This window comes from Streptomyces sp. A012304 (assembly GCF_026008495.1).
Taxonomy (GTDB): Bacteria; Actinomycetota; Actinomycetes; order Streptomycetales; family Streptomycetaceae; genus Streptomyces.
This window is the reverse complement of the sequence record NZ_BQUN01000200.1, coordinates 210,624-268,058: the sequence shown is the minus strand read 5'-3', so window position 1 is coordinate 268,058 and position 57,435 is coordinate 210,624. Positions and strand designations below refer to the sequence as shown.

49 protein-coding genes and 2 pseudogenes (1 of these 51 cut by a window edge) are annotated in these 57,435 nt (G+C 71.9%); 27 read left to right on the top strand and 24 right to left on the bottom strand.

The window, feature by feature from the left end; genetic code table 11:
• Positions 1-270, bottom strand: the 5' portion of a protein-coding gene (locus ALMP_RS41200) for a DUF1360 domain-containing protein (protein WP_264937131.1). It extends 246 nt beyond the left edge of the window; the window shows 270 of its 516 coding nt (coding positions 1-270); the start codon lies at positions 268-270; its stop codon lies off the left edge, out of view.
• Between the two features lie 304 nt (positions 271-574).
• Between ALMP_RS41200 and iolC the strand changes: the two genes are divergently transcribed.
• From iolC to ALMP_RS41155, 9 genes are read left to right on the top strand one after another with little or no spacing between them, the layout of a single operon-like run.
• Positions 575-1,585: a 5-dehydro-2-deoxygluconokinase gene (iolC, locus tag ALMP_RS41195; protein WP_264937183.1), complete on the top strand. Its 1,011-nt coding sequence runs from the start codon at positions 575-577 to the stop codon at positions 1,583-1,585.
• Positions 1,582-2,463, top strand: coding sequence for an aldolase (locus ALMP_RS41190; protein ID WP_264937130.1), 882 nt, complete (start codon positions 1,582-1,584; stop codon positions 2,461-2,463). The genes iolC and ALMP_RS41190 overlap by 4 nt, the downstream gene beginning before the upstream one ends.
• The gene (iolB, locus tag ALMP_RS41185) at positions 2,460-3,338 is read left to right on the top strand and encodes a 5-deoxy-glucuronate isomerase (RefSeq protein ID WP_264937129.1); all 879 of its coding nucleotides are present in this window, start codon (positions 2,460-2,462) and stop codon (positions 3,336-3,338) included. The genes ALMP_RS41190 and iolB overlap by 4 nt, the downstream gene beginning before the upstream one ends.
• Positions 3,338-5,221 (top strand): 3D-(3,5/4)-trihydroxycyclohexane-1,2-dione acylhydrolase (decyclizing), encoded by a 1,884-nt coding sequence (gene iolD, locus ALMP_RS41180; protein WP_264937128.1) that lies wholly within the window; start codon positions 3,338-3,340, stop codon positions 5,219-5,221. Before iolB ends, iolD begins: the two co-directional genes overlap by 1 nt.
• Positions 5,222-5,233: 12 nt before the next feature.
• The gene (locus ALMP_RS41175; RefSeq protein ID WP_264937127.1) at positions 5,234-6,730 is read left to right on the top strand and encodes a CoA-acylating methylmalonate-semialdehyde dehydrogenase; all 1,497 of its coding nucleotides are present in this window, start codon (positions 5,234-5,236) and stop codon (positions 6,728-6,730) included.
• Between the two features lie 27 nt (positions 6,731-6,757).
• A complete protein-coding gene (locus ALMP_RS41170; RefSeq protein WP_264937126.1) occupies positions 6,758-7,708 on the top strand; it encodes a sugar phosphate isomerase/epimerase in 951 nt (316 codons plus the stop codon).
• A gap of 9 nt (positions 7,709-7,717) precedes the next feature.
• Positions 7,718-9,148: a sugar porter family MFS transporter gene (locus ALMP_RS41165; RefSeq protein ID WP_264937125.1), complete on the top strand. Its 1,431-nt coding sequence runs from the start codon at positions 7,718-7,720 to the stop codon at positions 9,146-9,148.
• A gap of 10 nt (positions 9,149-9,158) precedes the next feature.
• Complete coding sequence (locus tag ALMP_RS41160) at positions 9,159-10,175, top strand: Gfo/Idh/MocA family protein (protein ID WP_264937124.1); 1,017 nt, start codon at positions 9,159-9,161, stop codon at positions 10,173-10,175.
• The gene (locus ALMP_RS41155; RefSeq protein WP_264937122.1) at positions 10,172-11,041 is read left to right on the top strand and encodes a sugar phosphate isomerase/epimerase; all 870 of its coding nucleotides are present in this window, start codon (positions 10,172-10,174) and stop codon (positions 11,039-11,041) included. The genes ALMP_RS41160 and ALMP_RS41155 overlap by 4 nt, the downstream gene beginning before the upstream one ends.
• Before the next feature lie 63 nt (positions 11,042-11,104).
• Here the strand turns inward: ALMP_RS41155 and katG are convergent, their stop codons facing one another.
• The 3 genes from katG to ALMP_RS41140 all read right to left on the bottom strand — a co-directional run bounded on the left by katG (position 11,105) and on the right by ALMP_RS41140 (position 16,025).
• A complete protein-coding gene (gene katG, locus ALMP_RS41150; RefSeq protein ID WP_264937121.1) occupies positions 11,105-13,330 on the bottom strand; it encodes a catalase/peroxidase HPI in 2,226 nt (741 codons plus the stop codon).
• 35 nt (positions 13,331-13,365) lie between these two features.
• Complete coding sequence (locus ALMP_RS41145) at positions 13,366-13,803, bottom strand: Fur family transcriptional regulator (RefSeq protein ID WP_264937119.1); 438 nt, start codon at positions 13,801-13,803, stop codon at positions 13,366-13,368.
• 170 nt (positions 13,804-13,973) lie between these two features.
• A complete protein-coding gene (locus ALMP_RS41140; protein ID WP_264937118.1) occupies positions 13,974-16,025 on the bottom strand; it encodes a discoidin domain-containing protein in 2,052 nt (683 codons plus the stop codon).
• A gap of 491 nt (positions 16,026-16,516) precedes the next feature.
• Here ALMP_RS41140 and ALMP_RS41135 point away from each other — a divergent pair, with 491 nt between their 5' ends.
• The 3 genes from ALMP_RS41135 to ALMP_RS41125 all read left to right on the top strand — a co-directional run bounded on the left by ALMP_RS41135 (position 16,517) and on the right by ALMP_RS41125 (position 20,216).
• A complete protein-coding gene (locus tag ALMP_RS41135; RefSeq protein WP_264937117.1) occupies positions 16,517-17,869 on the top strand; it encodes an MFS transporter in 1,353 nt (450 codons plus the stop codon).
• Positions 17,866-19,266 carry a S9 family peptidase gene (locus tag ALMP_RS41130; RefSeq protein WP_264937116.1) on the top strand — a complete coding sequence of 467 codons (1,401 nt, stop codon included), beginning with the start codon at positions 17,866-17,868 and terminating at the stop codon, positions 19,264-19,266. Before ALMP_RS41135 ends, ALMP_RS41130 begins: the two co-directional genes overlap by 4 nt.
• 62 nt (positions 19,267-19,328) lie before the next feature.
• Positions 19,329-20,216, top strand: a complete 888-nt coding sequence (locus ALMP_RS41125; protein ID WP_264937115.1) for a PaaX family transcriptional regulator C-terminal domain-containing protein — start codon at positions 19,329-19,331, stop codon at positions 20,214-20,216.
• A 129-nt stretch (positions 20,217-20,345) separates the two neighbouring features.
• Here the strand turns inward: ALMP_RS41125 and ALMP_RS41120 are convergent, their stop codons facing one another.
• The gene (locus ALMP_RS41120) at positions 20,346-20,507 is read right to left on the bottom strand and encodes a hypothetical protein (RefSeq protein WP_264937114.1); all 162 of its coding nucleotides are present in this window, start codon (positions 20,505-20,507) and stop codon (positions 20,346-20,348) included.
• Between the two features lie 30 nt (positions 20,508-20,537).
• The gene (locus ALMP_RS41115) at positions 20,538-20,795 is read right to left on the bottom strand and encodes a hypothetical protein (protein ID WP_264937113.1); all 258 of its coding nucleotides are present in this window, start codon (positions 20,793-20,795) and stop codon (positions 20,538-20,540) included.
• Between the two features lie 115 nt (positions 20,796-20,910).
• Here ALMP_RS41115 and ALMP_RS41110 point away from each other — a divergent pair, with 115 nt between their 5' ends.
• Positions 20,911-21,285 carry a metalloregulator ArsR/SmtB family transcription factor gene (locus tag ALMP_RS41110; protein ID WP_264937112.1) on the top strand — a complete coding sequence of 125 codons (375 nt, stop codon included), beginning with the start codon at positions 20,911-20,913 and terminating at the stop codon, positions 21,283-21,285.
• Positions 21,282-21,767 (top strand): SRPBCC domain-containing protein, encoded by a 486-nt coding sequence (locus ALMP_RS41105; protein WP_264937111.1) that lies wholly within the window; start codon positions 21,282-21,284, stop codon positions 21,765-21,767. The genes ALMP_RS41110 and ALMP_RS41105 overlap by 4 nt, the downstream gene beginning before the upstream one ends.
• A gap of 59 nt (positions 21,768-21,826) precedes the next feature.
• Here the strand turns inward: ALMP_RS41105 and ALMP_RS41100 are convergent.
• Together ALMP_RS41100 and ALMP_RS41095 are read right to left on the bottom strand one after the other, a co-directional pair.
• A pseudogene (locus ALMP_RS41100) lies at positions 21,827-21,946 on the bottom strand (helix-turn-helix domain-containing protein); the annotation flags it as partial.
• 39 nt (positions 21,947-21,985) lie between these two features.
• Positions 21,986-22,096 (bottom strand): annotated as a pseudogene (locus ALMP_RS41095) (DUF2975 domain-containing protein); the annotation flags it as partial.
• Between the two features lie 155 nt (positions 22,097-22,251).
• Here ALMP_RS41095 and ALMP_RS41090 point away from each other — a divergent pair.
• Positions 22,252-23,388 (top strand): amidinotransferase, encoded by a 1,137-nt coding sequence (locus tag ALMP_RS41090; RefSeq protein ID WP_264937110.1) that lies wholly within the window; start codon positions 22,252-22,254, stop codon positions 23,386-23,388.
• 27 nt (positions 23,389-23,415) lie between these two features.
• On the opposite strand, the gene ALMP_RS41085 is transcribed toward ALMP_RS41090, so the two are convergent.
• On the bottom strand, positions 23,416-24,075 hold the full coding sequence (locus ALMP_RS41085; protein WP_264937109.1) for a YceI family protein: 660 nt from the start codon (positions 24,073-24,075) through the stop codon (positions 23,416-23,418).
• A 337-nt stretch (positions 24,076-24,412) separates the two neighbouring features.
• Positions 24,413-28,096 (bottom strand): glycoside hydrolase family 78 protein, encoded by a 3,684-nt coding sequence (locus ALMP_RS41080; protein WP_264937108.1) that lies wholly within the window; start codon positions 28,094-28,096, stop codon positions 24,413-24,415.
• A gap of 267 nt (positions 28,097-28,363) precedes the next feature.
• On the opposite strand from ALMP_RS41080, the gene ALMP_RS41075 reads away from it, so the two are divergent.
• From ALMP_RS41075 to ALMP_RS41060, 4 genes are all read left to right on the top strand, one after another.
• Positions 28,364-28,975: a TetR/AcrR family transcriptional regulator gene (locus tag ALMP_RS41075; protein WP_264937107.1), complete on the top strand. Its 612-nt coding sequence runs from the start codon at positions 28,364-28,366 to the stop codon at positions 28,973-28,975.
• 203 nt (positions 28,976-29,178) lie between these two features.
• Positions 29,179-31,242, top strand: coding sequence for a SpoIIE family protein phosphatase (locus ALMP_RS41070; RefSeq protein WP_264937106.1), 2,064 nt, complete (start codon positions 29,179-29,181; stop codon positions 31,240-31,242).
• Between the two features lie 116 nt (positions 31,243-31,358).
• Entirely contained in the window at positions 31,359-31,613 is a 255-nt protein-coding gene (locus tag ALMP_RS41065) for an EF-hand domain-containing protein (RefSeq protein WP_264937105.1), read from the top strand.
• Between the two features lie 98 nt (positions 31,614-31,711).
• Positions 31,712-32,599 (top strand): universal stress protein, encoded by an 888-nt coding sequence (locus ALMP_RS41060; RefSeq protein ID WP_264937104.1) that lies wholly within the window; start codon positions 31,712-31,714, stop codon positions 32,597-32,599.
• A gap of 34 nt (positions 32,600-32,633) precedes the next feature.
• Here the strand turns inward: ALMP_RS41060 and ALMP_RS41055 are convergent, their stop codons facing one another.
• From ALMP_RS41055 to ALMP_RS41040, 4 genes are all read right to left on the bottom strand, one after another.
• A complete protein-coding gene (locus tag ALMP_RS41055; RefSeq protein WP_264937103.1) occupies positions 32,634-35,012 on the bottom strand; it encodes a glycoside hydrolase family 65 protein in 2,379 nt (792 codons plus the stop codon).
• Between the two features lie 123 nt (positions 35,013-35,135).
• On the bottom strand, positions 35,136-35,549 hold the full coding sequence (locus ALMP_RS41050) for a hypothetical protein (protein WP_264937102.1): 414 nt from the start codon (positions 35,547-35,549) through the stop codon (positions 35,136-35,138).
• 156 nt (positions 35,550-35,705) lie between these two features.
• Positions 35,706-35,903: a hypothetical protein gene (locus ALMP_RS41045; protein WP_264937101.1), complete on the bottom strand. Its 198-nt coding sequence runs from the start codon at positions 35,901-35,903 to the stop codon at positions 35,706-35,708.
• A gap of 183 nt (positions 35,904-36,086) precedes the next feature.
• Positions 36,087-38,732 (bottom strand): LuxR C-terminal-related transcriptional regulator, encoded by a 2,646-nt coding sequence (locus ALMP_RS41040; RefSeq protein ID WP_264937100.1) that lies wholly within the window; start codon positions 38,730-38,732, stop codon positions 36,087-36,089.
• A gap of 264 nt (positions 38,733-38,996) precedes the next feature.
• Between ALMP_RS41040 and ALMP_RS41035 the strand changes: the two genes are divergently transcribed.
• Genes ALMP_RS41035 through hypE form a run of 7 tightly spaced genes read left to right on the top strand, consistent with a single transcriptional unit; the run spans position 38,997 to position 46,935 of the window.
• Entirely contained in the window at positions 38,997-40,742 is a 1,746-nt protein-coding gene (locus ALMP_RS41035) for a hydrogenase maturation protein (protein WP_264937099.1), read from the top strand.
• Positions 40,739-41,326, top strand: a complete 588-nt coding sequence (locus ALMP_RS41030; protein ID WP_264937098.1) for a hydrogenase maturation protease — start codon at positions 40,739-40,741, stop codon at positions 41,324-41,326. The genes ALMP_RS41035 and ALMP_RS41030 overlap by 4 nt, the downstream gene beginning before the upstream one ends.
• A gap of 39 nt (positions 41,327-41,365) precedes the next feature.
• The gene (gene hypB / locus ALMP_RS41025) at positions 41,366-42,094 is read left to right on the top strand and encodes a hydrogenase nickel incorporation protein HypB (protein ID WP_264937097.1); all 729 of its coding nucleotides are present in this window, start codon (positions 41,366-41,368) and stop codon (positions 42,092-42,094) included.
• A complete protein-coding gene (gene hypF, locus ALMP_RS41020; protein WP_264937096.1) occupies positions 42,091-44,412 on the top strand; it encodes a carbamoyltransferase HypF in 2,322 nt (773 codons plus the stop codon). The genes hypB and hypF overlap by 4 nt, the downstream gene beginning before the upstream one ends.
• A 3-nt stretch (positions 44,413-44,415) precedes the next feature.
• A complete protein-coding gene (locus ALMP_RS41015) occupies positions 44,416-44,736 on the top strand; it encodes a HypC/HybG/HupF family hydrogenase formation chaperone (RefSeq protein WP_264937095.1) in 321 nt (106 codons plus the stop codon).
• Entirely contained in the window at positions 44,733-45,875 is a 1,143-nt protein-coding gene (hypD, locus tag ALMP_RS41010; protein ID WP_264937094.1) for a hydrogenase formation protein HypD, read from the top strand. Before ALMP_RS41015 ends, hypD begins: the two co-directional genes overlap by 4 nt.
• On the top strand, positions 45,868-46,935 hold the full coding sequence (gene hypE, locus ALMP_RS41005; protein WP_309299615.1) for a hydrogenase expression/formation protein HypE: 1,068 nt from the start codon (positions 45,868-45,870) through the stop codon (positions 46,933-46,935). The genes hypD and hypE overlap by 8 nt, the downstream gene beginning before the upstream one ends.
• Positions 46,936-47,040: 105 nt before the next feature.
• On the opposite strand, the gene hypA is transcribed toward hypE, so the two are convergent.
• The 10 genes from hypA to ALMP_RS40955 all read right to left on the bottom strand — a co-directional run bounded on the left by hypA (position 47,041) and on the right by ALMP_RS40955 (position 55,595).
• On the bottom strand, positions 47,041-47,397 hold the full coding sequence (gene hypA, locus ALMP_RS41000) for a hydrogenase maturation nickel metallochaperone HypA (protein WP_264937093.1): 357 nt from the start codon (positions 47,395-47,397) through the stop codon (positions 47,041-47,043).
• Between the two features lie 7 nt (positions 47,398-47,404).
• Positions 47,405-47,608 carry a hypothetical protein gene (locus ALMP_RS40995; RefSeq protein WP_264937092.1) on the bottom strand — a complete coding sequence of 68 codons (204 nt, stop codon included), beginning with the start codon at positions 47,606-47,608 and terminating at the stop codon, positions 47,405-47,407.
• A 47-nt stretch (positions 47,609-47,655) separates the two neighbouring features.
• Positions 47,656-47,862, bottom strand: a complete 207-nt coding sequence (locus ALMP_RS40990) for a hypothetical protein (protein ID WP_264937091.1) — start codon at positions 47,860-47,862, stop codon at positions 47,656-47,658.
• A gap of 41 nt (positions 47,863-47,903) precedes the next feature.
• Positions 47,904-48,500, bottom strand: coding sequence for a DUF5947 family protein (locus ALMP_RS40985; RefSeq protein ID WP_264937090.1), 597 nt, complete (start codon positions 48,498-48,500; stop codon positions 47,904-47,906).
• Positions 48,497-49,039, bottom strand: coding sequence for a NifU family protein (locus tag ALMP_RS40980; protein WP_264937089.1), 543 nt, complete (start codon positions 49,037-49,039; stop codon positions 48,497-48,499). The genes ALMP_RS40985 and ALMP_RS40980 overlap by 4 nt, the downstream gene beginning before the upstream one ends.
• Positions 49,032-50,825 (bottom strand): nickel-dependent hydrogenase large subunit, encoded by a 1,794-nt coding sequence (locus tag ALMP_RS40975; protein WP_264937088.1) that lies wholly within the window; start codon positions 50,823-50,825, stop codon positions 49,032-49,034. The genes ALMP_RS40980 and ALMP_RS40975 overlap by 8 nt, the downstream gene beginning before the upstream one ends.
• 64 nt (positions 50,826-50,889) lie before the next feature.
• Complete coding sequence (locus tag ALMP_RS40970) at positions 50,890-51,978, bottom strand: hydrogenase expression protein HypE (protein ID WP_264937087.1); 1,089 nt, start codon at positions 51,976-51,978, stop codon at positions 50,890-50,892.
• Between the two features lies 1 nt (position 51,979).
• A complete protein-coding gene (locus ALMP_RS40965) occupies positions 51,980-53,638 on the bottom strand; it encodes a hypothetical protein (protein ID WP_264937086.1) in 1,659 nt (552 codons plus the stop codon).
• A 172-nt stretch (positions 53,639-53,810) separates the two neighbouring features.
• Complete coding sequence (locus tag ALMP_RS40960; protein ID WP_264937180.1) at positions 53,811-54,197, bottom strand: VOC family protein; 387 nt, start codon at positions 54,195-54,197, stop codon at positions 53,811-53,813.
• 450 nt (positions 54,198-54,647) lie between these two features.
• Positions 54,648-55,595, bottom strand: a complete 948-nt coding sequence (locus ALMP_RS40955; RefSeq protein WP_264937085.1) for a polysaccharide pyruvyl transferase family protein — start codon at positions 55,593-55,595, stop codon at positions 54,648-54,650.
• Between the two features lie 345 nt (positions 55,596-55,940).
• Between ALMP_RS40955 and ALMP_RS40950 the strand changes: the two genes are divergently transcribed.
• Positions 55,941-57,435, top strand: a 1,495-nt coding sequence (locus ALMP_RS40950; protein WP_264937084.1) for a cbb3-type cytochrome c oxidase subunit I, incomplete at its 3' end; no start/stop codon positions are given.

Sequence of the window (57,435 nt, the reverse complement as noted above, 5' to 3'; positions counted from 1 at the left end):
GCGGGTGAACGGCGCCCGAAGGAAGCTGGTGACCTTGTCCCTGGTCAGCAGCCGGGACGCCTTGTAGGTCGCCGTGCCCATGAGAGCGACGTCCCAGGGCGGCACCTCCCGGGGCAGCCGTACGCCGTGGCGCCGGGCGAGGCCGGCGTAGAGGGCGGCGCCGGCCGTGAACCCGGCCACGAGCAGGGCGTAGCCGCCGAGGGGCGCGGTGTCCCGGTCGTCGTCGCGGTCGTCGACCCTGTCCTCGTAACGCTCGGCGTCCTCGGTCATGGCACCTCCTGGAGCACCCCGGCCTCCCCGTGGAGGCGCGCCCCGAGTTCCCCCGGGCGACGGCGCGACACGTCTTCGGCCTGGGACACCGGCGGGCCGGTTCCTCGGTACGGACCCCCTCGAAATCTCTCGGCAACAAGCTATTGACATGACATTTGAACAGGGGCCATCGTACTCGCACTAGAGCGCGCTAGTAGAGCGCGACAGAGAGCGTCTCGGGCGGCTCTCCAGCAGTCCTTTTCCGCGACCAAGTCTTCTCCGTGACCACTCCCCGGAGTCCCCGGAGCGAAGGGAAACCAGCGTGATGCCGTTCGAAGTGCTGACCATGGGCCGTGTGGGGGTGGACGTGTATCCGCTCCAGACGGGCGTGGGGCTGGCGGAGGTCACGTCGTTCGGCAAGTACCTGGGAGGCAGCCCGGCGAACGTCGCGGTGGCCGCCGCCCGGTACGGGCGCCGCTCGGCCGTCGTGACCAAGACCGGCCGGGACCCGTTCGGCGACTTCGTCCGCTCGGCGCTGGCGGGTTTCGGCGTCGACAACGGCTTCGTCGGTGTGTCGGGCATCGCCCCGACTCCGGTGACGTTCTGCGAGATCTTCCCGCCGGACGACTTCCCGCTGTACTTCTACCGGCTGCCGAAGGCACCCGACCTGGACATCCGCCCCGAGGAACTGGACCTGACGGCGGTCCGTGACAGCTCGATCTTCTGGATGACCGGGACCGGTCTGAGCGAGGAGCCGAGCCGCTCGGCCACCCTGGCCGCACTGGAGCACCGGGCGAAGGCGGGCACGACGGTGTTCGACCTGGACTGGCGGCCGATGTTCTGGGCCGACCCCGCCCAGGCCCGTTCCTTCTACGCCGAGGCGCTGCGGCACACCACCGTCGCGGTCGGCAACGTCGAGGAGTGCCAGGTCGCCACCGGTGAGCGCGAGCCGTACGCGGCGGCGAAGGCGCTGCTGGCGGCCGGGGTGGAACTGGCCGTGGTCAAGCAGGGGCCCAAGGGGGTGCTGGCCATGGACCGCGACGGCTCCGTCTGCGAGATCCCGCCGGTGCCCGTGGACGTGGTCAACGGTCTGGGGGCCGGTGACGCCTTCGGCGGCGCGCTGTGTCACGGGCTGCTGTCCGGGTGGGACACCCGCCGCACGATCGCCTTCGCCAACGCCGCCGGCGCGATCGTCGCCGGCCGGCTGGCCTGCTCCGACGCCATGCCCACCCAGGCCGAGGTCGACACCAGACTCCGCGAGGCCGGCCTCGGCCCCGTCCAGGCCTCCACCGAAGCCACCACCGAAGCCTCCACCCAAGCCGAACGAAAGGCATGAGCGACGTGCTGTCCGACAATGTGAGCCGGATCGTGGAGGCCCGGGTCAACGACCCCGGCGCCATCGCGGCAGCCGCCGCCCGCCGCACCAAGGCCACCTCCCTCCTCGGTGAGCACGGCAAGGCGATGATCGTCGCCGCCGACCACCCCGCCCGCGGCGCCAACGGCGTCGGCGGCGACCCGAACGCCATGGCCGACCGCTTCGAACTGCTGGACCGGCTGTGCACCGCACTCGAACGCCCCGGCGTGACGGGGGTGCTGGCGACGGCCGACATCCTCGAAGACCTGCTGCTGCTCGGCGTGCTGGACGGCAAGAGCGTCTTCGGGTCGATGAACCGCGCCGGGCTGGCCGGGTCGGTGTTCGAGATCGACGACCGGTTCACCGGTTACGACGCCGAGACCATCGCCGCCATGGGCTTCGACGGCGGGAAGATGCTCACCCGGATCGCCCTGGATGATCCGAACACTCCGTCCGTCCTGGAGAACACCGCGCGGGCCGTCGACGAACTGAACGACCGTCAGCTCATCGCCATGGTCGAGCCGTTCCTGTCCTCCTGGCAGGACGGCAGGATCCGCAACGACCTCTCGACGGACGCCGTCGTCAAGTCGGTCACCATCGCCTCGGGACTGGGCCGCCGCACCGCCTACACCTGGCTGAAGCTGCCGGTCGTCGACGACATGGAACGAGTACTGGCCTCCTCCACCCTGCCCGCGTTGTTGCTGGGCGGCGAGGTCAAGGACCCGGACGCGGCGTTCGCCTCCTGGGGCAAGGCGCTGAAGCTGCCCACCGCGCAGGGCCTGGTCGTCGGCCGGTCGCTGCTCTACCCCTCGGACGGCGATGTCGCCGGGGCCGTGGACCGGGCGGTGAGCCTGCTGTGACCCCGGCGAACAAGTACCACCTGCCACAGGGCACGTCGGCCGACGGCCCCTACGACCTTCTGGTCACGCCGGAGACGGCGGGCTGGGGACACTCCGGCCTCAGGGTCCTCACCCTGCGGCCGGGGCAGGCGCACACCCTGTCCACCGGGGAGTCCGAGTTCCTGGTTCTTCCGCTGACCGGCGGCTGCGCCGTCGCCGTCGACGGACAGACCTTCGAACTCGACGGCCGGACGGACGTGTTCGCGTCGGTCACCGACTTCGCATACCTCCCCCGCGAGTCGGAGGCCACCCTCAGCAGCGCGTCCGGCGGGACGTTCGCGCTGCCCTCCGCCCGTACCGAGCGGAGCTCGCTCTCCGCCCGGTACGGGCGCAAGGAGGACGTGCCCGTGGAGCTGCGTGGCGCGGGCGCGTGCTCGCGGCAGGTCAACAACTACTGCCTGCCCGGCACCTTCGAAGCCGAGCAGCTGCTGGTGTGCGAGGTGCTCACCCCGGGCGGCAACTGGTCGTCGTACCCGCCCCACAAGCACGACGAAGCCCGACCCGGGACCGAGTCGGAGCTGGAGGAGATCTACTACTTCCAGGTCGCCGGCGAGCACGGCTTCGGCTACCAGCGGGTCTACGGCACCGAGGACCGGCCCATCGACGTGCTCGCCGAGGTCCGCTCCGGCGACACCGTCCTCATCCCGCACGGCTGGCACGGCCCGTCCATCGCCGCGCCCGGCTACGACCTCTACTACCTCAACGTCATGGCGGGTCCGGGGCAGGACCGCGCCTGGCTCATCTGCGACGACCCCGCCCATGGATGGGTCCGCACGACCTGGGACACCCAGGACATCGACGACCGGCTGCCCTTCGGAGCCGAGGAGAACGAGTGATGGAAACGATCAGGCTGACCACGGCCCAGGCCCTGGTCCGTTTCCTGGCCGGCCAGTACAGCGAGCGTGACGGCCAGGAACAGCGGCTGATCCCCGGCGTGTGGGGCATCTTCGGACACGGCAACGTCGCCGGCGTCGGACAGGCCCTGCTCCAGGCCGCCGTGACCGGCGAGGCCGACCTGCCCTACTACCTGGCCCGCAACGAGCAGGGCATGGTCCACGCCTCCGTGGCCTACGCCAAGATGCGCGACCGGCTCGCCACCTTCGCCTGCACCGCCTCCACCGGCCCCGGCTCCACCAACATGATCACGGGCGCGGCGCTGGCGACGACCAACCGGCTGCCGGTTCTGCTGCTGCCGAGCGACATGTTCGCCACCCGGGCCGCCGACCCGGTTCTCCAGCAGCTGGAGGACACCCGAGGCGGGGACGTCACCGTCAACGACGCCTTCCGCGCCGTGTCGAAGTACTTCGACCGGATCTCCCGCCCCGAGCAGCTGATCCCGGCCGCGCTCGCGGCGATGCGGGTGCTGACCGACCCGGTCGAGACCGGCGCGGTCACCCTGGCGCTGCCGCAGGACGTGCAGGCCGAGGCGTACGACTGGCCGGTGTCGTTCTTCCGGCGCCGGGTGTGGCACATCGGCCGCCCGGTGCCGGAGCCGGCCGCGATCGCGCGGGCCGCGAGGCTGCTGCGGGGCGCGCGCAGGCCGCTCGTCGTCGCCGGCGGCGGGGCGGTGTATTCGGGTGCGGAGACCGTGCTGCGGGCGTTCGCGGAGGCCACCGGCGTTCCGGTCGCGGACACGCACGCCGGCAAGGGCGCCGTGCCGTGGGACCACCCGTACGCGGTCGGAGGCATCGGTTCGACCGGCTCGTACGCGGCGAACGAGCTGGCGCGTGAGGCGGACGTCGTCCTCGGCATCGGCACCCGCTACTCCGACTTCACCACCGCCAGCCACACCGTCTTCGGCAACCCGGACGTCACCTTCGTCAACCTCAACGTCGCGCGCCTGGACGCCGTCAAGCACTCGGCGGAGCCGCTGGTGGCCGACGCCCGCCTGGGCATCGAGGCCCTCGCCGGAGCGCTCGCCGACTGGGAGGTGGACCAGGAGTACCGGGATCACACACGCCGGCTCATCGCCCGTACCCGGGAGATCGAGGACGAGTGCTTCGCCCCGGACCGCAATACCGGTGACCTGCCCGCGCAGACGCAGATCCTCGGCGCCCTCAACGACGTCCTGGGCGACCGGGACGTGGTCATCAACGCGGCCGGCTCCATGCCGGGCGATCTGCAGCAGCTGTGGCGGGCCCGCGATCCGAAGGCCTACCACGTCGAGTACGCCTACTCCTGCATGGGCTACGAGGTCGCCGCCGGCGTCGGCGCGAAGATGGCCGACCCCTCGCGCGAGGTCGTCGTCCTGGTCGGCGACGGTTCCTATCTGATGATGGCGCAGGAGATCGTGACCATGGTCTCCGAGGGCCTGAAGGTCATCGTCGTCCTCGTCCAGAACCACGGCTTCGCCTCCATCGGCGCCCTCTCCGAGTCGCTGGGCTCACAGCGCTTCGGCACCAAGTACCGCTACCGCGACGACGGCTCGGGCCTCCTCGACGGCGAGGTGCTGCCCGTCGACCTGGCCGCCAACGCCTCCTCCCTGGGCGCGGACGTCCTGCACGCGACGTCCGTGGCGGAGTTCCGCAGCGCGATGGAGAAGGCCAAGGCCGCCACGCGTACGACCGTCGTCCACGTCGAGACGGACCTGTACGGGCCCAACCCGCCCGGCCACGGCTGGTGGGACGTCCCCGTCAGCCAGACCTCCGCCCTCGACACCACCCGCACCGCCTACGACACCTACGCCGCACACAAGCAGGCCCAGCGCCACTACCTGTAAGGACACCCACACGTGACAACCATCCCCCACTGGATCGACGGGGCACCGGCCTCCGGCACGGACACCGCCCCGGTGTTCAACCCGGCCACCGGCCAGGAACAGGCCCGGGTGACCCTCGGTGGAGCCGCGGACGTCGACGCCGCGGTCACCGCCGCCGCGAAGGCCTTCGAGTCCTGGTCGGAGTCCTCGCTCAGCCGGCGCACCCAGGTCATGTTCGCCTTCCGCCACCTGCTCGTCGAGCACGAGGAAGAACTCGCCCGGATCATCTCCGCCGAACACGGCAAGACCGTCGACGACGCCCGCGGCGAGATCGTCCGTGGCCGCGAAGTCGTCGAGTTCACCTGCGGACTGGGCGACGCGCTGAAGGGATCCTTCTCCGACCAGGTCTCCCGCGGCATCGACGTCCACGACTTCCGCCAGCCCCTCGGCGTCGTCGCCGGCATCACCCCCTTCAACTTCCCCGCCATGGTCCCCCTGTGGATGCACCCCATGGCCATCGCCACCGGCAACACCTTCGTCCTCAAGCCCAGCGAGCGCGACCCCTCCGCCGCCAACTTCGTCGCCGACCTCTACCAGAAGGCGGGACTGCCCGACGGCGTCTTCAACGTCGTCCACGGCGGCAAGCCCGCGGTCGACGCGATCCTCGCCCACCCCGGCATCGAGGCCGTCTCCTTCGTCGGCTCCACGCCCATCGCCAAGTACGTCCACCGGACCGCCACCGCGCACGGCAAGCGCGTCCAGGCCCTCGGCGGCGCCAAGAACCACGCCGTCGTCCTGCCCGACGCCGACCTCGAACACGCCGCCGGCCACATCACCGCCGGCGCCTACGGCTCCGCCGGCGAACGCTGCATGGCCGTCTCCGTGGCCGTCGCGGTCGGTGACGCGGCGGACGGGCTGGTGGAAATCCTGGAGCGCAAGGCCCGCGAGGTGAAGGTCGGTCCCGGCGACCGGCCCGGTACCGAAATGGGCCCCCTGGTCACCAAGGCCGCGCAGGAGCGGGTGGAGAACGCGGTCGGCACGGCGGCGGCGCAGGGCGCCACCGTCGTCGTCGACGGCCGCGGACTCAAGCTCGACGACGCCGCGTACGCCGACGGCTTCTTCACCGGCCCCTCCCTTCTCGACCACGTCACCACCGAGATGGAGGCCTACCAGGAGGAGCTGTTCGGCCCGGTCCTGGCGATCGTCCGCGTCGACAGCCTGGACGAGGCGATCGACCTCGTCAACGCCAATCCCTACGGCAACGGCACCGCTCTCTTCACCGCTTCCGGGGAAGCCGCACGCCGATTCCAGCGCCGCATCAAGGTCGGCATGATCGGCATCAACGTCCCCGTCCCGGTCCCGATGGCCTACTACTCCTTCGGCGGCTGGAAGGACTCCCTCATCGGCGACTCGCCCATCCACGGTCCCGAGGGCCTGCGCTTCTACACCCGTCCCAAGGTCGTCACCACCCGCTGGCCCCGACCCGCCCAGAACACCACCGCCGGTTTCGACTTCCCCACCTCCAACTGACCCGTCCCCCTCCCCGAAGGACATGTCATGGCAACGGCGCCATCCCCTCTCCGCACCACCGTCGGCAACCTGTGCCTGGGCTCCGCCCCGGACTCCTGGGGTGTCTGGTTCCCCGAGGACGAGCAGCAGGTGTCGTACACCCGTTTCCTCGACGAGCTGGCGCAGGCCGGCTACCAGTGGCTGGAGCTCGGCCCCTACGGCTACCTCCCCACCGACCCGCAGCGGCTCAAGGAGGAGCTGGCGTCCCGTGGGCTCCAGGTCTCCGGCGGCACCGCCTTCGGCGCGCTGCACCGGCCCGAGGCGTGGGACGAGATGCTCGCCCATGTGCGTCAGGTCGCCACGCTCACCGCCGCCGCGGGCGCCCACCACTTGGTGCTCATCCCGCCCATGTACCGGGACGAGAAGACCGGTGCGTTCACCGAGTCGCCCGAGCTGACCGCCGAGCAGTGGGCGGGCTTCGGCAAGGCGGCCGACCGGCTGGGCAAGCTGCTGCTCGACGAGTACGACGTGCGTTTGGTGATCCACCCGCACGCGGACAGCCACATCCAGACCCAGCCGGAGATCGAGCGGCTGCTGAACGAGTCCGACAGCCGGTACACCAACCTCTGCCTGGACACCGGGCACGTGGCCTACGGCGGCGGCGACAACGTCGACCTGATCCGCCGGTTCGGGGAGCGCGTCGGCTACGTCCACATCAAGCAGATGGACCCCGACATCCTCGCCCAGGTGGCCGCGGAGAACCTGTCGTTCGGGGAGGCCGTCAAGCGCGGGGTGTGCGTGTCACCGCCGGCCGGTGTGCCGAACCCGGCCGACGTGGTCGCCGAACTCGCCAAGCTCGACGCCGAGATGTTCGTGATCGTCGAGCAGGACCTGTACCCGTGCGCTCCGGAGGTGCCGCTGCCGATCGCGCTGCGCACCCGTGAGCATCTGGCCGGCTGCGGCCTGTCCGGTACCCGGCGCCCGAACACCGACCGGTAGGAGGGGGCCATGGACCTCAGGGACGACGCGACTCAGGCCCCCGCTTCCGCGCCGAAGACCGACGCCCCGCCCGCCGTCACCCGGCGGCTGCGGCTCATCACCGTGATCGCCACCTTCGGCGGCCTCCTGTTCGGCTACGACACCGGTGTCATCAACGGCGCCCTGCCCTACATGTCGGACGACCTGGGCCTGACCCCCTTCACCGAGGGCATGGTCACCAGCTCGCTCCTGCTGGGCGCGGCCCTGGGTGCGGTGGTCGGCGGGCGGCTGTCGGACGCGCGCGGCAGGCGCCGTACGATTCTCGCTCTCGCGGTGGTGTTCTTCGTCGGGGCGCTCGGCTGCACGCTCGCGCCGACCACCGCGGTGATGGTGGTGGCACGGTTCGTGCTGGGCCTCGCGGTCGGCGGCGCCTCGGTGACCGTGCCGGTCTATCTGGCCGAGGTCTCGCCCGCGGAGCGGCGCGGCGCGCTGGTCACCCGTAACGAACTGATGATCGTCACCGGGCAGTTGCTCGCCTTCACCAGCAACGCGATCATCGCCGACGTCGGCGGGGAGTCCGGCGGCGTGTGGCGCTGGATGCTGGTCATCGCCACGCTCCCGGCCGTCGTGCTGTGGTTCGGCATGCTGGTCATGCCGGAGAGCCCGCGCTGGCTGGCCTCCAAGACGCGCTTCACCGAGGCGCTGGAGGTCCTCAAGCAGGTGCGCTCCCAGCAGCGGGCCGAGGCCGAGCTCGCCGAGGTCTCCGCGCTCGCCGTCAAGGAGGAGCGGGAGAAGCTCGGTGGCTGGCAGGACATGAAGTCCACACCGTGGCTGCGCAAGCTGATGTTCGTCGGCTTCGGCATCGCGATCGTGCAGCAGATCACCGGCGTCAACACGATCATGTATTACGGCACGGAGATCCTCAAGGACGCCGGTTTCACCTCCGACAGCGCGCTGACCGCGAACATCGCCAACGGTGTGATCTCGGTGCTCGCCACCTTCGTGGGCATCTGGCTGCTCGGCCGGGTCAACCGCCGCCCCATGCTGATGACCGGTCAGATCGGCACGACGGCGGCCCTGTTGCTGATCGGTGTCTTCTCCCTCGCTCTGCCGTCGGGCGACGGCCGGGCGTACGCCGTGCTCGCCATGACGGTCACCTTCCTCGCCTTCCAGCAGGGCGCCATCTCGCCGGTGACCTGGCTGATGCTGTCGGAGATCTTCCCGATGCGGATGCGCGGCTTCGGCATGGGCGTCGCGGCCGTGGTGCTGTGGCTGACCAACTTCGTGATCGGCCTGGTCTTCCCGTCCCTGGTCGACGGCATCGGAATCTCCAACACCTTCTTCCTCTTCGTGGTGGCGGGCGTCTTCTCCCTCACCTTCGTCAAGCTCTACGTCCCCGAGACCAAGGGACGCTCCCTCGAAACCCTGGAAGCCGAACTCCGGGCGCGCTTCTCCAAGTGAGGAAATGACCATGACTGTACGTGTAGGTGTCATCGGCGCCGGCTGGATCGGCAAGGAGCACATCCGGCGTCTGACCCACACCGTCACAGGTGCCCGCGTCACCGCCGTCACCGACATCGACGCCGCCCGCGCCGAGGAGGCGGCGGCGCCGGTCGGCGCCCGGGTGCTCGCCGACGGTGCCGCCGTGGTCGCCGCGGACGACGTCGACGCCGTCCTGGTGACGTCCTGGGGCCCGACCCATGCCGAGCACGTGCTGAACGCGATAGCCGCCGGGAAGCCGGTGTTCTGCGAGAAGCCCCTCGCCACCACCGCCGAGGACTGCCTGAGGATCATCGAGGCGGAGACGGCCCACGGCCGCCGTCTGGTCCAGGTCGGTTTCATGCGCCGCTACGACGCCGGCTACCGGCAGATGAAGCGGGTCATCGACTCGGGCCGGATCGGTGAGCCGCTGATCGTGCACTGCGCCCACCGCAACCCGACCGTGCCGGAGTCGTACACCTCCGCCATGGCCGCCCTGGACACGGCGGTGCACGAGGTGGACGTGCTGCGCTGGCTGCTCGAGGACGAGATCGTCTCCACACAGGTGATCACCCCGCGCGCCACGAGCAAGCGGTTCGAGCACCTCGAGGACCCGCAGATCATGCTCTTCGAGACGGCGAAGGGCGTCCGCATCGATCTGGAGGTCTTCGTCAACTGCCAGTACGGCTACGACATCCACTGCGAGGCGGTCGGCGAGGAGGGCCTCGTCCGGCTGCCCGACCCGGCCGCGGTCGGAGTGCGCACCGCCGCCCAGCACAGCACGGAGGTGCTGACGGACTGGGTGGGCCGCTTCCGGGACGCCTTCGACACCGAGTTCCGCGAGTGGATCGCGGGTGTGGCCGCCGGCGAGGAGCCCACCGGGCCGTCCGCCTGGGACGGTTACGCCGCCACCGTCATCACCGCCGCCACGGTCGAGGCCCTGGAGTCGGGCCGCGTCGTCGCCACGGACCTCAAGCCCCGCCCGACCCTCTACGGAGGCACCGCATGAAGATCGCCCTCGACCCGTACATGTTCCGCGCGCTGCCGATCGACGAGATGGTGCGCACGGTCGCCGAACTCGGCTACGAGTACATCGAGTTGTCGCCGCGTGCCGACTTCATGCCGTTCTTCCTGCACCCGCGGGCGGACGACGAGCGGGTGGCCGCGCTGAAGCAGTCCCTGCGCACGCACGGTGTGCGGCTGTCCTCCGTGCTGCCGCTGTACAAGTGGTCCTCGCCGGACGAGACCGAGCGGCAGGCGGCGGTGCGCTACTGGAAGCGGATGATCGAGATCACCGCGGACCTCGAATGTCCGCTGATGAACTCGGAGTTCAACGGTCGTCCGGAGCGGGCCGCCGAGAGCGAGGCCGCGTTCTGGCGCTCGATGGAGGAGCTGCTTCCGGTCTTCGAGCGGGAAGGCATCGCTCTGAACCTGGAGGCGCACCCGGACGACTTCTGCGAGGAGAACGCTCCGGCGGTGGACCTGGTCCGCGCGATCAACAAACCGTGGGTGAACTACCTCTACTGCGCCCCGCACTCCTTCCATCTCTCCGGTACCGGGGAGGTCGGCGCGGACATCGCGGCGATGATGCGCTACGCCGGCGACAAGCTCCAGCATGTGCACATCGCGGACTCCTTCAACCACAAGGGCTCCTCCGGGCTGCGGTACATCCTCAACCCGCCCGGCACCGCCGCCCGGATCCACCAGCACCTGGACATCGGGCAGGGCGAGGTCGACTGGGACGCCTTCTTCGGCACCCTGCGCGAGCTGGGCTTCGACGGCGTGGCCACCGCCTGTGTGTTCGCCTGGGAGGAACGGGCCCGGGAGTCCTCGGCGTTCATGCTGGACCGCATCACCAAGGAACTCGTGCGGTAGGCGGGCGGCGCAAACGCGGCCGGGCCGGCCCGCGGAAAGCGGACCGGCCCGGATCGCTCAGGATCAGACGAGGTCGAACCGGTCCAGGTTCATGACCTTGACCCACGCCTCGACGAAGTCCGTCACGAACTTCTCCTTGGCGTCGTCGCTCGCGTAGACCTCGGCGAGCGCGCGCAGCTCGGAGTTCGAGCCGAAGACCAGGTCGGCGCGGCTGCCGGCCCACTTGACCTTGCCGGTGGCCGCGTCACGGCCCTCGAAGGTGGTCTGGTCCTCGGACGTCGACTGCCACGTCGTCCCCAGGTCCAGCAGGTTGACGAAGAAGTCGTTCGTCAGCGAGCCGGGGGTCGAGGTGAGGACGCCGAGCTGCGACTGCTGGTGGTTCGCGCCCAGGACACGCAGACCGCCGACGAGCACGGTCATCTCGGGGGCGCTCAGGGTGAGCAGGTTGGCGCGGTCGATCAGCAGGTACTCGGCCGGCAGGCGGTTGCCCTTGCCGAGGTAGTTGCGGAAGCCGTCGGCGGTCGGCTCCAGCGCGGCGAAGGACTCGGCGTCCGTGTGCTCCTCGGTCGCGTCGACCCGGCCCGGGGTGAACGGCACCTCGACCTCGAAGCCGGCCTCCTTGGCGGCCCGCTCGACGGCCGCGGAGCCGCCGAGGACGATCAGGTCGGCCAGGGACACCTTCTTGGCGCCGGAGTTCGCGTTGAACTCCTGCTGGATGCCCTCGAGGGTGCGCAGGACGGTCGCGAGCTGGTCGGGGTCGTTGACCTCCCAGCCGCGCTGCGGCTCCAGGCGGATGCGCGCGCCGTTGGCGCCGCCGCGCTTGTCGCTGCCGCGGAAGGTGGAGGCCGACGCCCAGGCGGTGGAGACCAGCTGGGAGACGGTCAGGCCCGAGTCGAGGAGCTTGGCCTTGAGCGCGGCGATGTCCTCGGCGTCGACGACCTCGCCCTCGGGCTGCGGCAGCGGGTCCTGCCACAGCAGGGTCTCCTCCGGGACCTCCGGGCCGAGGTACAGGGACTTCGGGCCCATGTCGCGGTGGGTCAGCTTGTACCAGGCGCGGGCGAAGGCGTCCGCGAACTCCTCCGGGTTCTCGTAGAACCGGCGGGAGATGGGCTCGTAGATCGGGTCGAAGCGCAGCGACAGGTCGGTGGTGAGCATCGTCGGCAGGTGCTTCTTCGACGGGTCGTGCGCGTCCGGGATGATCGCCTCGGCGTTCTTGGCCACCCACTGCTTGGCGCCGGCCGGGGACTCGGTGAGCTCGTACTCGTACTCGAAGAGGTTCTTGAAGAAGCCGTTGCTCCACTGGGTGGGCGTGGCGGTCCAGGTCACCTCGAGGCCGGAGGTGATGGTGTCGCCGCCCTTGCCGGTGCCGTAGGTGCTCTTCCAGCCGAGGCCCTGCTCCTCCAGCGAGGCGGCCTCGGGGTCGGCGCCGACGTGGTCGGCCGGGCCGGCGCCGTGCGTCTTGCCGAAGGTGTGGCCGCCGGCGATCAGGGCGACGGTCTCCTCGTCGTTCATCGCCATGCGGGCGAACGTCTCACGGATGTCGCGGGCCGCGGCGATCGGGTCCGGGTTGCCGTTGGGGCCCTCCGGGTTGACGTAGATCAGGCCCATCTGGACCGCGCCGAGCGGGTTCTCCAGCTCGCGGTCGCCGGTGTAGCGCTGGTCGTCGAGCCAGGTGGTCTCGGGACCCCAGTAGACGTCCTCCTCCGCCTCCCAGACGTCCGCGCGGCCGCCGGCGAAGCCGAAGGTCTTGAAGCCCATCGTCTCCAGGGCGACGTTGCCCGCGAGGATCATGAGGTCGGCCCAGGAGAGGTTCTGGCCGTACTTCTTCTTCACCGGCCACAGCAGGCGGCGGGCCTTGTCGAGGTTGGCGTTGTCCGGCCAGCTGTTGAGGGGGGCGAAGCGCTGCTGGCCGGCGCCGGCGCCACCGCGGCCGTCGCTGATCCGGTAGGTGCCGGCGCTGTGCCACGCCATGCGGATGATCAGCGGGCCGTAGTTGCCGAAGTCGGCCGGCCACCAGTCCTGTGAGGTGGTGAGCACCTCGGCGATGTCCCGCTTGACGGCCGGAAGGTCCAGGCTCTTGAACGCCTCGGTGTAGTCGAACTCCTCACCGAGCGGGTTGGCCACGACGGGGTTCTTGGCGAGGATCTTCAGGTTCAGCCGCTCCGGCCACCACTGACGGTTTCCGCCGCCCTGCGTGGGGTGCGGGGCGCGTCCGTGTGCGACCGGGCAGCCGCCGCCCTCGCCTGCCGTTTTCGGGTCGACGACGATGGCGTCATGGTTCTCGGACATTCAGGAATCCTTCCGGACTGCGTGGATCTCGGTGCTCAGGATCTGGGGGTGGTGGAACAGGCGGGGCACAGGCCCCAGTAGATGACCTCGGCCTCGTCGATCGAGAAGCCGTGGTCCGCGGAGGCGGTCAGACAGGGTGCGGCGCCGACCGCGCAGTCGACGTCGGTGACGGCACCGCACGACCGGCACACCAGGTGGTGGTGGTTGTCCCCGACGCGCCCTTCGAAGCGGGCCGGGCTGCCGGGGGGTTCGAGCCGGCGCAGGAGTCCCGCCGCGGTCAGCGCGTGCAACGCGTCGTACACGGCCTGGAGGGAGATGTGGCCGACACGCTCGCGCACGCCGGACGCGATCGCCTCGACTCCGAGGTGATCACCGTTCCTGACGGTCTCGAGGAGCGCGACGCGGGCGGCCGTCACTCGCAGGCCGGCACCGCGCAGCTCCTCGGCCGTGTTCGGAGGCCGGGATGCGGTCATGGCGCCCAACCTACCCCCAGAAACACGAACGGTTCAAGAAATGGATTGATTCTAGTCCTGCGCCGTGTCGCAGCTGTGGCCGGAAACAGGTGCGGCGGTGGGCTCCATGGTCGTCGGAGCCCACCGCCAGGCCGTCGGCGCAGGTGAGCGAGGTGCCACGCGGTGCGGCCTCAGCCGCTGTGCACGCCGACCTCGTGCAGGGAGTAGCCCCAGTCGGTACCGCGGTCGAGCCCCTGGATCCGGACATGGCGGGCCGGGGTGGCGGTGAAGCGGGCGGTGTCGAGGCCGCCGTCGCCGGAGGCGGTGGACCAGACCGTGCGCCAGGTGGTCCCGTCGGTGGAGAGGTCGACGCGGTAGGCCTTGCCGTAGGCGCGCTCCCAGTCGAGCGTGACGCGGCCGACCAGGTGCGTGGCGCCCAGGTCGATGCTCAGCCACTGGTCGTCGCTCCAGTCGCTCGCCCAACGCGTGCCCGCGTCACCGTCGACGGCCCGGCCGGGCGCGTAGCTGGTGAAGGGGTTGGACTCCGACGAGCGGGCCGTCGCCGACGCGCCGCGGGCGAGGTTCACCCCGGCCCGGTGCCGTTCGGACGAGCCCCAGGTGCCGAGGTAGGACTCGGCGCCCCGCAGCAGGTCGTCCACCACGTCCTGGCCGCCGACGAGCCGGACGTCCTCGATCCAGTCGGGGATCATGCCGACGTGCGCGGCGCCGTCGGTGTTGAGGTCCCAGGTGCGCTGCCCGGTGGTCTGCCGGTCGATGACCGAGCCGCCGTCGGCACTGCGGAAGGGGTACGTCACCGGGTTGCCGGTGCCGCGCGGGGCGGGGTGGTCGCCGATGCCGTTGAAGTCGGTGCCGTATCCGTAGCCGACGCCGTACTTCTCGCGCAGCGCGTCCGTGCGCTCCGCCTCCGCGCCGAACTCCTCGGAACCGTGCATGTACTGGGCGACGAAGCCGCCGAGGGAGTAGACCCGCTCGGTCCAGTTGAGGTCCATCCAGCTGTGCGAGGAGAGCACGCCGGGGTACTGCTCGGCCTCGAGGATGTCGAGGACCCGGCCGGTGGCCTTGACGCTCATGTGGTCGATCTCGACCATCATCTTGCGCTTCATCATGCCGCGCAGGGCGTACTCACCGAGGTCGGTGAGCCCGCGCACGTTGCATTGCGCGTTCTCGTCGTACGCCGGGACCTCGACGCCCTCCGGCAGCGCCTCCTCGGCCTCGGGGGCCGCCGCCCCGCCGATGGGGTTGTCCTTCTGCGGGCCGGTGCACTTCTCCGTCTTCCAGAAGGTGCCGGTGGACAGGAACTGGCCGATGTTGATCGCGGTGCCGAGGCCGTGCTCGTCGAAGCGGACCCCGCACAGGGCGTTGTCGAACTTGTGGCACAGGAACATGCTGCGCACGCCGAGCGCGTACAGCTCGTCCAGCCCCTTGTCGATGTCCTCCTTGCCGCACTGCGCGATGTCGAGGATCTGCTTGCAGCCGAAGGGCTCGGAGGTCTCGACGCCGAGGACGACGGCGAGTTTGCCCTGCTCGATCACCGAGCGGGCCTGCGCACTGTCGGTGACGATCCGGAACCAGCCCTTGCCGGTGCCGCCGTACATCTTGTCGATGTGGGCCTGGAGGTCGTAGGTCAGCTTCGCCTGGAGGCGGATGGAGGTCATCTCGTCGCAGCCGCGGTCCTTGAAGAAGTAGACCGAGCAGATCACGCCGTTGGTGACGAGATCGTTGACGAGGACCCGCTGACCGCCGCGCCAGGCGCGCTCGATCCAGGCGTAGTAGTTCGCCTGATGGGTCATCGAGTCGTAGGCGGGCCAGTCCTTGAAGGTCGGCCAGCCGACCGGGTCGTGCCGGCCGTCGCCGCCGTGGGTGATGTAGTCGAAGATCGCGAGCGTGCCGTCGGGGTAGTGCTCGGGACAGTCCTTGAGCGCGTCGGCGATGCCGGCCTCGGAGAACGGCTTGCCGCAGATGAGCCGGCCGCCGAACGCCTCGTTGGAGAACAGGTGGTTGTGCGCGTCGACGAAGCCGCGCACCTCGCCCGCGGCGTTCGTACCGGTGAACGGCTCGCCGGTGACGTTGATCTGGGAGTCCGGTGCGGGCCGCGCGGTCGGGGTCCACCAGTCGGCCCCGGCCGCCGAACTCGGCGTGGGCCCCAGGGCCGTTGCCAGGAAGAGCAGGAGCAACGCGACGACGGCGACTCCTTCGCGTCTGCGGTACGGGCGGCGAGCCATGGTCACTGGCAGTCCCTCGGTCGGCGGTACGGCACGGTCGACGCGCCAGGCCGTCGGAGGGCCCGAGGACCACGTACTGGATTGTCATGACCGGCGCAAAGTGTGTGACGAGGATCATCACTGGCGGGAGCGGAGTCAAGAGCCCCGGACGATTGGCCGAAACCGTGCGTCCGGGGCGGGTGCGGGACCGCCCTCGACGGAGGCCCCCGACCGGCACCACCTCCAACTCCCCACTGTGCGGGGCAAATTGGAGGCGTTCGCCACGCATGGACGGGCCGGGCGCGGAAACCGCCGCCGCTCGCCACGTCAGGGGGCGGTCCCACACGCCCTGCGCTCCCCCCACGCCGCCGAAGCCGCCATCACCCTCGTCGCCCACACCCTGCGCACCGCCCCGCACCGCCTGGCGTGATGTTGTGCAACTTATTGACGGCCGCAAACTGTGTGCCTATCTTCGCCGGTGTCCTTCCCTTCCCCGCTCAAGGGAGACCGCGATGTCCTCGTCCCCCATCGCCCCACCGGCCACGGCCACCGAACGGACCCGGCAACTGCGCCGCGTCGCCCTCTCCGGACTCCTCGGCACCGCCGTCGAGTTCTACGACTTCCTCGTCTACGGAACCGTCGCCGCCCTCGTCTTCGGCGATCTGTTCTTCCCCGGCACCGACCCCGCCGTCGGGACCATCGCCGCCTTCGGCACCTTCGCCGCCGGCTATGTCGCCCGCCCCCTCGGCGGCATCCTCTTCGGGCACTTCGGCGACCGGCTCGGCCGCAAGTCGATGCTCCTGCTGACCATGGGCCTGATGGGCGGCGCGAGCTTCCTCATCGGCCTGCTGCCCACGTACGACACCGTCGGGGTGTGGGCTCCCGTCCTGCTGATCACGCTGCGCGTCGTCCAGGGCATCGCCATCGGCGGTGAGTGGGGCGGCGCCACCCTGATGGTGGTCGAACACGCCGGGGAGCGACGGCGCGGACTGTGGTCCAGCTTCACCCAGATGGGAGCCCCGCTCGGCTCCCTGCTCTCCACCGTCGTCGTCACGCTCGTCGTCACCCTGCCCCGGGACGAGTTCGCGGCCTGGGGCTGGCGGGTGCCGTTCCTGCTCAGCGTGGTGCTGCTGGGCGTCGGCCTCTTCGTACGGCTCAAGGTGGTGGAGAGCCCGCTGTTCGCCGAGGTGAGGAAGGACCGCTCCGCGGCGCGGCTGCCGATCCTCGAGGTGCTGCGCCGGCCCCGGCCGCTGCTGCTGGCCTGCTGCGTCGGCATCGGCGCCTTCACCGCCCAGTCGCTGCTGACGAGCTACCTCATCGCATACGCCACCGGTATCGGCTACGCCCGCCCGCAGGTCCTCACCGCGCTGACCGTCTCCGCCTGCGTCGCGCTCGTCGTGCTGCCCTGCGCCTCGGCGCTCTCGGACCGGGTCGGCCGCCGCCCGGTCGTCCTCGCCGGTGCCGTCGCCTCCGCCGCGCTCGCCTTCCCCGTCCTCGCGCTCGTCGACTCGCGCTCGCCCGGGCTGCTCGTCCTCGCCGTCGTCCTCGGCCACGGCATCGCCCAGTCCCTGATGTACGGGCCGCTCGGCGCCCTGCTCACCGAGATGTTCGGCACCCGGGTCCGCTACACCGGCGCCTCCCTCGGCTACCAGGGCGCCACCCTCATCGGGGCCGGCTTCTCCCCCATGATCGCCGGAAGCCTGGTCGCCGGGAACGGCGGCAGCAGCACCCCCGTGGCCCTGATGCTCTGCGGCGGCGCCACCGTCACCGCGCTGACCCTGCTGTTCCTGCGCGAGACCCACGGCGACTCGCTCGGCGGACCCGCCGGCCACTCCACCCCCACCAAGGAGAACGTTCTGTCGTGACCACCCCCACCCGCGCCCGCACCCGCGTCCGTACGGTCGTCCTCGCGGCACTGGCGCTGCTCGCCGCCCCGGTCACCCCGGCCGGGGCGGCCGCCGCCACCGACGACTCCCACATCGAGGGCTTACTGCCCTCCGGCGCCGCGTACGTCATGGACGTGCCCTCCGGCTGGAACGGCACCGTGCTGCTCTTCAGCCACGGCTACACCCCGGCCGGAGCGCCCAACCCGGCCCACAACGCCCCCAACGCGGCGGCCCGGGAACTGCTGCTGAAGGAGGGGTACGCGCTGATCGGCTCCTCCTACGCCACCACCGGCTGGGCCGTCACCGACGCCGTGCCCGACCAGCTCGCCACCCTGGACGCCTTCACCGCCCGCTTCGGCGAGGCCCGGCGCACCATCGCCTGGGGCAGCTCTTACGGCGGTCTGGTCACCACCGCGATAGCCGAACGCCACCCCGGTCGCATCGACGGCTCGCTGCCGATGTGCGGGCTCGTCCACGGCGGCGTCGCCAACTGGAACAGCACCCTGGACGCGGTGTTCGCCCTCAAGGCACTGCTCGCCCCCGACTCCCGCATCGCCCTCACCGGCTTCCCGGACGGCGCGACGGCGGCCCGGTCCGCCACCGCCCTGACGGACGTCGTCTCCACCGCCCAGCAGACGGACCGGGGCCGCGCCAGGATCGCCCTCGCCGCCGCCCTGCACGACATCCCGGTGTGGAACGACCCGGCCCAGCCCCGTCCCGCCGCCACCGACTGGGACACCCAGCAGGCCAACCAGTACCAGGCGGTCGCCGGACTGCTGGGGCGCCCCGCCTTCGTCTGGCGCCAGGAGGCGGAGAGCCGCGCGGGCGGCAGCATGTCCTGGAACACCGGCGTCGACTACACCGCGATGTTGCGCCGCTCGACGACGTACAAGGAGGTCACGGCGCTCTACAAGAAGGCCGGCCTGTCGCTGCGCGACGACCTCACGGCGCTCAACCGGACGCCCCGGCTGGCGGCCGACCCGGCGGCCGTCGACTGGATGAGCCGGACCAGCGCCTTCACCGGCGAGCTGAGGAAGCCGGAACTGTCCATCCACACCACCGGCGACGCCCTCGTCCCGGTGCAGGTCCAGAGCGCCTACCGCAGGGCGGCCGGCGCCGCGGGATCCGCCCCGCTGCTCCGCCAGGCCTATGTCGACACCCCGGGCCACTGCACCTTCGCCCCCGGCGAGCAACTCGCCGCCCTGCACACGCTGGAGGACCGGATCGCCACCGGCCACTGGGGCGACACCGGGCCCCGGGTGCTCAACGCCCGGGCCCGGGCGGCCGACCCGGCCGGCCAGGCACGCTACGTCCGCCACTCCCCCGCCCCCTACCCCCGCCCCTACGACCTGGCCCACCCGGCCGACCGGCCGTGACCACCCAGGTCCGGGCCACCGGCCGCGACCGCCGCCATGGCCCGGACCGTAGGCTTTCGGCCGTGGAAGACACGGAGTTCCCCGCCGAGACGCCGGGTGTCGGACAGCCGCGCCCCCAGTCGCTCGTGCTGGCCTTCTTCGGCAATCACGTCCTCGACGAGGGCGGCCGCTGTGTGTACTCGGGCAGCATCATCGACGTCCTCGGCCGGGTCGGGGTCGGTGAACAGGCGGTGCGCTCCACGCTGACCCGCATGGTGGGCCGGGGCCTGCTGCGCCGGCAGCGGCAGGGCCGCAGGATGTACTTCGGGCTGACCGGGCAGGCGGAGCGGATCCTCCACGACGGCAGCAGAAGGATCTGGCACGACGGCGCGGTCAACGAGGACTGGGACGGCGTGTGGACCCTGCTCGGTTTCTCGCTGCCGGACTCCTGGCAACGCCAGCGGCACGATCTGCGCTCGCGGCTGATCTGGTACGGCTTCGGCGCCCTGTACAGCGGCCTGTGGATCGCGCCCGGCCGGGTCGACGTCTCCGGCGTCATCGCCGAACTCGGCCTGGCCGACCGGGTCAAGGTGTTCCACGCGTCCGCCGACGAGGCGACGACCGACGTGGAGCGCATGATCCGGGAGAGCTGGGACCTGGCGGCCATCGCCGCCCGCTACACCGCGTTCGACCAGCGGTGGACCGCGCTGGAGGCCACCGAGGGCCACCTCGGGGACCCGGTCGCCACCCGGCTGCTGCTGGTCACCGAGTGGCTCGGCGTCATCCGCACCGATCCCCGCCTGCCCGTCCGTCACCTTCCCCCGGCCTGGCCGGCGCGTCCGGCCCAGGAGACCTTCCGCCGTATCGCCACCCGGACGCACGAGCCGGCGCGCCGGCTGGCGCGGGAACTGCTGGACACCGTCCCGGAGGCGCCGGACGACGGTACCGGGGCACGGGGCACGGGCGCGTGAGCGCCGGACACCGGCGCCCCCTGACGCGCCGGCTCTCCCTCACCGGGGCGCCGGGGGCACGCTCATCGGGGCGCCGGGTGGCGCCCCCCAGGGGTCCCGCCATGGGCGCGTATGGCGGGCGCCCCGGGGTCACCCCTCCGCGAAGTCCTCGGGCCGCACCCCGGCTTCCTCCATGGCTTCGCGTACCGTGCGCCCCGTCCCGCCCGGCGCGTCGCGCTGTGTGTCGTCCTTGCCGGTGACGACCTCGTCGGTGGTCTCGGTCTTCGGCCGGTTCTCCTCGGGCACGGTCATGACGGCTCCTCTCGCTCCTCGCGGGGATGTTCAGTGCTGGTCGGGGTCGGCTTCGTCGGCGCCGCTGCCGGTACGGCTCGGCTGGCCTCCACCGGTGGTGCCGTACCCGCCGGGAACGCCGGGGACGGTGTCGGCGTCCGCCTCCTCGCGGGAGATGTGGCGGGTGGCGCGGACGTTGGAGCGCCGCTCGGAGTGCGGGTAGCTGAACGGCCGCGCCGCGGCACGCTCCTCCTCCGCCCGCCGGATGTCTGATTCGGATGGTTCAGGGGTCTTGTCGTGCTTGGCCATGGTCTGCGAGTTACCAAGCGCGCCGACACCATGCGGTGGCGCCGGGGCGCGAGGCGCCGCCTAACCCCCGTTCAGCGGTTTACACGGGGCGGCCAGCGAGTTAACATACAACCAAATGGTTGTAGATGAAGGTACCGGCGGAGACCTGGACCGGCTCTTCCACGCCCTGGCGGACCCCACCCGCCGGGACATACTGCGCCGCTGCGTCCAAGGTGATCTGTCGGTGTCACAACTGGCCGCGGCCTACCCGATGAGCTTCGCCGCAGTGCAGAAACACGTGGCGGTGCTGGAGCGGGCCGGACTGATCACCAAGCAGCGCCGGGGACGGGAGCAGCTCGTCCTCACCGAGCCCGACGCCGTGGCGCGGGCGCGGCAGGCCCTCGACGACCTGGAGGCCCTGTGGCGCGGCAGGGTGGAGCGCATGTCCTCCCTGCTCGCCCAGGATCCCCCTCCCCACGAGCACCCTCAGGAAGAAGGACCGGACAGATGAGCGTCACCAGCGTGGACAAGGACTTCGACAGCCTCACCCTCACCCTGGTCGCGGACTTCGCGGCCCCGGTCGAGAAGGTCTGGCAACTGTGGGCGGACCCGCGCCGGCTGGAGCGCTGGTGGGGACCGCCGACCTACCCGGCGACCATCGAGAAACACGATCTGACGCCGGGCGGCGAGGTCACCTACTTCATGACGGGCCCCGACGGCGACAAGCCCCGCGGCTGGTGGCGCGTCACGTCGGTCGCCCCGCCGACGTCCCTGGAGTTCACGGACGGCTTCGCCGACCCGGACGGCACCCCGAGCGCCACGATGCCCGTCAGCACCGTGAGCGTGCGGCTGACCCGGCACGGGAACGGCACCCGCATGGAGATCCGCTCCGCCTTCGACAGCCGGGAGCAGATGGACCAGCTGGTCACCATGGGCATGGAGGAAGGCCTCAAGGAGGCGGTCGGCCAGATGGACGCGCTCCTGGCCGGCTGAGACGAAACACCGTGGGGCCGCTCACGGCACCGGCGAGGTGATCGCCGGCCGCGGCGGCCTCACCGCTCCACGGCCTCCCCGGCCTGCCAGCGCAGCAGATCGCCCGGCTGACACTCGAGCACCTCGCAGAGCGCGGCCAGCGTCGAGAAACGCACCGCCTTGGCGCGGCTGTTCTTGAGGGTTGGCCAGCATTACTTCGATGTCGACGACGATCGGCATCAGATCACCTCGGCCAGCTCGGCCCGCATCCGCGCCGCCTCGACGTCGCGCGCGACGGCTTGGGCGAGCAGCATCCGCAGCACGAGCACGATCAGCGCGATCGCCACCACCCCGCACAGCAGCGGCACCGTCACGGCCTGCACGAACAGCGAACCGGCGAACAGCACTGTCGATATTCGACAGGTCCGGCAAGAGGTCCGGCTAGGCGGCGCGCTGTGGGGTAGCCGGGCAGAGAGGCCCACCTCGACGATCGAGAGCGGTTGAGATGGCGATAGTGGAGAGTCCCGGACTTGCGACGGCGGCGGACGAGGAGGCACGGCCCCTGGTCTCCCCGGTCAATTCGCACAACGAGTGGGATCCGCTGGAGGAGATCGTCGTCGGACGTCTCGACGGCGCGACGATCCCTTCCGGCCATCCGGTCGTGACCTGCAACATCCCGCCCTGGGCGACGCGGTTGCAGGGGCTCGCCGCCGGGTTCCGGTATCCGCGGCCACTGGTCGAGCGGGCACAGGAGGAACTCGACGGGTTCATCGCCCTGCTGCGGTCCCTCGGCGTCACGGTCCGCCGCCCGGACGCGGTCGACCACCGGCAGCGCTTCGCCACCCCCGACTGGTCGTCACGCGGCTTCTGCAACACCTGCCCCCGCGACAGCATGCTCGTGATCGGCGACGAGATCATCGAGACCCCGATGGCCTGGCCGTGCCGCTATTTCGAGACGCACTCCTACCGGACGCTGCTCAAGGACTACTTCCGCCGCGGCGCGCGCTGGACGTCGGCGCCGAAGCCGCAGCTCACCGACGAACTGTACGACTCGGATTTCCGCGTCCCGGAGCCGGGTGAGCCGATGCGCTACATCCTCACCGAGTTCGAGCCGGTCTTCGACGCGGCGGATTTCGTGCGCGCGGGGCGCGATCTTTTCGTGACGCCGAGCAACGTCACCAATCGGATGGGCATCGAATGGCTGCGCCGTCACCTGGGGCCCGGCTACCGCATCCACGAGATCGAGAGCAGGTGCCGGACGCCCATGCACATCGACACGACGTTCGTCCCGCTCTCGCCCGGAAAGGTTCTGGTAAATCCGGAATACATCGACGTCGACCGTCTGCCCGACGTCCTGAAATCCTGGGACGTCCTGGTCGCCCCCGAACCGGATCCGATCGGCGACCGTCTGCTCAAAATCACCTCGATGTGCGGCAAATGGCTCAGCATGAACGTTCTCATGGTCGACGAGAAACGCGTGATCGCGGAGCGGCACCACACCGCCATGCTGCGCGCACTGGAAAAGTGGGGATTCGAACCCATCCCGTGCGACCTGCTGCACTACGCGCCGTTCGGCGGATCGTTCCACTGCGCGACCCTCGATGTCCGACGGCGGGGGACGCTCGCGTCGTACGTCGACTGACCGGACGGACCGGCGCGGGCGCCGGCCTCAGCCGACGGACGAGGTGCGGATGGCGGCGATGTCGAGCTGGAGGCGCACCTTCTCGCTCACCATGGCCCCACCCTCGGCCAGTCTGGAGTCGTACGACAGGCCCCAGTCGGACCGGTTGATGGTGGTGGTGCCGTCGAAGCCGACCCGCTCGTAGCCGAACGGGTCGGTGACATGGCCTATGTAGGTGAGTTCCAGGACGACCGGGCGGGTGGTGGCCTTGATGGTGAGGTCACCGGTCATCTGGTAGACGTCGGCGCCGCCGAACCGCACGGCGGTGCTGATGAAGCGCATCCGGGGATAGGTCGCCGCGTCCAGGAAGTCCCGCCCCATCAGGTGCGCGTCGCGCTGTTCCACGCCGGTGTCGACGCTGCCGGTCGACAGGACGATCTCCGCCCGGCTGCGAGCCGGATCACGGCCGTCGAAGTACAGACGGCTCTGGTATTCCGTGAAGGCCCCGCGGACCGTGGTCACCATGGCATGCCGGACCGAGAACCCGATTCTGCTGTGTGCGGGGTCGATGACCCATTCCCCGGTAAGGCCCGCCAGTGCGGGATCCGGAACAACGGCGGCCGAAGAGCGCGAGGGCCTGGCGGAGGGGTCGGACAGGACGGGCGACGCGGAGCGGCGGGGCGAAGAACCACGGCTGAACAGATTCATGATTCATCTGATTACTGCACCGGAGATGGCACAGGCAAGTCCCCGCCAGAAGCCGGGGTTTCGCTGATCGACATCGGGTGATTCATGAACCTCTTTCACATGACCGATGACCAAAAATCCATAAACCGCTCACCGAATCCTCAAGAAGTGGGCGTGGCTGAAATACGCCGGAGAAATATCCGGGAAGAGCGGTATCGGCCGGCTTGAGCCGGCCGCTGGTCGCCGCAGACGTGCTGCCGCCGTGGACATGGCCGGCCGCACTGCGCTGACCGCCTCCACAGCGGCACCGTGCCGAGGCCGGCGGCTCGGCACGGTGCCGTTTTCTCGCGCGGTCGGGTCAGCGGGCGTTGAAGCGGTACGACCCCGCGCGCGCCCGGTAGACCTCGTAGGCGGCGCCACCGGAGGTGTCGTCACGCACGAAGGCGACCCCCTCAGGGGCGGTGACGGGCTTGCCCTGGGTGGGGACCCAGATCTCCGCCTCGGTGTTGTACGGGACGGTGACCGCGAGGTCGATCCGGCCGTCCGGCCGGCGCCGCCACCGCGAGGACACCCGGCCGCGCACGGTGTCGATCGAGGCGCTGACGTGGTCGAGCGTCGCGGGCGCCAGATCGAGGTCCTCCGTGTCCTTCGGGACACGGCTGTTGACCGCCACCGTCGGGATGTACGGGCGCACGCGCAGCGACTCGTACGCGGCCGCGGTCGGCTTGATGCCGGCCAGGCTCTGGTAGAACCAGGTGGCCACGTTGGAGCGGTAGTGGTGGTTGACCGACAGCCGGTCGGTCCACTGCTCCCACAGCGAGGTGGCGCCCTTGGCGATCTGGTGGACGTAGCCGGGCGGGCCGGTCTGCGTGACGGCCTTCAGGGCGATGTCGGTGTAGCCGTACTCGCTGAGGATGTTGAACTCGTAGCGCGAGCCGTACATGTCGTTCTGGAGGTGCTGGTCCGCGGCCACGACGCGGTCGGCGAGGAGCTTCGCGAGGGCCTTCCTGTTCTCCGCGAGCGTCTTGGTGCCGGGCAGGTGACGCGGGTCGTCGGGGTCCAGGTCGGAGCCGGGGACCAGGTCGAAGGCGATGGCCATGGCGTTCTCGCTGGAGACGCTGCCCTGGGTGAAGTGGCCCAGCTCGGCGTCCCAGTAGTGGGCGATGAACGCCCTGCGCAGCGTGCGCGCCAGCCGCGCGTAGTGGGCGGCGCGGCCCGTGCGGCCGAGCAGGCGTCCCACCTCGTCCATGTAGTCGCAGAAGTGGATGTAGAAGGCGAGGCTGATGACCGCGTTGCTGCCCGGGCTCTCCGCGCCGGAGTAGGCGCCGAGGGAGGCTTCGAACCGGTAGTCGTTCTCGGCCGTGAACAGCGTCTCGTAGTACCTCAGGAGCGTGTCCTGGTGGTCGTACAGCTCGGCGAAGAGGCTGCTGTTGCCGTAGTACGTGTACAGCTCCCTCGGCATGACGAAGTACGCCGAGTCCCAGGCGGGCACCGCCTTCCAGGTGGCGTTCCAGCCGGGTGTGCGGTCGTAGCCGTATCCACCCTTGGCGACGGGAACGAACATGGGCAGCTGGCCGGTGGAGATCTGGGCGTCCGGGAAGTGCCGCAGGTAGGTGGTGAAGACGCCGTTGACGTCCCAGGTGAGGGACTCCGACTCGGAGCTGGCCATGGCGTCGCCGGTCCAGCCGTTCTTCTCCCGGGAGGGGGTGTCGGTGGGCTTCTGGACCAGGTTGTTCTGCTCGGCCCACTCCAGGTTCCGCTGGAGGCGGTTGAGCAGGGCGTTGTCGGTGGTGAAGGTGCCGGTGCGGGCGAAGCCGGTGCGGGCGACGCCGACGGTCAGCACGTCCGCGTCCCGGGTGAGGTCGGGGGTGCGGCCGAGGACGGCTTCGAGCTGGTGGACCTCCAGGTAGCGGAAGCCGAAGTGGCTGAACTGCTGCTCCCAGCTCTGCGTCGCCCGCCTGCCGACGGTGTAGTAGTGCGTCTGGAGATTGGCGTCGTGCTGGAAGTTCTCCTCCTCCACCGAGAACGGGGAGCCGGCCGTGCCGTCGCCCGCGGTGATCCGGTTGCCGCCGCGGATCCGCAGGGTGAGGCCGGCCCGGTCGGGGCTTACGTCGGTGAGCCGGAGGTGGACCAGGCCCGTCAGGATCTGGCCGTAGTCCAGGATCCAGACGCCCGAGCCGGGCGCGGTCTCGGTGAGCGAGACGGGCCGCAGCCGCCGGCCGACCAGCACCGGCTCCGCCTCGTGGGCGCGCGGGACGGCCGGCCGGAAGCCGTCGGGGATCGTCGTGGCGGGCAGCGCGCCGTGGTGCTTCGGCGCGGGGCCCGAGCAGCTGCCCGGGGGGATCAGTTCGGTGGCCGGACGCCACTCCCGGCCGGCGCGGTAGCCGGTCGAGCGCCACTCCCCCAGCTCCTCCGCGCGCCGGGCGTCGTACTTCTCGCCCGAGTACACGGAGTCGAAGGTGGTGGGGCCGTCCGCGGCCAGCCAGTCCTTGTCCGTGACGAGCGTGGTGGTGGAGCCGTCGGTGTGGGTCACGACGAGCTTCGCGCGCAGCCGGGGCTGGCCCGCGTAGGGCGCGAGGTGCCAGTACCACTCCTGCGGGGTCGTGACCCCGTACCAGCCGCGGCCGAGTTCGGCGGCGAGGACGTTCTCCCGGCCGGACCGCAGCAGCGCGGTGACGTCGAAGGTGTCGTAGAGGACCGTACGGTCGTAGCTGCTCTGGTCGGTGAGCAGCCGCGGCACGTTGGTGCCGTCCGCGGCGGCCGGCCTGCCGTCGACGGTGATCGGGTCGCCGTTGACGGTGAGGGTGACGTTGCCCGCGGCGCTCAGGTGCAGGCGGGCGGTGGCGATGTTCCGGCCTCGGGGCAGGGTGAACGCGCGGCGCAGCACGGGTGCCGGGCCGGCAATGGGCAGGACGGTGTTCTTGGCGGGGATGTAGGGGTTCTTGGGCGGGAAGGTCAGGCCGGCGAGGGTGCCGATGCCGGCCTCGAAGGGGTTGGCGCCGGTGGTGAGGTCGACGGCGAAGTCGGGGGCGCCGGTGCCGGTCACCTCGACGGTGCGCACGGTGGCGGAGGTGCCGCCGCCGAAGCCGAAACTGCCGTGGCGGCGGATCTGGTCGCCGGTGAGGGTGCGGCTGTCGACCTCGACGCCGTTGACCTCGGTGGTGACGGTGAGACCGCGGGCGGTGACCCGCACGGTGTGGTCGCGGGTGGCCCAGGTGTCCTTGGTGAGTCCGGTCGCGGCGGGGAGGGTGACCGTGCCGACCGGGACGCTGCGGGTGCCGGCGGTGGTGGGGTTGGTCTCGCTCTGCCGGTCGTAGAAGTCGACGCCCCAGTCGGGTTCGGAGGTGCCGTCGTCCACCCATGTGTTGCCGGCGTAGTGCCTGGTCCGCATGGCCAGCTGCATGTCGTCGCCGCTCCGCCGGAGGGTCCAGTCGAGGGCCTCGCCCCAGGTCTTGCCGACGGGTTCGGCGCGCAGCAGCAGCGACAGGCCGCTCGCGGCGTCCGCGCCGCCGCGGAAGACGACCGTAGCGGACAGGTCCTTCCAGTCGTGGTCCTGCGCCACGCGGCCGCCGATCCACCGCGCGCCCGCCCAGTCCCGCTCGCCCTTCAGCAGACCGGTCTCCCACCGCGCGGGCGCGCTCCAGGGGCCGGGGGTGCCCTTCTCGTCCCAGGTCCGCACCCGCCAGTGGTACGCCCGCTCCGACCGGAGCGCGGGACCGCCGTAGACCACCTCGGTGCTGTTCGAGCCGGCCACCTTGCCGCTGCGCCACACGTCCGCCGCGCCGGGCCTGGTGCCGACCTGGATCTCGTACGCGGACTGTCTGGCCACCGGGGGCACCCAGCTGAACGCCGGGACGGTCTCCGTGCCGAGGGGGGCGACCCGGGAGTTGACCTGGAGGTGCGCGGGAGCGGAACCGTGTCCGACCGCCGCGGCGGCGTGGGGTGCGGGGGCGGCGAGCGGGAGGGCGGTCCCGGCCGCCGCCGCCGTCATGATGCCGAGCATGTGTCTGCGGCTCAGCGCGTCTCTGTTCTCCTCGGGCACGGCTCACATCCCTTGAAACGTTTCAATACCTTACAAGCGGTAAGCTTATGAAGACACTGACCGGAAGACAATGGTCCGGGGCCGAGCGACACCTCCTCCGCCCGCTCGAACCCGTACGGCAGCAGCCCCGCCGTCGAGGCAGGCGGCTGGAGTTCACTGGGAGGGCCGGTCGGAGCCGGAGACAAATTTCATCTATGTGGTAGCTTTTGACGCCGCATTGCGGCGCACGACCGTCACGGACCGGCCTAGTTGGGGAGTGAGCGCACGGTGGGTCAGGCAAAAGCGCGTGGGCCCTACGCCAAGACACCGGCCCGCCGGGCGGAGATCGTGCGGGCGGCACGCGACAGTTTCGCCGAGAAGGGCTACGCCAAGTCCTCCCTGCGGGACATCGCGGAACGGGCCGGCATCACCCACGCCGGCCTCCTCCACCACTTCCGCAACAAGGACGACCTCCTCGCCGGAGTGCTCGCACAGCGCGACTCCGAGGAGTGGCAGGAAGGGCTGGCGCAGGTCGACAGCCCCGACCAGCTCGCGCCCTACCTCGGCGAACTCATCCGCCACCACCAGCAGGCCCCCGAGCTGATGCGGCTGTGGATCGAACTCGCAGCAGCCGCCTCACGCCAGGACCACCCCGCGCACGCCTACTTCGTCGAGCGCTACGCACGCGGCCGCAGCCAGTTCGCCGAGGGGTTCCACGACGAGTCGGCCCGCGGCCGGCTGCGCGAGGGCCTCACCCCCGAGAGCGCCGCGGTCCTCTTCCACGCCGTGCTCAACGGCCTCCAGTTGCAGTGGGTGCTCGACCAGGACCTGGACATCATCGGCCCCGTCAACGACTTCGTGGGCATGCTCCTCGAACGGGGCGCTCAGGACGACACCTGACGGGTGCGGGAGACCGGGTTCGTACGGTGATCTGCGGGCCCGGCCGGACTGGCCGGGCCCCGCCGGTCCGCCGCCGGTGCCCGCCCCGCTTCCGGACTGCCCCGGCCGGAGGCAGCATGGAAGTGCCGGAGGCCGGAAACCCGGGAGCGGAGCGCTGTCGGTGAAAGCCGGCACGGCCACCGAACGGTGGAGGAGGATCCGCGATGACAGCCGAATCCCTCCGGTCGGACGACGAGTACGGCTCCGATTCGCCTCCGCCCACCGGTCTGCTGGACGTGCTGAGCGTGTCCGCGATGGTCGTCGACGCCGACGGACGCATCGTGTTCTGGACCCCGCAGGCGCAGGAGCTGTTCGGATACTCCGCGCAGGAGGCTCTCGGCAAGTACGCGGCGCGCCTGTTCATCCACCCCGAGCACCTCCAGGCCGTGGTGCGGCTGTTCGCGGAGGTGCTGGAGACGGGCCGGAGCTGGGCGGGCGCCTTCCCCATCCGGCACAAGGACGGCAGCAGCCGCCTGATGGAGTTCCGCAACATGCGGCTCCAGGACGACCTCGGCGACGTCTACGCCCTGGGCATCGCGGCCGACCACGCCCTGCTCCAGCGCGTCGAGACCGACCTCGCGCTGTGCGAGCGGCTGATCAACCAGTCCCCGATCGGGCTGGCGCTGCTCGACCCCGACCTGCGCTACCTCCTGGTCAACCCGGCGCTGGAGCGCATCGACGGCATCCCCGCCGAGGATCACGTGGGCCGCGGGCTGCGGGAGACCCTGCCGCTGCCCGACGTGGAGACCATCGAGTCCGCGCTGCGCCAGGTGCTCACCACCGGCACACCGCTGCTCGACCAGTACCACGTGGGCCGCCCGCCCACCGATCCCGACCACGAGCACGCCTGGTCGCTCTCCTTCTACCGGCTTGAGGACCCCGGCGGACGGGTCCTGGGCGCGGCGACCTCGGTCGTGGACGTCACCGAACGGCACCGCGCGGCCGGTGAGGCCGACCGGGCCCGGCGGCGCCTCGCCCTGATCGCCGACGCCTCCACCCGCGTCGGCACCACGCTGGAGGTGGAGCAGACCGCCCGCGAGCTGGCCGACATCGCCGTTCCGCAGCTGGCCGACGTGGTCGCCGTGGACGTGCTCGACTCGGCGCTGGCCTGCCGCCGCGCGCGCCGGCCCGACAACGGGCCGGAGCTGTTCCGCTCGCTCGCCCTGAAGGCGGCCCACCCGACGGTGGCGCTGCGCGCCGCCGATCCGCCCGGCGACCTCGCGGCGTACGGGGGTGACCGCCTGGTCACCCTGTGCGTGCACACCGGACGGCCGATCCTGGTGCGCCACGTCGGGGACCGCGATCTGCCGCGCATCGCCCGGGACGCCGAGGCGGGCGCGCTCCTGGCCCGGGCCGGTGTGCACTCCTACCTCGCGGTCCCGTTGACCGCGCACGGCGAGGTGATCGGCGCCCTGGACCTCAAGCGCACCCGCAACCCGCTGCCGTTCGACGAGGACGACGTGATTCTCGCCAGTGAGCTGGCCAGCCGCACCGCCGTGGCCATCGACAACGCCCGCTGGTTCCAGAGCGTGCGCAACACCGCCCTGACCCTCCAGCGCAGTCTGCTGCCCGACCACCCGCCCCGGCACACCGGCCTGGAGCTGGCCTCCCGCTACCAGCCCGCCCAGGCCACCAGCGAGGTCGGCGGCGACTGGTACGACGTGATCCCGCTGGCCGACGACCGGACGGCCCTGGTCGTCGGCGACGTCATGGGCAACGGCATCGACGCGGCCGCCACCATGGGCCGGCTGCGCACCGCCACCTGTGCCTACGCGGACCTCGACCTCGATCCGGGCGCGGTGCTCCAGCACCTGGACCGGATCACCTGCGACCTGGAGCACTACATCGTGACCTGTCTGTACGCGGTGTACGACCCGCGTACAGGGCGGTGCCGCATCGCCAACGCGGGCCACATGCCGCCCGCCCTGGCCGGTCCGGACCGCGCCCCCGGGCTGCTCGACCTGCCTCCCGGAGCGCCGCTCGGCGTCGGCGGCATCCCCTTCGAGACCACCACCGCCGATCTCGGCCCCGGTGATCTGCTGGTCCTCTACACCGACGGTCTCGTCGAGACCCGCCACCATTCCATCGACGACCGTCTGAACGTGCTCCTCAGCTTCCTCGACGAACCCGCCCGGCCCCTGGAGCAGACCTGTGACCTCCTCCTGTACGGCCTGCGGCATCCCGACGATCATGACGACGTGGCCCTCCTCGTCGCCCGGGCCGTGTAGACGGACGGCGGGCGGGGGAACCGGGGCGGACGGACATGCGTTCTCGTTCGTGACCGAGCCGGATCGGCCGGCCCGCGGGCCGGCGAGCAGAAACCGAGCAGAAACGGGGCCATGTGATGAGCGAGAAGGCGCGGAAACTGTTCGAGGCGCTCGACCTCGATCAGAACGGCACACTGACGCGGGAAGAGGTGATCACCGCCCTGCGGACGAAGGGCCCGTCCCTGGCCGCGTCCGGGGACCTGCCGTTCTGGGCGCTGGGGGACGCCGACGCCTCCTCCGCCCTGTTCGACGCCGCCGACCAGAACGGGGACTCGGTGCTGACCCTGGAGGAGTTCGCGGCGGTCGTGGACCGCCGGTTCGGCTGGCGCTGACGGTCTGCGTCCCGGACACCGGGGTCCGACTCTGGAAGGGGGACACACACGGCGGCCGAGTCCCCGCTCGGCTGTCGTGCCGACACCGGAGGTGCGCCATGACCGGACCTGTCGTCGTCGGACTCGACGGCTCCGCCGCGAGCCTGACGGCCGCGTGGTGGGCCGCCCACGAGGCCGCGGAACGGCCCCTGCCGCTCCTGCTGCTGCACTCCTGGACCACCCAGCCCTTCGACGTGCCCGACGCCGAGGAGCCGCACGGCAAGCAGTACGGGCGGACCGTGCTGCGGCGGACCGCCGGGGAGCTGCTGGACCGCCACGGCGATCTCGCGCTGTCCACGGAACTGGTGGACGTTCCCGCCGCGCGGGCCCTCCTGGACCGCGGTGAGAGCGCGGCCGTGCTCGTCCTCGGCTCCCGCGGGCACGGTTCCGTGGCGAGCTTCCTGCTCGGCTCCATCAGCCTGCGCGTCCTCGGCGTGGCGCCCTGTCCGGCGGTGACCGTGCGGGCCGGCGACCCCGTCGTCGAGGCGGGCCCCGACCACCCCGCGGCCGCCGGGCGGGACGAGATCGTGGTGGGGCTGTCCGAGCCGGGTCCGGCGTCCGGCCCGCTGCTGGAGTTCGCGCTCACCGCCGCCCGGGCGCACGGCCTGCGGGTGCGGGCCGTGCGGGCCCTTCAGTCGTCCCTGCTCGTGTCCCCCGCCCAGCAGGCGTCCGTCGAGGACGCCGATCGCCGCAGGGAGGAGCGGGAACGCGGTCTGCTGGCCGCCGTGCTGGGCCCGTGGCGGGAGCGGTTCCCCGGTGTGCCCGTCGTGGAGCAGGTCACGACCGGTCCGGCCACGCAGGTGCTGCTGTCCGCCGCCGTGCGCGGCCGGCTCACCGTCGTGGGGCGCCGACGGCACGTCTCCCGGCACACCTGGAAGCTGGGGCCGGTCGCACACGCGGCACTGCACCATGTGCCGTGCCCGGTCGCCGTCGTCCCGCACGACTGACGCGGCCGGGCCCCAACGAGCTGGGAAACCGCCGTCACTCCGGCAGCAGCACCCGGCATGTCTCGCCCGGCTGCACACCGACCCCGCGGCCGGGCAGGCGGACGTCGATCGGCGAGGGGTCGGAGGCCGGTACGGCGATCTCCAGGTGCAGTCGCTCCAGCCGCAGCCGGACGCCCCAGTTGCCGTGGTACTGCAAGGTGAAGCAGTACGAGGACAGCTCGGGCAGCGGCACCGGATCCAGCCACAGGGCGCCGTCCCTGGCCTCCAGGCCGGTGAGTCCGCGCTGCACGAGGTCGCAGGTGCCGGCCATGGCGCCCAGGTGGATGCCCTCACCGGTGGTGCCGCCCTGCACGTCGGCGATGTCGCCCTGGAGGGCCTCCTGGCAGAACTTCCATGCCTCCGCCCGCCGGGCCCGGGCCAGGACCCAGCCGTGGACGATGCCGCTGAGTGTGGAGCCGTGGCTGGTGCGGTGCAGGTAGTAGTCGACGGTGCGCCGCCACACGTCGTCGTCCATCGGCACCCGCAACCGGTCGAAGAGGCCCCGCAGCACGGCCGGTGAGAACAGGTAGCCGAGCATCAGGACGTCGGCCTGCTTGGAGGCCTGGTAGCGGTTGACGGTGTCGCCCTCGGCCTCCAGGATCCGGTCCAGGCGCCGGATGTCGCCATAGCGCTGCCGGTATCCCTCCCAGTCGAGCTCCGCCAGCTCGCCGTACCCGTCGAACTGGCTGACCACCCCCGCGTGGAAGGGCACGTGGAGAGTGCGGGAGACGTCGTCCCAGTGCTCCAGCTCACCGCCGTCGAGCCCCGTCCATTCGACGAGTTCACGGCGGCGCGGCTCGGGGAGCGTGCCGAGCAGGTCGAGCGCGCGGGCGAGCACCCAGGCGGCCATGACGTTGGTGTACGTGTTGTCGTCGAGGCCGGGCCCCAGGGCGCCGGGATAGGCGTCGTGGTACTCGTCGGGGCCGACCACGCCGCGGATGCGGTGCCGGCCGAGCCGCTCGTCGTAGACCGCCGAGTCCGCCCAGAAGCGGGCGATCTGCAGCAGCATCTCCGCGCCCTTGGTGTGCAGGAACTCGATGTCGCCGGCGGCCTCGCAGTACCGCCACACGTTGTACGCGATCGCCGAGCCGACGTGGTGCTGGAGCCGGGAGTGGTCGGGCAGCCAGCGGCCCGAACGGGGGTTGAGATGCAGCCGCTGGGTCTCCTCCCGGCCGTCGCTGCCGCTCTGCCAGGGGTACATCGCCCCTCTGCGGCCGGTCTCGCGGGCCGCGGCGCACGCGGGTTCCAGACGCCGGTGGCGGTAGTCCAGCAGGGCGCGGGAGACCTCGGGCAGGTGCAGGTTCAGATAGGGCAGGACGAACAGCTCGTCCCAGAAGACATGGCCCCGGTAGGCCTCCCCGTGCAGTCCGCGGGCCGGCACGCCGACGTCGAGGCCGGCGGTGTGCGGGGACAGCGTCTGCAGGAGGTGGAAGAGGTGCAGCCGGAGGATCCGGCCCGACTCGCCGGGCACGTCCAGCTCGGCCCGGCGCCAGAGCTGGTCCCAGGCGGTGATGTGCGACTCCAGCAGCTCGTCGAAGCCGGGGGCGGCGTCCACTCGGTCGACGGCGGCGTGCAGCGGATCGCTGATCGCCGGGTCGTGGGAGGTGTGCAGGGCGACGGTCTTGTCGACGGTCACGGTCCGGCCGGCGACGAGCGGGAGGTACAGCCGCTGGACGGCGCGCGGAGGGGTGTGCTGGACGGTGACGGGCGCGTCGGCGGTGAGCCGGCCGGCCAGACCGATCCGGATGTCGGAGGTCCGGGTGCGGCAGCGCAGCCACACCGTGCCGGAGTCCGTGTCACCGGTGTGCACATGGGTGAGGTGACGGCCGTCCAGGTCGTGGTAGCGCGGCACGCCGGCGTTGGTGACGCCTCCGTCGAGCGCCGCCTCCACCTCCAGGTCGCCGCCGAAGCCGTCGGCCGTGAACTCGGTGCGCAGGGCGGCGAGGTGGGGGTCGCCCATGTGCACCAGCCGCTGCTGGCGCACCGACAGCGCGCGTCCGTCGCCGAGCGCGAACCGCGTCCGGCGCTCCAGCCGGCCCGAGGGCGGGTGCAGCACCAGGCGGTGTTCGAGCACCGTCGCGGTGTCGGGCGTGATCCAGTCCTGGCCGGGCAGGCGGAAACGCAGCGGCAGCCAGTTCGGCAGGTTGACCATGTCCTCGTTCTCGACCCGGCGCCCGGCCACCTCGGAGGTGAGCCGGTTGTAGACGCCCGCGGCGTAGGTGCCCGGGTAGTGCACCTCGTCCGCGACGCACTCGGGGAGCGCGCCGCGGGTGGCGAAGTAGCCGTTGCCCAGGGTGCACAGCGATTCCCGCAGCCGCTCCTGGGTGGCGGCGTACCCCTCGTATTCCCAGGTGAGGCGGATCGGCTCGGTCATGGAGCCTCCTCACCTGCGGGGCCTGGGCGGCGGACGATTCAGGAGTACCGTGCGGTTCCCGCTTCAATCGTGGCGCCGCCGGTCTCCTTGCGTCCTGTCGCCGTCGGCCTCCTGCCCGAACGGTCAGAAGGGCTCTTCCCTGCGCACGGTGCACAGCGCCCAGATGACGAACCCGGAGATCGCGATCATCACGACCGACCAGACCGGGTAGTACGGCAGGGAGAGGAAGTTCGCGATGATGACGAGCCCCGCCACGGCCACGCCGGCGACGCGTGCCCACAGGGACGCCTGGAACAGCCCGAAGCTGATGATCAGCGCGGCGACGCCCAGGAAGAGATGGATCCAGCCCCAGCCGGTGAGGTCGAACTCGAAGACGTAGTCGCGGGTGGTGAGGAAGACGTCGTCCTCGGCGATCGCCGCGATGCCCCGCAGGATGTCGAGGATGCCGGCGATCATGAGCATGACGGCCGCGAAGATCGTCAGGCCGGTGGCCCACTCCCGCCTCGCGGTGTGGGTGCGCGTGGTGGTCGATGTCATCCTGCTGCCTCGTTTCGGTCTCGTCCGGTGCGCTCGGCGACCGGAGGTGAGGTGTCTCCCGCCCACCGTGGCCGCGGCGGGGGCCGGGCCGCCTCACCCGGGACGGGTGAGCGTGGTGCCGGTGCCGGCCGCGGTGATCTCGGCGGTGGGAGAGGGTCACTCCGGCGCCTGGCGCATCTCCACCACCCGCAGGCCCAGCGATCGGCAGCGGGCCAGCAGCCCGTACAGGTGCGCCTCGTCGACGACCGGGCCGTACAGGATCGTCTGACCGGACATGACCACGTGGTCCAGCTCAGGGAAGGCTTTGGCCAGCGTCTCCGACATATGTCCGTCGACGCGGATCTCGTAGCGCATGAGCTGCTCTCCCGAGGACGGCCTGGGGCGGGCCGGGTGCGTCGTTACCGCGTTCGTGCGCCCTTCCCTGCGATGGTCCGCCCTGCCAGGTGGCCCGCCTTCACCCGGCAGAGGTGAACCCGCGCCGGGAGGGTGAGGTGCGCGCCGGTGGCTCACAGCGGCCGCGACGCACACGCCGGTGGCTCACAACAGCCCCAGTTCGCGCGCCCGGCGCACCGCGTCGCCGCGCCGGCCGACGGCCAGCTTTCGGTAGGCGCTCTTGAGGTGGGTCTTCACCGTGTTCACGGACACGCACAGGTCGGCCGCGATCTCCTGTGCCGACATGGTCTGCGCCAGCCGGCGCAGCACGTCGCGCTCGCGTCCGCTCAGCTCCTCCACGAGCGGCGGCGGTGCCGGTCGCGGCGAGGGGGCGCCGGTGAGCCAGCCTCCGGTCAGCCCGCGCAGGGCCGGCGCGTCCAGCAGGGGGCGCAGCCAGGGGCCCGCCTCCAGGAACGGCCGGCGCAGCCGCTCGCGCCGGGCGTCACGGAGCGCCTGGGCGACGAGTCGGCGGGCGGCCGTTTCGTCCCCCGCCTGGTGGAGGGCCTGGGCCCGTACCAGGGTGGCCCGGACGGTCACCGCCGGACCGGGCCGGTCGTCGGCCGGCAGGCTGTCGATGAGGTCCAGTGCCTCGCCGTGGCGGCCCGCCGCGAGCCGTGCCCGCGCCACCTCGACCGCGCAGGCCGTGCGGTGGCGCGCCGCGCCGCTGAGGATCTCCGCGGCCGTCTCCGGCCGCCCCTGGGCCAGGTGGGCGGCGGAGGCGACCAGGGCGGTGTGGTCCTCGGCCCACGGCGAGGCCACCGCCGCGGCGATGGCCGGGTCCGCCGCCTTCAGCGCGGCACGCGCGTCGCCCTTGGCCAGCAGCAGACGCCCCCGGGTGATGGCCCGGCCCGCCTCCGTCACCGGGTCCTCGGGGAGCGCGCGGGAGGCGGTCGCCTCGTCGAGGAGGGCCTGGGCGCGGTCGAGTTCGTCGCGGTCGACGAGGACGGCGGCCAGGACCAGCCGGCCGATGCCGGACCCGGACCGCTGGGGCAGGCCGTACCGTTCCGCCTCGTCGGCCGCCGCGCGGGCCTTGTGCTCGGCCCGGCCGGGCCGGCCGTCCAGGTAGTCGATCAGGGCCAGGTGGCCGAGGCAGTCCAGCCGGGGCAGGGCGGTGGCGGCGCCGCCCGGGTGCCCGGCGACGGCCGACAGGGCGGCGCGCGCGTCGTCGAACCGTCCGGCCCACAGTCGGACGGATCCCAGGTGGGTGAGGAGCAGGGCGGTGAGTTCCGGATGCTCGTCGAGGAGGTGTGCGGGCACATCCGGTCTGAGCCGCCGCGCGGTCTCGGCGGCGTGTTCGGCCCGGCCCGGGGAGCCGGTCAGCCGGGCGGCCAGGGCTTCCAGGAGGGCGCAGCTCAGCAGGGCGGCCGCGGGGCCGGACGCGTCCCGGGCGAGGTCCTCCTCGGCGTGGCGCAGATGGACCAGACCGTGGTCGAGGTCGCACCGCGCCAGCTCGCGAGCGGCACGGACGAGGTCGGCGGGAGCGCCCCTCGCCTCGGGGCTCATCCGTGCGAACAGGTCGGAGAGGTCGTCGGAGCGCAGGCCGGTGAAGAGCTGCCCGATCGCCAGGTCGTCGACGACGGCGCGGGCGGTGAACTGCCAGTCGCCGGCCTCGGCGCCCTGGGCGAGCGCTTCGGGCAGCGCCCCGGAGCCCCGTAGCCACCGGGCGGCCCGGCGGCGCAGTTCGGGCTCCAGGCCGGGGGCGCGTTCCCGCAGATGGGCGCGGAGGATCTCCGCGAACAGCGGGTGCAGGCAGTACCAGGAGTGGTCGAGGTGCTGGACGAACGCGTTCTCGCGGTGCAGCGCGGCCAGGATCGGCTCGGCGTCGGTGCGCAGCGTCACCGCGTTCACCAGGTCCGGGCAGAACCGTTCCAGGACGCTGATGTTCAGCAGCAGCTCCTGTGTCGCGGGCGGCTGCCGGTCGAGCACCTCGGCCAGCAGGAAGTCGGCCACCGTGCTGCGGCCGGCCTCGAACCGCTTCAGGTAGGTGTCCGGGTCCGCGCTCCGCCGGGCGGCCAGGGCGCACAGTCTCAGGCCCGCGGCCCAGCCCCGGGTGCGTTCCACCAGGGCGCGAACGGCGCTCGGGGCCAGGCACAGACCGTGCGTCCGCAGCAGTGCCGCCGCCTCCTCGGCCGTGAAGGCCAGCTCGGCGTCCCGGATCTCCGTCATCTCGCCGGACGCCCGGTAGCGGTGCAGCGGCAGCAGGGGTTCGGTGCGGGTGACGAGGACGAGCCGCAGTCCCGGTCCGGCATGGTGCAGGAGGAACTGCAACTGGTCCGCGACGTCGGGGGCCGTCACCCGGTCGAACTCGTCCAGCACCAGGACGACGGGGGTGTCCCGGCCGCCGAGCGCGGCGGCGAGCCGGGCCAGCATCCCGCGGTCCACCCGGCTCGCCTCCGCCGGGGTGCCGACCTCCACGGGCACCGGCACCCCGGCGGACCGCAGGGCCTCCAGCAGATACGCCCAGAAGATCCCGGGAGACCGGTCGGAGTCGTCGGCGGTGAGCCAGGCGACCGGTTCCCGCAGGTCGGCGGCCCATTCGGCGACCAGCAGCGTCTTTCCCGCGCCGGCCGGCCCGTTGACCATCGTCAGCGGCGTCCCGAGGGCCCGGCTCAGGTGCCGCAGCAGTCGCTCCCGGCGCAGGAACGTGGCGGGCCGCCTCGGCGGGGCGAGGCGGGCGCGCAGGATCGGATCGCCCCTGGGGTCGACGCCACAGGACGCCGACCGGGGACCGGAGTCGTCGAGAGCGGCCATAGAACCCACCACTGCGGTCCGTCCAGATGTCGAGCGGTGCTCTTGCGCCCAGGGTCCCAGTCCGGACGCGCGGGCGCGCGTCGACGCCGCCGCGGCGGCCTCCGGGTCCGTCACCGCGTGTCCCGCGCGGAAGCCTCACGGAGGGCGCGCGGGGCGGGCGGCCGTTCCGCGAGCGATCCGGATGGAGGAAGAGACCCGGCGGAGGCCGGCGAAACGCCGTCGGGGTCCTTCTCGACGTCCACGGCAGGGGCGAACATCCGCGTCATGGACATCTTGCTCGTCGCCAGCGCGTTCAACAGCCTCTCCCAGCGTGTGTACGCGGAACTGTCGGACCAGGGGCACCGGGTGGACGTCGTTCTCGCCTCGCGCGGCGCCGACGCGGTGCGGGCCGCCGTACGCGAGGCGCGCCCGGACCTGATCGTCGCTCCGATGCTGAGGACGGCGCTGCCGGAGGACGTGTGGCGGGAGCACACCTGCCTCGTCGTGCACCCGGGACCACCCGGCGACCGCGGCCCGTCCGCGCTGGACTGGGCGATCGCCGAGGAGGCGCCGCGCTGGGGGGTGACGGTGCTCCAGGCCGAGGCGGCGATGGACGCCGGCGACGTGTGGGCCGCCGAGTCCTTCCCGGTGCCGCCGGTCGGCAAGAGCGACCTGTACCGGGGCGAGGTCTCCGACGCCGCCTCGGCCGCCGTCCTGCTGGCCGTGCGGCGGTACGCCGACGGATCGTTCAAGCCGCAGCCGCAGAGCGATCCCGGGATCCGGGTGGTGTGGCGTGACTTCTTCCGCCAGGAGCGGCGACGGATCGACTGGGAGAACGACGGCACCGCGACGGTGCTGCGCAAGCTGCGCGGCGCCGACTCCCAGCCGGGGGTCCTGGACGAACTCCTCGGCCGGGAGGTGTTCCTGCACGGCGGGCACCCCGAGGACCGGCTGCGCGGACGCCCCGGGGAGCTGCTCGCCACCCGGGCCGGGGCGGTCTGCCGGGCCACCCGGGACGGCGCGGTGTGGATCACGGAGCTGCGCCCCCGCAAGTGCTCCGGCGCCCCGGCGCCCTTCCGCCGGCCTGCGGCGTCCGTGCTGGCCTCCTTCCCGGCGCCGTCCGGCGTCGCCGAGGGGCCGCCGCGCTCCGACGGCGGCCCGCACTGGCTGCCGGAGCACACCGCCCCGCTGGAGCTGCCCCCGGACCGGAGCACCTGGAGCGACATCCGCTACCGGCGCCACGGCGACGTCGGGTTCCTTGCCTTCTCCTTCCCCGGTGGGGCGATGAGCACCGACCACTGCCGCAGGCTGCTCGCCGCCTACCGGTACGCGCTCGCCCGCCCCACCCCGGTGCTGGTGCTCGGCGGAACCCGTGACTTCTTCTCCAACGGCATCCATCTGAACGTGATCGAGGCGGCGAGCGACCCGGCGGGCGAGTCCTGGGCCAACCTCAACGCCATGAACGACCTGGTCGAGGCGGTGCTGCGGACCACCGACCGGCTGGTGGTGGCGGCGCTCGGCGGCAACGCGGCGGCCGGCGGCGTCATGCTCGCCCTGGCCGCCGACGAGGTGTGGTGCCGCACGGGCGCCGTCCTCAACCCGCACTACCGGCGCATGGGCCTGTACGGGTCGGAGTACTGGACGTACACGCTGCCGCGCCGGGTGGGAGCCGAGACGGCGCGCCGGCTGACGGCCGAGGCGTTGCCGGTGAGCGCCGCGGCGGCCGCGCGGACCGGGCTGGTGGACCGTCCGGTGCCGGTCCCGGCGCGGGAGTTCACCGCCGAGACCGAGCGCATGGCGGCCGCGCTCGCCGGCGCCCCGGACCTCGGGCGGCGGATCGCCGCGAAGGCCGCGGCGCGCCGGGCGGACGAGGAGCGACGGCCGCTGGCCGAGTACCGGCGGGACGAACTCGCCCGGATGCGTGCGATCTTCTTCGACCCGGGGGCCTCGTACCACGCTCTGCGGTCGGCCTTCGTCCGCAAGCTGCCCCAGGATCCCGCCACGCAGACGGTCACCGGGGGTGCGCGATGAGCGCGCGGCTGCTGGTGGCGGGGGTCGGCAACATCTTCCTCGCGGACGACGCCTTCGGTCCCGAGGTGATCCGTGCCCTGGAGCGGCGCCCGCTGCCGTCCGAGGTGCGGGTGCGGGACTTCGGCATCCGCGGCATGGATCTCGCGTACACGCTGCTCGACGGCTACGACACGGCCGTCCTGGTCGACGCGGCCGTGCGGGGGCACCGGCCGGGCACCCTGTCGCTGATCGAGCCGGAACCGCCGGACCGGGCCACGGCCGCCGCACCGCCCGAGGCGCACGGCATGGACCCGGCGAAGGTGCTGGCCCTCGCCGCGCACCTGGGCGACGAGCCGCTGCCACGGGTCCTCGTCCTCGCCTGCGAGCCGGAGGTACGGCCGTCCGGCGACGAGGACATCGCCCCGGGCCTCAGCGGGACGATGCGTGACGCGGTCGAACGGGCCGTCGCCGCCCTGCACACGATGGTGCCGGTGCTGCTCGCGGACCCCGCGGCCACACCCCCGTTGAGCCGCCCGGAGGAATCCACGGCCCCCTCCCCGGCCGGTCGCCCGCCCCTCGTGGCCGGCGGCGCCGAGGATCGATAGCGGTCCGGCACACCCGAATTTCCGCGAGGAGCAGCGCCCATGTGCGAGTCCGCCGACGACGTCACCCAGGCCGTCCTGGCGAAGAACGACGGGCTGGCCGCGGGCCTGCGCGAGGACCTCGCCCGGCGCGGGGTGAGCGTGGTCAACCTCCTGTCCAGCCCGGGCAGCGGCAAGACGGAACTCCTCGGACGGGTGCTGGCCCGGGCGGTGGAGCGGGGCGTCCCGGTGGCCGCGCTCACCGCCGACCTGGCCACCGAGAACGACGCCCACCGGCTCGCCCGCTCGGGCGCTCCGGTGAAACAGCTGCTGACCGACGGGCTGTGCCATCTGGAGGCCCGGCAGCTGCGCGGCCATGTGGAGGAGTGGCTGCCGCGCGACACCGCGCTGCTGTTCGTGGAGAACGTCGGCAACCTCGTCTGCCCGGCGGCCTACGACCTCGGTGAGAGCCTGCGGGTCGTGCTCATGGCGGTGACGGAGGGCGAGGACAAACCGCTGAAGTACCCCACGGCCTTCGGCTCCGCCCATCTGGTGGTGGTCACCAAGACCGATCTGGCCGAGGCCGCCGGTTTCGACGCGGCCGCCTTCACCGACCATGTACGGCGGGTCAACCCGGGGGTGGAGGTGCTGCGGTCCTGCGCCCGGACCGGCGAGGGTGTCGACACCCTCCTGGAGCGGGTGCTCGCCGTACGGGACGGGGCGCCCGTCCACCGGCCTCCCCTGGCGCCGCACCCGCACGGCCACGTCCACGCGGCCGCCCCCGTCGCGTGACGGCGCCCGTCGCACAGGCCGTGCGCCGCCGTGTCACCGTGCGCGGCACGGTGCAGGGCGTGGGATTCCGCCCGTTCGTGCACCGCCTGGCCACCGACCTGGCGCTGGCCGGGTTCGTGAGCAACACGGCGAGCGGTGTGCTCATCGAGGTGGAGGGCCCGCCGGACGGTGTCGCCCGCTTCTGCGACCGGCTGGCCTCGGAGCCACCGCCGCTGGCCGCCGTCACCGGGATCGGGGTCGAGGACCTGCCCGCCACCGGTGCCGACGACGCCTTCACGATCCGTTCCACCGAGCGCTCCCCGGGCCGCACCCTGCTGCCGCCCGACACGGCGACCTGTGCCGACTGTCTGCGGGAGCTGGCCGAGCCGGCCGACCGCCGCCACCGGCACCCGTTCGTCACCTGCACGCACTGCGGCCCCCGCTTCACCATCGCCACCGCGATGCCGTACGACCGGGCGGTCACGACCATGTCCGGCTTCCCGATGTGTCCCGCCTGCGCCCGGGAGTACGGCGATCCCGGCGACCGCCGCTTCCACGCCCAGCCCGTGGCCTGCCCGCAGTGCGGGCCCCGGTTGCGCCTGGTGCCGGCCGCCGGAAGCGGGGTCCGCGCCGCCCGGGACGCCGACGCCCTGGCGGCGGCCCGGACGCTGCTGGCCGCCGGGCGGATCGTCGCCGTCAAGGGCCTGGGCGGCTACCACCTGGCGTGCGACGCCACCGACGCGCGGGCCGTGGACGCGCTGCGCGCCCGCAAGGCGCGCGGCGACAAGCCGTTCGCGGTGATGTGCGCGGATCTCGACGCCGTGCGGCGGATCGCCGTGCTCTCCCCCGCCGAGCGGGCCGCCCTCACCGGCCCCCGCCGCCCGATCGTCCTGCTGCGCCGGCGCGCACGACAGGACGCCCTGGCGTCCTGTGTCTGCCCCGGCAGCCCGCACCTCGGCGTGATGCTGCCCTACACCCCCGTGCACACGCTGCTGTTCGGGCTGCCCGGCGATCCGCCGGGCCCGCGGGTGCTGGTGATGACGAGCGGCAACCGCTCGGGGGAGCCGATCGTCACGGACGACGAGGAGGCACTGACCCGGCTGGCGGGGCTGGCCGACGCCTGGCTCGCCCACGACCGGGCCATCGCCTCGCCGTGCGACGACTCCCTGCTGCGGGTGCGCCCCGACGGCACCGAACAGGTGCTGCGCCGCTCCCGGGGGTTCGTGCCGCGCCCGCTGCGCCTGCCGGTCGTGGTGCGGCCCGCGCTCGCCGTGGGCGGCGACCTGAAGAACGCCCTCTGCCTCGGCGAGGGCGACCACGCCTGGTTCGGCCCGCACATCGGGGACATGGGTGACCTGGCCACGCTGGAGGCGGCGCGGCGGGCGGAGTCGCAGCTGCGGCGCCTGACCGGCGTCAGCCCCGGACTGGTCGCCGCCGACCTGCACCCGGGGTACCACTCCGTGCGGTGGGCCGCCCGGCTGCTGCCGGACGCACCCGTGCCGGTGCAGCACCATCACGCGCACATCGCCTCGGCGATGGCCGAGCACGGCCTCGACGGCACGACACCCGTGATCGGCGTCGCGTTCGACGGCACGGGATACGGCGACGACGGCACCGTGTGGGGCGGCGAGGTCCTGCTCGCCGACTACACCGGCTACCGGCGCTTCGCCCATCTGGCCCCCGCCCCGCTGCCCGGCGGAGACGCGGGGGTGGCCAACCCGTGCCGTCTGGCGCTGGCGCGGCTGTGGGCGGCGGGGTTGCGGTGGGACGCTGCCCTGCCCTGCGTCACCGCCTGCACTCCTGATGAACTGGCCGTTCTGCGACGGCAGTTGGACCAGGGGCTGGCCTGTGTGGCGACCTCCAGCATGGGCCGGCTCTTCGACGCCGTGTCGTCCCTCGTCGGCGTGTGCCACCGCGCGGGATACGAGGCCCAGGCCGCCCTGGAGCTGGAGGCCGCGGCCGCGTCCGCCTGGGACGCCGACAGCTCGGCGTACGCCTTCGGCATCGCCGCCGGGGTGTGCGATCCGGCGCCCGTGCTGAGCGCGCTCGTCGACGGCCTGCGGCGCGGCACCCCGGTCCCCGTGCTGGCGGCGCGTTTCCACCGTGGCGTGGCGCGGGCCGTCGTGGAGATCTGCCGGGGCGCGCGCCGGGCCACCGGCCTGACGACCGTCGCCCTCAGCGGCGGGGTCTTCGCCAACGCGCTGCTGGAGGAGGAGTGCGCGCGGCTGCTGGCCGGGGACGGCTTCGCGGTGCTCCGCCACGGTGAAGTCCCCCCGACCGACGGCGGGCTGGCCCTCGGCCAGCTGGTGGTCGCGGCGCACGAACGACAAGAGGAGTGACCCATGTGTTTGGCAGTGCCCGGCAAGGTCGTGGCCATCGACGACGGCGCCGACCCGCTCACCGGGCTGATCGACTTCGGCGGTGTGCGCAAGCAGGCGTGTCTGGAGTACGTGCCCGACGTGCGGGTCGGTGAGTACGTCATCGTGCACGTCGGGTTCGCGCTCCAGCGCCTGGACGAGGAGTCGGCCCTGGCCTCCCTGAAGCTCTTCGAGGAACTGGGGCTGCTGGAGGAGGAGTTCGGCGACGCCTGGGAGCAGGCGGCCCAGGAGGCGGGCACCGCCGTGGCGGCGGAGCACCAGGACAGCGGGAGTGAGGCCCGGTGAAGTACATCGACGAGTTCAACGACCCCGCTCTGGCCCGGCGGCTGCTGGACGAGATCCACGCCACCGCCACCCGGCCGTGGGCCCTGATGGAGGTGTGCGGCGGACAGACGCACTCGATCATCCGGCACGGCATCGACCAACTGCTGCCGGAGAAGGTGGAGTTGATCCACGGCCCCGGCTGTCCCGTCTGTGTCACGCCGCTGGAGGTCATCGACAAGGCGCTGGAGATCGCCGCGCGTCCGGGCGTGATCTTCTGCTCCTTCGGGGACATGCTCCGCGTGCCCGGCACCGACCGTGACCTGTTCCGGGTCAAGGGCGAGGGCGGCGACGTACGCGTGGTCTACTCGCCGCTCGACGCCCTGGAGCTGGCTCGCCGCCACCCGGACCGGGAGGTGGTCTTCTTCGCCATCGGCTTCGAGACGACGGCCCCCGCCAACGCGATGGCCGTGCACCAGGCACGCCGCCTCGGCCTGACCAACTTCAGCCTCCTGGTGTCGCATGTGCGGGTGCCCCCGGCGATCGAGGCCATCATGACCGCCCCCGCCTGCCGGGTGCAGGGCTTCCTGGCCGCCGGGCACGTGTGCAGCGTGATGGGCACGGCCGAGTACCCGCGGCTCGCCGAGCGGTTCGGTGTGCCGGTCGTGGTGACCGGCTTCGAACCGCTGGACATCCTGGAGGGCATCCGCCGGGCGGTCCGCCAGCTGGAGCGCGGCGAGCACCGGGTGGAGAACGCCTACGCGCGGGCGGTGCGCGAGGACGGCAATCCGGCCGCCGTCCGCATGATCGAGGAGGTGTTCGAGGTCACCGACCGCAACTGGCGCGGCATCGGACCCATCCCGGGCAGCGGCTGGCGGCTGACCGAGGCGTTTCGCGCGTACGACGCCGAGCACCGCTTCGACGTCACCGGGATCCGCACCGAGGAGCCCGCCGAGTGCCGCAGCGGCGAGGTGCTCCAGGGGCTGATCAAGCCGACCGAGTGCGCCGCGTTCGGCACCACCTGCACCCCGCGCACCCCGCTCGGCGCCACGATGGTCTCCAGCGAGGGGGCCTGCGCGGCCTATTACCTGTACCGCCGGATGAACGCCCCGACGCCGCAGGCCGACCGGGCCGCGCGGGAGGAGATGAACCCCGTTGCCTGAACTCACCGACACGGTCGACCCGGCCGCCTGGACCTGCCCCGCTCCGCTGCGCGACCAGCCGGTGGTGGTGATGGGGCACGGCGGAGGCGGCGCGCTCTCGGCGGAGCTGGTGGAGCAGGTCTTCGCCCCCGCCTACGGCAACGCCTCCCTCGCCGCGCTCACCGACTCCGCGGTGCTCGAACTGGGCGGCGCGCGGCTGGCGTTCTCCACCGACTCCTATGTGGTCCGGCCGCTGTTCTTCCCCGGTGGCTGTCTCGGTGACCTCGCGGTCAACGGCACCGTGAACGACCTGGCGATGAGCGGGGCCCGGCCCGCGTACCTGTCCGCCGCCTTCGTGCTGGAGGAGGGCGTGGAGCTGGCCGTGGTGGAGCGGATCGCGCGGGCCATGGGCGCGTCGGCCGAGGCCGCCGGCGTCACGATCGCCACGGGCGACACCAAGGTGGTGGAGTGCGGGCACGGCGACGGTGTGTACGTCACCACCGCCGGGGTGGGGCTGGTCCCCGACGGGGTGGACATCCGTCCCCAGCGCGCGCGGCCCGGTGACGTGGTGATCGTCAGCGGCCCGATCGGCCTGCACGGCGTGGCGATCATGAGTGTGCGGGAGGGACTGGAGTTCGGCGCGGAGGTGGCCAGCGACACCGCGCCGCTGGCGGACCTGGTGGCGGCCATGCTGGCCGTCACGCCCGACATCCATGTGCTGCGCGACCCCACCCGGGGCGGGCTGGCCGCGTCCCTCAACGAGATCGCCCGTGCCTCCGGTACCGGTGTCCGGCTGCGGGAGCGGGCCGTCCCGGTGCCGGACGCGGTGGCGAACGCCTGTGGCTTCCTGGGGCTCGACCCCCTCTATGTCGCCAACGAGGGCCGGCTGGTCGCCTTCGTGCCCCCGTCGGCGGCGGACGGAGTGCTCGCGGCGATGCGCGCCCATCCGCAGGGTGCGGGGGCCACGGTGATCGGCGAGTGCGTCGCCGACCATCCCGGCATGGTCGTGGTCTCCACCGGCCTCGGCGGCACCCGTGTCGTGGACCTGCCGCTCGGGGAGCAGCTGCCGCGCATCTGCTGAGCCGTCAGCACGGGAGTGGCCCCAGCCGAGGTGTCGGCGGGGGCCACTCGGGATGGGTGCGGCCGGTACGGGGGCGCGACCGGCCCACTCGCGCCGGGGCGGGGCCTAGGGCGAGGCCGGTACCGGCTCGATGGCGGTGATCTCCAGTTCCCGGCCGCTGCGCAGCTCGGTGGAGGGCCGGTCGCAGCGCGGGCACCAGAAGAACGGGGGCATGCCCACCGGGAACTCCTCGGCGCACGGGCCGCAGTAGGCCCGTGCGGTCACCTGTTCGACCACGAGCCGTGCCGAGGCGAGCGCGGTGCCGTCGCGGGCCACCTCGAAGGCGAAGGTCAGGGCGTCGGGGACGACCCCGGCCAGCTCGCCGACGCGGACGGTCACCGCCGAGACGGCGTCCGTCCCGTCGGAGCGGGCCAGTTCGTCGGCCCGCTCGATGATCGCGGTCGCGATCGACAGTTCGTGCACGGTCGGCTCACGGGTAGCGGTGGCCGGCCCGGAAGCCGCCGGCCATCCGCCAGATCCGCGCCTCCCGCCGCAGGCTGGGCAGCTCCCACAGGAGCAGCCCCAGTGCCATGCCGCCCAGCATGACGGCCTCGGTCTTCAGCACCCGCTGTCCGGACATCCCGGCCGCCCTGCCCTCGGCGGTCGACCTGCGTGCTCGTTGGATCATCATCATGTGCCGCGACTCCCTGCTGTCCGTCGTCCCGTGTCTCTCGTCCCGTCTCATCCCGGCGAGATGTTCGGCATGGTCTCCGCGAGGGCGTCATGCCGCTTCCAGTGGATCCCGGTGGAGCGGCGCGCGTCGGCGGTGCCGTCCTCGTGGTGCCCGGTCTGCTCCTCGTACCGGCCCTTGTTGCCCTGGTGCATGCCGGCCACGTGCCGGGGTGTGTCGGGCTTCGCCTGAGGCCGGCCCACTCTGATGCTGCCCATGGGTGATCTCCTTCCTCGCCTCCGACCTGCGGAGTGCGTCCTCATGACCGCTCGGTGAGGTCCTCGAAGAACCGCTCGACGGCCGGCCAGATCCGGCCGCCGCCGGACAGGCCGCGCCATTCCCGGCGGACGACCGCGACCATCCGGTAGCAGTCGTCGATCGGCACGATCCAGTGGTGGTCGAGGCCGTGGACGGTGTTCACCAGCAGTGCCTCCACCTCGGGTTCCACGGTGGCGAGCGGTGGACACGTCTCGGCCAGCCGCTGCCAGGCCGCCGCGTCCACCTCCCACCGCATGGCCCCCGCCGGGCTCGGGCCCTGGGCGGTGACGGTGCCGTCGGTCCGGGGCACGAAGAAGACCAGGCCGACGGGTACGCCGAGGGCCGCCGTGTCGACCTTGGGCAGCCGGATCCGGCGCCGGGGCACGAGCCGGCAGTGTCCGTCGCCCGCCCCGCCCTGGGCGAACAGCACCGAGCAGGGGCCGCAGACGCAGCGCACCTGGTCCTGCCGGGTGTCGTACAGGTGGGGGTGTTCGTCGGGCACCGGCGCGGCGCACAGGTCGCACACCTCCGCCTCGGCCGCCGCCGTGCCGTCGGCCGAGGAGCGGATGAGGCGGGCCAGCGCTCCGTCCGTGGTCACCGTGCGCCCCGGTGGGTCAGGGTGGCCAGTGGTACGAAGGCGGGGGCGGTGGCGGTGAGCGGTTCCACCGCGGTCAGTTCGGGTGCCGCGGCGAGCACCGCCTCACGGACGGCGGCGGTGACCTCCGAGGCTCCACCGCCGCAGCCGGAACCGCAGCCGCCGCCCGCCGTGAGCCGCACCCGGGCGACGTCGCCGTCGACACCGGCCCACTCCACGTCCCCGCCGCGTTCGCGCACGGCGGGCCGCAGCCGTTCGACCGCGCGGGCCGCCCGGCGCTCGGCGGGCTCGGGGTGGATGTCGTGCAGCACCAGCAGGTGTCCCAGCAGCTCGTCGTCGGCCAGGCGGTCGGCCAGCCGCCCGTCGGCGTGGTCCAGGACCCGGGCCAGCGCCTCGCCGTAGACCTCGGTCAGCAGTCGTACCGCCTCGGTCGCGGAGCGGGTGGTGGGACCGGGTGCGGACTGGAGTGTCTCCAGCAGCTCGTCGAGCCGGGCGAGCCGGGCCTCCACGTCCGGGTCGGGGAGGCGGTCGGCCTCAGCCATGGTTCGCCCCGTACGTCGGCGAGTGCAGCGTGGTCAGCGTCTTGCCCTTGCCGACGTACATGTGCACGCCGCACGGCAGGCAGGGGTCGAAGCTGCGGACGGTGCGCATGATGTCGACGCCCTTGAAGTCGTCGGGCCCGTTCTCCTCGAAGATGGGCTGGCCCTGGACGGCGTCCTCGTAGGGGCCGGGGGTGCCGTACATGTCGCGGGGGCTGGCGTTCCACGGGGTGGGCGGATACGGGTGGTAGTTGGCGATCTTCTTGTCCTTGATCACCAGGTGGTGGGAGAGGACCCCGCGCACGGCCTCGTGGAAGCCGCAGCCGATCGCCTCGTCGGGCACCTCGTAGTTCTCGAACACCTTGGTCTCGCCCGCGCGCACCATCCCCATGGCCTCTTCGAGGAACTGCAGGGCCATGGCCGCCGCGTAGGCGACGAAGTACGGCCGGGCGCGGTCGCGTTCGATGGTGTTGCTCCACGGCGGGATGCGCCACTCCAGGGTCGTCTCCGGGAGCTTCTCGCCCTTGGGGAGCGAGATGCGCACGCTGTTGCCGGTGGCCTTGACGTAGGGGGTGTCGACCAGGCCGCTCAGCGCGGTCGACCACAGCCGGGCGAGCGGGCCGCCGCCGGTGTCCAGGGCGAGGTGCTGCCCGCTGGCCTTGTCGTACCAGCGCGGGCTCATCACCCAGCTGTACTTGTCGCCGAAGTCGCGCTTCTGCGGGACCGGGACGGTCGTCTGGTTCCACGGGTGGCGCATGTCGACGGGGTTGCCGAGCGGGTCGTGGGTGACGAAGGGCTGCTCGTTCACCCAGTCCTCGTAGTAGGAGCTGCCGAGCAGGACGCGCAGGCCGAGGTTGATGTCGACGAGGTTGTTGGTGATCAGCTCACCGTCGACGACGACACCCGGGGTGACGTACATCTGCTTGCCCCAGGTGTTCATCGTCTCGTACCGGTAGTCGACGGTCCTGGGGTCCTGGAAGGCACCCCAGCAGCCGAGCAGGACGCGGCGGCGGCCGACCTCCTCGTAGCCGGGCAGCGCCTCGTAGAAGAAGTCGAAGACGTCGTCGTTCATGGCGACGGCCTTCTTGACGAAGTCGATGACCCGCATGAGCCGGCTGAGGTAGTCGGTGAAGGCGGTCGGCTGCGGCATCGTGCCGACACCACCGGGGTACAGCGTCGACGGGTGGACGTGCCGTCCCTCCATGAGACAGAACATCTCACGGGTGATCCGGCTCATCTTCAGGGCTTCCTTGTACACCGCGCCCTCGAAGGGGTTGAACGCCCGCATGATGTCGGCGATCGTCCGGTAGCCGTGGATCTCGCCGCGGGGCGACTCGGTGCGTTCGGCGCGGGCCAGCACACCGGGGTTGGTGGCCTTGACCATCGCCTCGCAGAAGTCCACGAACACCAGGTTGTCCTGGAAGATCGTGTGGTCGAACATGTACTCGGCCGCTTCGCCGAGGTTGACGATGTAGTCGGCCAGCGGAGGAGGCTTGACGCCGTAGGCCATCTGCTGGGCATAGTCGGAGCAGGTGGTGTGGTTGTCGCCGCAGATGCCGCAGATGCGGGACGTGATGAACCCCGCGTCCCGTGGGTCCTTGCCCTTCATGAACACCGAGTAGCCGCGGAACAGCGACGAGGTGCTGTGGCATTCCACGACTTCCCGGTTGGCGAAGTCGATCTTCGTGTAGATGCCCAGGTTCCCGATGATCCGGGTGATCGGATCCCAGGACATGTCCACGAGCTGTGGCGGCTTGCGCTCCGTGGGCCGGGCCTCGGTGGTGGTCATCTGTGGTACTGCCCCTCGCTGTCGGTGATGTGGGGACGGGTGGTGGGGTGCGCGTGGTGCGGCATCAGGGCCGCCAGCGCGGGTCGTAGCCGCTGGTCAGCTTCCGCTTGTTGTGGCGCCACTTGGGCTCGTGGTTGACCAGCTCGTTCGTCATGCCGCGCAGCCGGCGGATGACCGCCCCGTACGGCTTGATGGCCAGGGACGACAGGGTGCCGCCGGGCGGCTCGTCCATGAACGGCATGAACGCGTCGGGGAAGCCGGGCATCGTGCAGCCGATGCAGATGCCGCCCACGTTCGGGCAGCCGCCGATGCCGGCCATCCAGCCGCGCTTGGGCACGTTGCAGTTGACGACCGGACCCCAACAGCCCGTCCTGACCAGGCACTTGGGCGAGTTGTAGTCCTTGGCGAAGCTCGCCTGCTCGTAGTACGCGCCGCGGTCGCAGCCCTCGTGGACCGTCTTCCCGAAGAGCCACTGCGGGCGCAGCATGTGGTCCAGCGGGGGTGGGGGCGCGGAGCCGGCCGCGTGGTAGAGGACCCAGACCAGGGTCTCCATGAAGTTCTCGGGCTGGATCGGGCAGCCGGGCACGTTGACGACCGGGAGGCCGCCCTGGGAGGTGTAGTCCCAGCCCAGGTAGTCGGCGAGGCCCATGCAGCCGGTCGGGTTGCCGGACATGGCGTGGATGCCGCCGAAGGTGGCGCAGGTGCCGGCGGCCACCACGGCCCAGGCCTTGGGGGCGAGTTGGTCGATCCACCAGTTCAGGGTCTGCGGTTCGCCGGTCTCCGGGTCGTTGCCGAAGGACGTCCAGTAGCCGTCGCCCTCGATGATGTTCTGGTTGGGGATCGAGCCCTCGATGACGAGGATGAACGGGGCCAGTTCGCCGCGCACCGCCGCCCGGTAGGGGGCGAGGAAGTCCTCGCCGCCCAGGCTCGGTGAGAGCACCTTGTTGACCAGGTTCACCTTCGGCAGGCCCGGGATCAGGCCGAGCACCAGGTCCTCGATGGAGGGCTGGCCGGCGGCGGTCAGGGAGACCGTGTCGCCGTCGCAGCTCATGCCCTCGGAGATCCAGAGGATGTGGATCTCCTCGAAGCCCTGCCGGTCCTCGGCGCGGCTGGGTTCCTTGCTGACTTCTTCGGTGCTGCTGTGCGTGGTCATGTCATCGGCCTCCGCTGCGGTGGGTCTCGGAGTCGGTCGTGTGCCGTGCCGGGGATGCGGCGGAAGCCGGTGCCGGCGGCTCGTCCGGGGAGCCGGCGGGTTCGAGGGGTTCGAGCTCGTCGGGCCGGAAGTAGTGGAAGCGGCCGTACCAGGTGTGCAGTTCGGACGCGGGATCGTCGTCGAGGGTGACGGCGAGGTGGGTGCTGCCGTCCACGTCGTGGAAGACGGCGGCCACTTCGGCGGTCCGCCCGGCCAGGAACATGTCCTGGGCGTCGGCGCCCCGTCGCCGGGGGTGGAGCCGTACGCGGCTGCCTCGGCCGAGGGCCGTGCCGTCGACGAGCACCGTGTCGGTGGACGGGTGGAGACCGTCGTCACCACCCTCCTGCCACCAGGCGGGACGTTCGGCGAGTGGGGACTCCTGGGCGGTCGGGGGTGCCGGTGCGGCCAGGGGTGCGGTGACGGTCGGGGGTGCGGCGGTGGCCGGGGACACGGCGGCGGTCGGTGGTGCCGGTGCGGCCGGGGACAGGGAGCGGACGGCGCCGTGCAGCCGTGCGAACACCTCCGGGGGCATGGTCTCGACGCGGTCGAGGATGGCGGCGGCCCGGGCGTCGGTGGCGCGCGCCTCGCGTTTCTCCTCGTCGGTCAGGAGCATCGTGCGCAGCGTGAGGATCTCGTCGATCTCCGCCGCGTCGTGCAGGTCGCCCGGGCTCTCCGGAGCCACCTGGGGGTGGTCGGGCAGGATGATCGGGGAGGACAGCAGGACGTCACCGCCGGGTTCGCCACCGGATTCACCGCCGGGCGCGCCACCGGGTTCGCCTCCCAGGACGGGGAAGGTGAACTCGTTGCGGCAGGCGCGGGCGTGGGCGATCAGATCCGTGGGCGGATCGGTCAGCGAGACGAACTCCACGCCGTCGCCGCCGACGAGGGTGTGGGTGGCGATGAGCGCGCGCCGCAGCGCCTCCTCGCGCGGGGTCCGCGGCTCGGGGGCGGCCCCGGTGTTCGTGGTGCGCACCCGCAGCCGGCAGAGGTCCGGCGCGAGCCGCTCGGCGGCGACGGTGACGTCCGCCCGTACCTCCTCGCGGCGCCGCACCACGCGCCCGGCGCGTCCCGGCAGCGACTCGATGTCCGCGCCGGCCGCCGCTCTCACCTGGACGGTGTGGTCCTCCTGGAGCAGTGCGTCCAGCGCGACCGTCACTTCCGCCTCGCGCGGCACCGCCTCGTCGAAGGTCAGATGCGTGGTGCCGTCGTCGGTGCGCAGCGACTCCACCTCGCGGCGGGCACCGTCCGGGCCGGTCTCCTCCATCTGTTTGCGCTGCGTCTGGAGGTACCGGAGGCGCACCCGTACGGACGCGCCGGGCCGACGGACACGCAGCAGGCATTCGGTCTGCTGGTACCAGGAGTCGGCGGAGCCGGACACACCGGGGACGACGGGACCGTCCGACTCCACCCAGTCGCGGGGGAACAGCACCCCGAACTGCCAGCGGACGCGGTTCTTGGCCGAGGAACGGCGGTAGGGGTAGAGGAGGTAGCCCTCGTACAGGACGGCGTCGGCGACCGCGCTCACCCGCGCGAAGACGTCCCGGGACGGGTCCGCCGGCACGTCCGCGCCGCCCTGTGCGGCAGCGCACGCCGTGCCGGCCTCCACCGTTCCCTGCGACATCGCGCCTCCTCGTGTCCGTGTGGGATCCCATGCCTTCCACCACGGTCACATCGCCCACCCGAACTCGCCTCCTCCGGCGCGGTTTCACTGGGCCGTTCGAGGTGCGGGCCGGACGCAGAGCGGCAGAGCCCCTCCGGGCCGGCGCAGGCCCGGAGGGGAACCCTCGGTCAGGTCACTCCGGGGCGTCCTGCGGGTACCAGCGCAGTTCCACCGTGTTGCCGTCGGGGTCGCGGACGTAGACGGACGTGGCGTTGCCGCGCGCGCCGAACCGCTGCACGGGGCCCTCCAGGACGTCGAAGGTGCCCGACGCGAGGACGGCGTCCCAGTCCACCGGCTCCACGGTGAGGCAGATGTGGTCGACGTTGGACTCGCCCCGGGGGCGGCTGACCAGGTCGATGATGGTGTCCGGGGTGACTCGCACCGAAGGGAAGGGCACCTCGCCGGCCCGCCACTGCGCGAGGCGCACCGGTTCCATGCCGAGTTGCCCGGTGTAGAAGTCCAGGGAGCGTTCGACGTCTTCGACGTTGAGGACCAAGTGGTCGAAGGCCTTCACGCGCAGTATGCCCACGGAGTTCCCTTTCCTGGTGTGAGGAGAGCACCGGGCCTGTGTCTGCCGACACTTGAGTGATGTCGGCGACCCGGCGCCGGTCGTACGGACGACCTGATGGACGCCCTCCACGATCGACCGCGGGGGGCGGTACCAAGTCATGATCGGTGGGCGATCGTTGAGCAAGATACCCGGCCCGTGACGCCCGACCGCGGCAACTCCTCGATGCGGTCGGCACGTTGTCCGGGACGGGCGGCCTCGCGGAACCCGACCGTGAGTCTGCGCGCCGTCGCGCCGCCGGAGGCCAGGCCCAGGCCCACCGCGGGAGTTGCGGTGCGGGCCCGCCGAGTCGCACGGCAGGCACGGGCGTCGGCCGGCCGCGGACGCCCGCCGGCCGCACCCTCGCCCCGACCGGACGGCCGGCCCTCACACGCCCGCCCCGGCCGGACGGCCCGCGACGTCTCAACCGGCCCGGTCCGCGACGCCCGACCGCAGCAACTCCTCCAGCCGGTCGGCGCCGTCCGGGACGGCGGCCTCGCGGAACTCGACCGCGAGTCTGCGCGCCGTCGCGGGCCCGGAGGTCAGGCACCAGTGCCACCAGTGTTCGAGTGCGGGGCCGTCGAGGTGCTCGGCGGGCACCAGTGCCGGCCAGTCGCAGGCACGGGCCTGCGCGGTCACTTTCGCTCCGCCCTCGACCGGGTCGACGGCCAGGGCCGGGACGCCCGCGCGCAGGGCGAGGACGAGTCCGTGCAGCCGGTCGGTGACGACGAGGTCCAGCCGGGTCAGGAGGGACTCCAGCTGGGCCGGTGTGGCGCACAGGCGCCAGTCGCGGGTGTCGAGCCGGGTGTCGAGCTCCAGGCGGACGCAGTCCCGGCCGGCCAGCCAGCGGACGACCTCCGCGGCGACCTCCTCGTGCCGCCGCGACGCGCCGTACTCGTGCTGACCGTGTGTGAGCACCACCCCGACGACCGGGCGTGCCGGAAGGGCGGGGGCGCGCGCCGCGAGGTCCCGGCCGGGCTCGGTGCCCGGGCCGTCCCGGGCCAGCAGATGGTGGAAGCCGGTCACGGCGGGGCTGTCGGGCGCGATGACGGAGGTCCCGACGGCGATCCGCACGCAGTGCGCGAACCGCCGGTGCAGTTCCTCGACCTGCCGTCCGTGCGCCGGGCCGCAGACGAACACGAGGTGCGAGTAGTCCTCGGGCCGCACGTCGTCCAGATGGAGGGCGTCGGGACGGAACCCGGGGCTCCAGGCCACGTCGTACGGGACTCCCCCGCGCCCCAGCGCGTCCCGCACCCGGTCCAGGGCCAGCACGTCCCCGGCGGTCACCTCCCCGTGCAGGAAGCTGAACCATCCGGTCAGCAGCACTCTCCGCGGTGCTCGCGCGCTGGATCCCCACAGTTCTTCGTGCACGGTTCCACGGGGTTCCCGGCGGGGCGGGGCCGCAATCACCGGCACCCGCGACGGCCCAGGGTGTGTGATGGCCGGTGACATCGTCAAGGGCCGGTCCACCGAGGTCGAGCAGCTGCAAAAGCATCGTCGACCGGCTCTGAGTCACGCCGGCGCGCCCGGGGAAGCCTCGCCCGCTCGGCGGCCCTCACGCCGCGGTCGGCTCGCCCGAACGAATGGATCGATCGGTCATTCAGCCTAGAATCCGCCCAAATCGCACTGTCTCAGCACATCGTCCGGACTACTTTCCGCTGGGCTGGTGGCGCGCCGCCCGCCTTCCGTTGCTGCCGACCGACCGAGGGAAAACCGATGGCGACACACACTGAACCGGTTGCTCCGGTACCGGCGGCGGAGCGCCGCAGCCGGGGCCAGGTGGTCGTCACATGGCTGACCACCACCGACCACAAGAAGATCGGCCACCTCTACCTGATCACTTCGTTCGGCTTCTTCCTGATCGGCGGAGTGCTGGCGATGGCGATCCGGGCCGAGCTGGCCCGGCCGGGCCTCCAGCTGCTGTCCAACGAGCAGTACAACCAGGCGTTCACCCTGCACGGCACGATCATGCTGCTGCTGTTCGCGACGCCGACCTTCGCCGGCTTCGCCAACGCGATCATGCCGCTCCAGATCGGTTCCCCGGACGTCGCCTTCCCGCGCCTGAACATGTTCTCCTACTGGCTGTTCCTCTTCGGCGGCCTGATGGTGGTCAGCAGCATGATGGTGCCCGAGGGCGCCGCCGACTTCGGCTGGACCGCCTACACGCCCCTCAGTGGCGGGGAGCGCACCACCCAGCTGGGCGGTGACCTGTGGATCATGGGTCTGGCACTGGGCGGTTTCGGCACGATCCTCGGCGCGGTCAACTTCGTGACCACCATCATCTGCATGCGCGCCCCGGGCATGACGATGTTCCGGATGCCGATCTTCACCTGGAACGTGCTGCTCACCTCGGTGCTGGTACTGCTCGCCTTCCCCGTCCTGGCGGCGGCCCTGTTCGCCCTGGAGGCGGACCGCAAGTTCGGGGCGCACGTCTTCGATCCCGAGAACGGCGGAGCCGTCCTCTGGCAGCACCTCTTCTGGTTCTTCGGGCATCCCGAGGTCTACATCCTCGCCCTGCCGTTCTTCGGCGTGGTCACCGAGATCCTTCCGGTGTTCTCCCGCAAGCCGATCTTCGGCTACATGGGCCTGGTCGGCGCGACCATCGCCATCACGGGTCTGTCGGTGACCGTGTGGGCCCACCACATGTTCGCCACGCAGGCCGTGCTGCTTCCGTTCTTCTCCTTCATGAGCTTCCTGATCGCCGTGCCGACGGGGGTGAAGTTCTTCAACTGGATCGGGACGATGTGGAAGGGCTCGGTGTCGTTCGAGCCGCCGATGCTGTGGGCGGCCGGGTTCCTCGTCACCTTCCTCTTCGGCGGCCTGACCGGTGTCCTGCTCGCCTCACCGCCGATGGACTTCCACGTCACCGACAGCTACTTCGTCATCGCGCACTTCCACTACGTGCTCTTCGGCACGATCGTCTTCGCGATGTTCGGCGGATTCAGCTTCTGGTGGCCGAAGATGACCGGCACCATGCTCGACCACCGCCTGGAGAAGATCCACTTCTGGACCCTGTTCGTCGGCTTCCACACCACCTTCCTCGTCCAGCACTGGCTGGGCGCGGAGGGCATGCCCCGTCGCTATGTCGACTATCTCGCCGCCGACGGTTTCACCGCTCTCAACACCGTCTCCTCCATCGGCTCCTTCCTCCTCGGCCTGTCCACCCTGCCCTTCCTCTACAACGTCTGGAAGACCGCCAAGGAGGGCAGGC

Bases quoted from the DNA above. Each gene is read 5' to 3' on its own strand.
- iolC (WP_264937183.1), top strand. From the start codon at position 575: ATGCCGTTCGAAGTGCTGACCATGGGCCGTGTGGGGGTGGACGTGTAT.
- ALMP_RS41190 (WP_264937130.1), top strand. From the start codon at position 1,582: ATGAGCGACGTGCTGTCCGACAATGTGAGCCGGATCGTGGAGGCCCGG.
- iolD (WP_264937128.1), top strand. From the start codon at position 3,338: ATGGAAACGATCAGGCTGACCACGGCCCAGGCCCTGGTCCGTTTCCTG.
- ALMP_RS41170 (WP_264937126.1), top strand. From the start codon at position 6,758: ATGGCAACGGCGCCATCCCCTCTCCGCACCACCGTCGGCAACCTGTGC.
- ALMP_RS41165 (WP_264937125.1), top strand. From the start codon at position 7,718: ATGGACCTCAGGGACGACGCGACTCAGGCCCCCGCTTCCGCGCCGAAG.
- ALMP_RS41160 (WP_264937124.1), top strand. From the start codon at position 9,159: ATGACTGTACGTGTAGGTGTCATCGGCGCCGGCTGGATCGGCAAGGAG.
- ALMP_RS41155 (WP_264937122.1), top strand. From the start codon at position 10,172: ATGAAGATCGCCCTCGACCCGTACATGTTCCGCGCGCTGCCGATCGAC.
- katG (WP_264937121.1), bottom strand. From the start codon at position 13,330: ATGTCCGAGAACCATGACGCCATCGTCGTCGACCCGAAAACGGCAGGC.
- ALMP_RS41145 (WP_264937119.1), bottom strand. From the start codon at position 13,803: ATGACCGCATCCCGGCCTCCGAACACGGCCGAGGAGCTGCGCGGTGCC.
- ALMP_RS41140 (WP_264937118.1), bottom strand. From the start codon at position 16,025: ATGGCTCGCCGCCCGTACCGCAGACGCGAAGGAGTCGCCGTCGTCGCG.
- ALMP_RS41135 (WP_264937117.1), top strand. From the start codon at position 16,517: ATGTCCTCGTCCCCCATCGCCCCACCGGCCACGGCCACCGAACGGACC.
- ALMP_RS41120 (WP_264937114.1), bottom strand. From the start codon at position 20,507: ATGACCGTGCCCGAGGAGAACCGGCCGAAGACCGAGACCACCGACGAG.
- ALMP_RS41115 (WP_264937113.1), bottom strand. From the start codon at position 20,795: ATGGCCAAGCACGACAAGACCCCTGAACCATCCGAATCAGACATCCGG.
- ALMP_RS41110 (WP_264937112.1), top strand. From the start codon at position 20,911: ATGGTTGTAGATGAAGGTACCGGCGGAGACCTGGACCGGCTCTTCCAC.
- ALMP_RS41105 (WP_264937111.1), top strand. From the start codon at position 21,282: ATGAGCGTCACCAGCGTGGACAAGGACTTCGACAGCCTCACCCTCACC.
- ALMP_RS41090 (WP_264937110.1), top strand. From the start codon at position 22,252: ATGGCGATAGTGGAGAGTCCCGGACTTGCGACGGCGGCGGACGAGGAG.
- ALMP_RS41085 (WP_264937109.1), bottom strand. From the start codon at position 24,075: ATGAATCTGTTCAGCCGTGGTTCTTCGCCCCGCCGCTCCGCGTCGCCC.
- ALMP_RS41070 (WP_264937106.1), top strand. From the start codon at position 29,179: ATGACAGCCGAATCCCTCCGGTCGGACGACGAGTACGGCTCCGATTCG.
- ALMP_RS41065 (WP_264937105.1), top strand. From the start codon at position 31,359: ATGAGCGAGAAGGCGCGGAAACTGTTCGAGGCGCTCGACCTCGATCAG.
- ALMP_RS41060 (WP_264937104.1), top strand. From the start codon at position 31,712: ATGACCGGACCTGTCGTCGTCGGACTCGACGGCTCCGCCGCGAGCCTG.
- ALMP_RS41055 (WP_264937103.1), bottom strand. From the start codon at position 35,012: ATGACCGAGCCGATCCGCCTCACCTGGGAATACGAGGGGTACGCCGCC.
- ALMP_RS41050 (WP_264937102.1), bottom strand. From the start codon at position 35,549: ATGACATCGACCACCACGCGCACCCACACCGCGAGGCGGGAGTGGGCC.
- ALMP_RS41045 (WP_264937101.1), bottom strand. From the start codon at position 35,903: ATGCGCTACGAGATCCGCGTCGACGGACATATGTCGGAGACGCTGGCC.
- ALMP_RS41040 (WP_264937100.1), bottom strand. From the start codon at position 38,732: ATGGCCGCTCTCGACGACTCCGGTCCCCGGTCGGCGTCCTGTGGCGTC.
- ALMP_RS41035 (WP_264937099.1), top strand. From the start codon at position 38,997: ATGGACATCTTGCTCGTCGCCAGCGCGTTCAACAGCCTCTCCCAGCGT.
- ALMP_RS41030 (WP_264937098.1), top strand. From the start codon at position 40,739: ATGAGCGCGCGGCTGCTGGTGGCGGGGGTCGGCAACATCTTCCTCGCG.
- hypB (WP_264937097.1), top strand. From the start codon at position 41,366: ATGTGCGAGTCCGCCGACGACGTCACCCAGGCCGTCCTGGCGAAGAAC.
- ALMP_RS41015 (WP_264937095.1), top strand. From the start codon at position 44,416: ATGTGTTTGGCAGTGCCCGGCAAGGTCGTGGCCATCGACGACGGCGCC.
- ALMP_RS40995 (WP_264937092.1), bottom strand. From the start codon at position 47,608: ATGATGATGATCCAACGAGCACGCAGGTCGACCGCCGAGGGCAGGGCG.
- ALMP_RS40990 (WP_264937091.1), bottom strand. From the start codon at position 47,862: ATGGGCAGCATCAGAGTGGGCCGGCCTCAGGCGAAGCCCGACACACCC.
- ALMP_RS40980 (WP_264937089.1), bottom strand. From the start codon at position 49,039: ATGGCTGAGGCCGACCGCCTCCCCGACCCGGACGTGGAGGCCCGGCTC.
- ALMP_RS40975 (WP_264937088.1), bottom strand. From the start codon at position 50,825: ATGACCACCACCGAGGCCCGGCCCACGGAGCGCAAGCCGCCACAGCTC.
- ALMP_RS40970 (WP_264937087.1), bottom strand. From the start codon at position 51,978: ATGACCACGCACAGCAGCACCGAAGAAGTCAGCAAGGAACCCAGCCGC.
- ALMP_RS40965 (WP_264937086.1), bottom strand. From the start codon at position 53,638: ATGTCGCAGGGAACGGTGGAGGCCGGCACGGCGTGCGCTGCCGCACAG.